The 55,066-nt window shown below is 47.1% G+C and carries 43 protein-coding genes and 1 tRNA gene; 39 read left to right on the forward strand and 5 right to left on the reverse strand.

From position 1 onward, the window contains the following. Positions 1 to 41: 41 nt before the first annotated feature. A tRNA-Leu gene (locus QZV24_RS04140) sits at positions 42 to 128 on the reverse strand. 354 nt (positions 129 to 482) lie between these two features. On the opposite strand from QZV24_RS04140, the gene QZV24_RS04145 reads away from it, so the two are divergent. From QZV24_RS04145 to QZV24_RS04165, 5 genes are all read left to right on the forward strand, one after another. After that, positions 483 to 1,442 (forward strand): bile acid:sodium symporter family protein, encoded by a 960-nt coding sequence (locus QZV24_RS04145; RefSeq protein WP_294520527.1) that lies wholly within the window; start codon positions 483 to 485, stop codon positions 1,440 to 1,442. Positions 1,443 to 1,456: 14 nt separating this feature from the next. Continuing rightward, positions 1,457 to 2,305, forward strand: coding sequence for a pantoate--beta-alanine ligase (gene panC, locus QZV24_RS04150; RefSeq protein ID WP_294520532.1), 849 nt, complete (start codon positions 1,457 to 1,459; stop codon positions 2,303 to 2,305). Positions 2,306 to 2,309: 4 nt separating this feature from the next. After that, a complete protein-coding gene (gene panD, locus QZV24_RS04155; protein ID WP_294520535.1) occupies positions 2,310 to 2,699 on the forward strand; it encodes an aspartate 1-decarboxylase in 390 nt (129 codons plus the stop codon). A gap of 140 nt (positions 2,700 to 2,839) precedes the next feature. Continuing rightward, positions 2,840 to 3,586: a response regulator gene (locus QZV24_RS04160; RefSeq protein WP_290656457.1), complete on the forward strand. Its 747-nt coding sequence runs from the start codon at positions 2,840 to 2,842 to the stop codon at positions 3,584 to 3,586. A 146-nt stretch (positions 3,587 to 3,732) separates the two neighbouring features. Continuing rightward, positions 3,733 to 6,261 (forward strand): response regulator, encoded by a 2,529-nt coding sequence (locus QZV24_RS04165; RefSeq protein WP_294520539.1) that lies wholly within the window; start codon positions 3,733 to 3,735, stop codon positions 6,259 to 6,261. A gap of 73 nt (positions 6,262 to 6,334) precedes the next feature. Here the strand turns inward: QZV24_RS04165 and QZV24_RS04170 are convergent, their stop codons facing one another. Both QZV24_RS04170 and lysA read right to left on the reverse strand, forming a co-directional pair. Continuing rightward, positions 6,335 to 7,279: an AEC family transporter gene (locus tag QZV24_RS04170; protein WP_294520541.1), complete on the reverse strand. Its 945-nt coding sequence runs from the start codon at positions 7,277 to 7,279 to the stop codon at positions 6,335 to 6,337. A 3-nt stretch (positions 7,280 to 7,282) separates the two neighbouring features. Next, entirely contained in the window at positions 7,283 to 8,545 is a 1,263-nt protein-coding gene (lysA, locus tag QZV24_RS04175; RefSeq protein WP_294520544.1) for a diaminopimelate decarboxylase, read from the reverse strand. 182 nt (positions 8,546 to 8,727) lie between these two features. Between lysA and QZV24_RS04180 the strand changes: the two genes are divergently transcribed. The 8 genes from QZV24_RS04180 (at position 8,728) to QZV24_RS04215 (ending at position 19,240) form a co-directional block, all read left to right on the forward strand. Continuing rightward, positions 8,728 to 9,099: a YkvA family protein gene (locus tag QZV24_RS04180; protein ID WP_294520547.1), complete on the forward strand. Its 372-nt coding sequence runs from the start codon at positions 8,728 to 8,730 to the stop codon at positions 9,097 to 9,099. 18 nt (positions 9,100 to 9,117) lie between these two features. Continuing rightward, positions 9,118 to 11,580, forward strand: a complete 2,463-nt coding sequence (locus tag QZV24_RS04185; protein WP_294520549.1) for a DNA topoisomerase 3 — start codon at positions 9,118 to 9,120, stop codon at positions 11,578 to 11,580. Positions 11,581 to 11,592: 12 nt separating this feature from the next. Beyond that, the gene (locus QZV24_RS04190; protein ID WP_294520551.1) at positions 11,593 to 12,957 is read left to right on the forward strand and encodes a hemolysin family protein; all 1,365 of its coding nucleotides are present in this window, start codon (positions 11,593 to 11,595) and stop codon (positions 12,955 to 12,957) included. A 39-nt stretch (positions 12,958 to 12,996) separates the two neighbouring features. Then, positions 12,997 to 14,901 carry an ABC-F family ATP-binding cassette domain-containing protein gene (locus QZV24_RS04195; RefSeq protein WP_294520553.1) on the forward strand — a complete coding sequence of 635 codons (1,905 nt, stop codon included), beginning with the start codon at positions 12,997 to 12,999 and terminating at the stop codon, positions 14,899 to 14,901. 67 nt (positions 14,902 to 14,968) lie between these two features. Then, complete coding sequence (locus tag QZV24_RS04200) at positions 14,969 to 15,334, forward strand: VOC family protein (RefSeq protein WP_294520554.1); 366 nt, start codon at positions 14,969 to 14,971, stop codon at positions 15,332 to 15,334. Between the two features lie 54 nt (positions 15,335 to 15,388). Continuing rightward, the gene (locus tag QZV24_RS04205; RefSeq protein WP_294520557.1) at positions 15,389 to 16,660 is read left to right on the forward strand and encodes a hexokinase; all 1,272 of its coding nucleotides are present in this window, start codon (positions 15,389 to 15,391) and stop codon (positions 16,658 to 16,660) included. Between the two features lie 43 nt (positions 16,661 to 16,703). Next, on the forward strand, positions 16,704 to 17,972 hold the full coding sequence (locus QZV24_RS04210; protein WP_294520638.1) for an NAD(P)/FAD-dependent oxidoreductase: 1,269 nt from the start codon (positions 16,704 to 16,706) through the stop codon (positions 17,970 to 17,972). Between the two features lie 17 nt (positions 17,973 to 17,989). Then, positions 17,990 to 19,240: a GDSL-type esterase/lipase family protein gene (locus QZV24_RS04215; RefSeq protein ID WP_294520560.1), complete on the forward strand. Its 1,251-nt coding sequence runs from the start codon at positions 17,990 to 17,992 to the stop codon at positions 19,238 to 19,240. Positions 19,241 to 19,292: 52 nt separating this feature from the next. Here the strand turns inward: QZV24_RS04215 and QZV24_RS04220 are convergent, their stop codons facing one another. Both QZV24_RS04220 and QZV24_RS04225 read right to left on the reverse strand, forming a co-directional pair. Continuing rightward, the gene (locus QZV24_RS04220; protein ID WP_294520563.1) at positions 19,293 to 19,931 is read right to left on the reverse strand and encodes a YigZ family protein; all 639 of its coding nucleotides are present in this window, start codon (positions 19,929 to 19,931) and stop codon (positions 19,293 to 19,295) included. Continuing rightward, positions 19,931 to 20,587, reverse strand: coding sequence for a hypothetical protein (locus tag QZV24_RS04225; RefSeq protein ID WP_294520566.1), 657 nt, complete (start codon positions 20,585 to 20,587; stop codon positions 19,931 to 19,933). The genes QZV24_RS04220 and QZV24_RS04225 overlap by 1 nt, the downstream gene beginning before the upstream one ends. A 140-nt stretch (positions 20,588 to 20,727) precedes the next feature. Here QZV24_RS04225 and QZV24_RS04230 point away from each other — a divergent pair, with 140 nt between their 5' ends. The 26 genes from QZV24_RS04230 to QZV24_RS04355 form a co-directional block, all read left to right on the forward strand. Continuing rightward, positions 20,728 to 22,425 carry an ABC transporter ATP-binding protein/permease gene (locus tag QZV24_RS04230; protein WP_294520641.1) on the forward strand — a complete coding sequence of 566 codons (1,698 nt, stop codon included), beginning with the start codon at positions 20,728 to 20,730 and terminating at the stop codon, positions 22,423 to 22,425. Between the two features lies 1 nt (position 22,426). Next, positions 22,427 to 22,714 (forward strand): hypothetical protein, encoded by a 288-nt coding sequence (locus QZV24_RS04235; protein WP_290656441.1) that lies wholly within the window; start codon positions 22,427 to 22,429, stop codon positions 22,712 to 22,714. Positions 22,715 to 22,914: 200 nt separating this feature from the next. Continuing rightward, on the forward strand, positions 22,915 to 24,072 hold the full coding sequence (locus QZV24_RS04240; protein WP_294520569.1) for a glucose-1-phosphate adenylyltransferase: 1,158 nt from the start codon (positions 22,915 to 22,917) through the stop codon (positions 24,070 to 24,072). Between the two features lie 30 nt (positions 24,073 to 24,102). Beyond that, positions 24,103 to 25,206, forward strand: coding sequence for a glucose-1-phosphate adenylyltransferase subunit GlgD (glgD, locus tag QZV24_RS04245; protein WP_294520572.1), 1,104 nt, complete (start codon positions 24,103 to 24,105; stop codon positions 25,204 to 25,206). 102 nt (positions 25,207 to 25,308) lie between these two features. Then, positions 25,309 to 27,840, forward strand: a complete 2,532-nt coding sequence (locus tag QZV24_RS04250; protein WP_294520575.1) for a glycogen/starch/alpha-glucan phosphorylase — start codon at positions 25,309 to 25,311, stop codon at positions 27,838 to 27,840. A gap of 28 nt (positions 27,841 to 27,868) precedes the next feature. Beyond that, positions 27,869 to 30,151 (forward strand): 1,4-alpha-glucan branching protein GlgB, encoded by a 2,283-nt coding sequence (glgB, locus tag QZV24_RS04255; protein ID WP_294520578.1) that lies wholly within the window; start codon positions 27,869 to 27,871, stop codon positions 30,149 to 30,151. Positions 30,152 to 30,219: 68 nt separating this feature from the next. Then, on the forward strand, positions 30,220 to 31,653 hold the full coding sequence (gene glgA, locus QZV24_RS04260; RefSeq protein WP_294520580.1) for a glycogen synthase GlgA: 1,434 nt from the start codon (positions 30,220 to 30,222) through the stop codon (positions 31,651 to 31,653). An 81-nt stretch (positions 31,654 to 31,734) separates the two neighbouring features. Then, entirely contained in the window at positions 31,735 to 35,169 is a 3,435-nt protein-coding gene (gene malQ / locus QZV24_RS04265) for a 4-alpha-glucanotransferase (RefSeq protein WP_294520644.1), read from the forward strand. 114 nt (positions 35,170 to 35,283) lie between these two features. Further along, positions 35,284 to 35,652: a desulfoferrodoxin family protein gene (locus QZV24_RS04270; protein WP_294520583.1), complete on the forward strand. Its 369-nt coding sequence runs from the start codon at positions 35,284 to 35,286 to the stop codon at positions 35,650 to 35,652. A gap of 76 nt (positions 35,653 to 35,728) precedes the next feature. Continuing rightward, positions 35,729 to 37,408, forward strand: coding sequence for a phospho-sugar mutase (locus tag QZV24_RS04275; protein WP_294520587.1), 1,680 nt, complete (start codon positions 35,729 to 35,731; stop codon positions 37,406 to 37,408). Between the two features lie 348 nt (positions 37,409 to 37,756). Continuing rightward, a complete protein-coding gene (locus tag QZV24_RS04280) occupies positions 37,757 to 39,070 on the forward strand; it encodes a sugar phosphate nucleotidyltransferase (protein WP_294520590.1) in 1,314 nt (437 codons plus the stop codon). Further along, positions 39,067 to 40,053, forward strand: coding sequence for a type I phosphomannose isomerase catalytic subunit (locus QZV24_RS04285; protein ID WP_294520593.1), 987 nt, complete (start codon positions 39,067 to 39,069; stop codon positions 40,051 to 40,053). The genes QZV24_RS04280 and QZV24_RS04285 overlap by 4 nt, the downstream gene beginning before the upstream one ends. Before the next feature lie 461 nt (positions 40,054 to 40,514). Next, positions 40,515 to 41,384, forward strand: coding sequence for a UTP--glucose-1-phosphate uridylyltransferase GalU (gene galU / locus QZV24_RS04290; protein WP_294520597.1), 870 nt, complete (start codon positions 40,515 to 40,517; stop codon positions 41,382 to 41,384). Positions 41,385 to 41,396: 12 nt separating this feature from the next. Then, positions 41,397 to 42,410: a UDP-glucose 4-epimerase GalE gene (gene galE / locus QZV24_RS04295; protein WP_294520600.1), complete on the forward strand. Its 1,014-nt coding sequence runs from the start codon at positions 41,397 to 41,399 to the stop codon at positions 42,408 to 42,410. A gap of 205 nt (positions 42,411 to 42,615) precedes the next feature. Then, positions 42,616 to 43,722 carry a redox-regulated ATPase YchF gene (ychF, locus tag QZV24_RS04300; RefSeq protein ID WP_294520603.1) on the forward strand — a complete coding sequence of 369 codons (1,107 nt, stop codon included), beginning with the start codon at positions 42,616 to 42,618 and terminating at the stop codon, positions 43,720 to 43,722. A 163-nt stretch (positions 43,723 to 43,885) separates the two neighbouring features. Further along, positions 43,886 to 44,794, forward strand: coding sequence for a glucose-1-phosphate thymidylyltransferase RfbA (rfbA, locus tag QZV24_RS04305; protein WP_294520606.1), 909 nt, complete (start codon positions 43,886 to 43,888; stop codon positions 44,792 to 44,794). A 156-nt stretch (positions 44,795 to 44,950) separates the two neighbouring features. Further along, complete coding sequence (gene rfbB / locus QZV24_RS04310; RefSeq protein WP_294520608.1) at positions 44,951 to 45,928, forward strand: dTDP-glucose 4,6-dehydratase; 978 nt, start codon at positions 44,951 to 44,953, stop codon at positions 45,926 to 45,928. Continuing rightward, a complete protein-coding gene (rfbD, locus tag QZV24_RS04315) occupies positions 45,925 to 46,839 on the forward strand; it encodes a dTDP-4-dehydrorhamnose reductase (RefSeq protein WP_294520611.1) in 915 nt (304 codons plus the stop codon). The genes rfbB and rfbD overlap by 4 nt, the downstream gene beginning before the upstream one ends. A gap of 293 nt (positions 46,840 to 47,132) precedes the next feature. Then, positions 47,133 to 47,504 carry an endonuclease domain-containing protein gene (locus QZV24_RS04320; RefSeq protein WP_294520614.1) on the forward strand — a complete coding sequence of 124 codons (372 nt, stop codon included), beginning with the start codon at positions 47,133 to 47,135 and terminating at the stop codon, positions 47,502 to 47,504. Positions 47,505 to 47,858: 354 nt separating this feature from the next. Continuing rightward, positions 47,859 to 48,482 (forward strand): dTDP-4-dehydrorhamnose 3,5-epimerase, encoded by a 624-nt coding sequence (rfbC, locus tag QZV24_RS04325; protein WP_294520617.1) that lies wholly within the window; start codon positions 47,859 to 47,861, stop codon positions 48,480 to 48,482. Between the two features lie 623 nt (positions 48,483 to 49,105). Next, the gene (locus QZV24_RS04330; protein WP_294520620.1) at positions 49,106 to 49,249 is read left to right on the forward strand and encodes a hypothetical protein; all 144 of its coding nucleotides are present in this window, start codon (positions 49,106 to 49,108) and stop codon (positions 49,247 to 49,249) included. A 149-nt stretch (positions 49,250 to 49,398) separates the two neighbouring features. After that, positions 49,399 to 50,628 (forward strand): hypothetical protein, encoded by a 1,230-nt coding sequence (locus tag QZV24_RS04335; RefSeq protein ID WP_294520623.1) that lies wholly within the window; start codon positions 49,399 to 49,401, stop codon positions 50,626 to 50,628. A 16-nt stretch (positions 50,629 to 50,644) separates the two neighbouring features. Beyond that, on the forward strand, positions 50,645 to 52,018 hold the full coding sequence (locus QZV24_RS04340; protein ID WP_294520626.1) for a hypothetical protein: 1,374 nt from the start codon (positions 50,645 to 50,647) through the stop codon (positions 52,016 to 52,018). Positions 52,019 to 52,050: 32 nt separating this feature from the next. Beyond that, a complete protein-coding gene (locus tag QZV24_RS04345) occupies positions 52,051 to 53,307 on the forward strand; it encodes a hypothetical protein (RefSeq protein WP_294520628.1) in 1,257 nt (418 codons plus the stop codon). A 38-nt stretch (positions 53,308 to 53,345) separates the two neighbouring features. Then, a complete protein-coding gene (locus QZV24_RS04350; RefSeq protein ID WP_294520631.1) occupies positions 53,346 to 54,365 on the forward strand; it encodes a metallophosphoesterase in 1,020 nt (339 codons plus the stop codon). A 14-nt stretch (positions 54,366 to 54,379) separates the two neighbouring features. Continuing rightward, positions 54,380 to 55,066, forward strand: a 687-nt coding sequence (locus QZV24_RS04355; RefSeq protein ID WP_294520635.1) for a GDSL-type esterase/lipase family protein, incomplete at its 3' end; no start/stop codon positions are given.

The raw sequence follows: 55,066 nt of genomic DNA on the forward strand, positions 1-55,066 counted from the left end.
AAGAAAAGGCTTCCGAAATCTCGGAAGCCTTTATTTTCAAGTGGTGCCGAAGGCCGGACTCGAACCGGCACGTATTTGCATACGGCAGATTTTGAGTCTGCTGCGTCTGCCAATTCCGCCACTTCGGCACATTTATTGCACAACCGTGCTGTGCAACAGTGATATATTACCATTTAATAATCCCCTTGTCAACTACTTTTGTTAACTGCAACGGAAAGGTTAAGTCTTGTTATTCCACAATGTTTGTGCTATCATTGTCCACAGACAAGGGATGGCATCCGTGATGGAGCCATACTCTATAAATTATTCAATTCAATAAAATACTTTTTCGCTTAGATCCTTGTGACTGAGACGGATGATGCCGATAGCTTTATGAGCTTGCGGTTATTGTGTTTATGTGCCTCGTTATCTCCAGGGATAAGGAGGCTTTTATATTGATAATTTTTGGGTCCCTTGGTCAAATTTCTTAGGGAGGTGCTTTTTTGAAAGCAGTAAAAGGAGCTTGCGATTTTCTGGTAAGCAATATGAGTTTGATGGTGTTTCTTATTGGTGTATTTGCCGTGTGGCAGCCAGAGGCGTTGACTTGGGTTGGGCCACATATTCCCCTGCTTTTGGGAATCATTATGTTTGGTATGGGGATGACCCTGACGGTGGATGATTTTAAAAATATTCTCCGTAATCCAAAGGGGATATTTATTGGCGTGTTTGCCCAGTTCCTTATCATGCCGGCGGTGGCTTTTGGGCTGGTAAAGGCCTTTGCCCTGCCACCGGAGATTGCTATTGGCGTTATTTTGGTGGGAACCTGTCCAGGGGGCACTGCTTCCAATGTAATTGCCTTTTTGGCAAGAGGTGATGTAGCCTTGTCCGTGTCTATGTCTGCTACCTCAACCCTGCTGGCCCCATTGGTTACTCCAATCTTGACTTATTTGCTGGCTGATGCGGTTATTGATGTGTCGGTTTCAGCTATGATGATGTCTATTGTAAAAATGGTCTTGCTGCCAGTTCTGTTGGGCTTGGCTGTACATCATTTCTTTGATGACTTTTCCCGTAAAATCAATCCGTTTATGCCGGTGCTTTCCGCTGTAACGGTGGTTCTGACGGTTGGTGGTGTGGTTTCTCTTAGCGCAGCAAAGCTTTTGGATGTGGGCCTTTTGATGTTTGCTGTGGTTATCTGCCACAACAGTTTTGGCCTTTTGCTGGGTTATCTTTTGGCCAAGGCCTTCCGACTGGATGAAACCAAAAGCCGCACGGTATCCATTGAGGTTGGGATGCAGAATTCCGGTATGGCGGCTTCGCTGGCTGTAATGTATTTTGACCCGGTGGCCGCCATTCCTGGGGCAATTTTCAGCGTGTGGCACAATGTATCAGGGGCGATTTTGGCAAATTTTTTCGCAAAGCACAGTGAGGCGGATGAGGCTGACTCTGTGCCGGAATTAGCATAAGTAGGGGAAGAAAAATGAAAGTATTAAGAACACAGGACGAAATCAAGAATTTTGCATTGGCACAGAAACAGGCCGGTAAAACTATTGGTCTGGTGCCAACTATGGGAGCGTTGCATGAGGGTCATTTGACCCTTATGCGGGAGGCCAAGAAAAATACTGATGTGGTAATTGCCTCAGTATTTGTCAACCCGGTGCAGTTTGGTCCAAATGAAGATTTTGATGCGTACCCTCGCCAGTTTGAGCAGGATTGTGCCAAGCTGGAAGGTGTTGGCGTAGATGCGGTGTTCCATCCGGAGCCAAGTGAAATGTATCCGGAAGGATTTTGCACTTATGTAAATGTGGAGGGAGAATTTACCAAAAAGCTGTGCGGAGGCCAGCGACCGGGACATTTTCGCGGAGTGGCTACGGTAGTTACCAAATTGATAAATCTTGCCCGGGCAGATAAGGCCTTTTTCGGGCAGAAGGATGCTCAACAGGTCTGTGTTATCAGACGGTTTGTGGAGGATTTGGCCATACCGGTGGAAATCCATATGGTGCCAATAGTCCGTGAGGAGAATGGCTTGGCCAGAAGCTCCCGTAATGCATACTTGTCTCCTCAGGAAAAGGAAGCGGCATTGGTGCTGTCCCGCAGTCTGAATTTGGCCGCTACAGCCTTTAAAAAGGGGACTGTCCAGGTTGAGACCCTAAAGCAGATCATAAAGGATGAAATAAATAAGGAACCGTTGGCGGTCATTGATTATGTGGAGATATATTCCTTCCCGGCCCTGGCGGAGATCGAAACAGCCCAAGCTGGCGATATTATGGCCATTGCGGTGAAAATCGGAAAAACCAGACTTATTGACAATGTGATTTTGGAGGGCTAAGAAGATGATGCTTAATATGCTTAAAGCCAAACTGCACTGTGCTACTGTGACCCAGGCTAATCTGAAATATATGGGCAGTATCACTATTGACTCGGATTTGATGAAGGCCGCCGGGATTTATGAAAACGAACGGGTACAGGTGGTCAACAACAATAATGGTGCCCGATTGGAGACCTATGTTATTCCGGGAGAACCGGGATCGGGCGTGATTTGTTTGAACGGATCTGCTGCCCGCTGGGCCCAGCCGGGGGATGTGGTCATTATTATGGCTTATGCCTTTATGGAGGAAAACGAGGCAGTACAGTATAAGCCCCGGGTGGTAATGCTGGATGGGGACAACAAGGTTAAGGAAATAAGAAATTACGAGTGCCACGGAGAAATTTACGAAAACTAGTAATGGGGCATATGAAATTTTGACATGCGCTTTTCCCAGTCTAAAGCAGGATTTTTAGGTGTTATGATAGAATAATGCTCTTATAGGTTTTTTGTGTGTAAGTGAATAAAATTGATTTATAGATTAGGGGGCGCATAGATATGGAATGGGATTTAAGTATTGTCCTGGTTGTATATAAATATAGTGTGGTAGCAAAGGCTATTGAGCGAAAACTGGCTGAATGTGGTTATAATGTTGTGGTGGTTGCCGAAGATTATGGCAGATTGAAGGACATGGCGGATACGGCCCTGTTATTTATCATCTACCTGCCTGGTGACATCGCTGATGACCAGAAAGAGGTTGAAACGCTGGATTTTATACAGGAACAGATTTGGAATAGCGGTACCAATATGATGCTGATTGGAGAAAAGAAGGACCGGCCTTGGCTGATACAACATAATGTACGGGTGGATTCCATGGTTTGGCTGGACCGGCCAGTGAAGATGAATGAATTGGAGCAGTCGGTGCTTAGTGCGATTCATGGCAAGGGGAAGAAGAAAATCCTTGTAGTTGATGATGATCCATCCTTTGCCCGAATGATCAAGGAATGGATGAAGGATGATTATCAGATTTACAGTGTTACATCTGGGATGAAGGCCATTACCTTTTTGCTGCAAACCCCGGTTGACCTTATTTTGCTTGATTATGAGATGCCGGTTGTGGATGGACCACAGGTTTTCCAAATGCTGCGTCAGGAACCGGCTACCAGGAATATCCCAGTGATTTTTCTGACAGGAGTAGGTACCCGGGAAGGCGTAGAGCGGGTTATGGCATTGAAGCCAGATGGTTATGTATTGAAATCTACCACCAAGAGCAAGCTGCTGGAAAGCTTGCGTGAAAAGCTGTAAGATGACATTTGTTCAGTGGTGGTTTATGTGCCTATTTAATTTAGCCGAATAAATCCAGTGCTTTACGGGTGCTTGACTCCCACCTTAGCGGAAGGAGCCTTAGCACCCGTTAGTGTGGGGTGAAATAGTAGAGAGGAGCATTCTCTATGTGGTATTTAGCTTTAATTGCTTTGCTGGCGATAATGATTCTGTTAATAGTCAATTATGACATTATGTTTAACAGCAGCAAAGGCTATAATATTCCGGCCAGAAAAATCTACAAGCAGTTTTTATATGCCGTTATGGCCTATTATATTTCCGATATGCTATGGGGAGTTCTTTATGAGCTCCATCTTACTACGCTGCTCATTGCAAATGTGGTGCTATACTACATAGTTATGGCGTCCGGCATATTGAACTGGACCAGGTATGTGGTAGCTTATCTGGCTGATGATAATATTTACAGCCGGCTCCTTACTTGGTCTGGGCGTATTTTTTTCGTGGGCATTGCTGTGGCATCGATTGCCAGCATCTTTACCCCGGTTTTGTTCTGGTTTGATGAGGCTGGGGAATATCATGCCTGCCCGGCTCGATACGGGCAGCTTATTTTCCAAATAGTGATGTTCCTGCTGTCATCTGCCTATACCTTTAATGCAACTCTCAGATTAAAAGGAGCCATTAAAAGGCGTCATTGGGCTATTTGCCTCTTTGGGTTGGTTGTCGCGGTGTCCCTTATCCTTCAGCTTGAGTTCCTCTTCGTACCGATGTATACCATTGGCTATATGCTGGGCACTTGCTTGTTGCATACCTTTGTGGTCAGTGAACGGGTGGAGGAATATCGAAGGGCGTCGCTGGATTCCCTGCGCCGGGAAAAGGAGGCTGCTGAACAGGCATCCCATGCCAAGAGCGAGTTCCTTTCCAATATGTCCCATGAAATTCGTACCCCAATCAATGCGGTTCTTGGTATGAACGAGCTGATTTTACGGGAATGTGAGGATGATAACATCCTTTCCTATGCGGAAAATGTTCGAAGTGCCAGCAATACCCTGTTGGGGTTGATTAACGATATCTTGGACTTTTCCAAGATTGAGGCCGGGAAAATCGATATTATACCGGTGGAGTACGACCTGTCCTCCACGCTTAACGATATGGTGGTAATGATTCACAATCGGGCGGATGATAAAGGTCTGGCTTTCAGTGTGGACTTTGACCAGAATGTACCAAAGCAGCTTTTTGGCGACGAGGTGCGGGTAAAGCAGGTCATTACCAACATTTTGACCAATGCCGTCAAATACACTGAAACAGGTGGTGTAACCTTTTCTGTGGGCTTTGACCGGTGTGAAGATGACGAAAACAGTATTATTCTCCATGTGAAGGTCCAGGATACGGGGATTGGTATTAAGCCGGAGGATATGGAAAAGCTGTTTTCCAAATTTGAGCGTATCGAGGAGAAACGCAATCGTAACATAGAAGGCACTGGTCTGGGTATGACCATCACCAAAAATCTGCTGGAAATGATGGGCACATCCCTGCAGGTGGAAAGTGTCTACGGGCAAGGCTCTACCTTCTTCTTCGATTTGCGTCAAAAGGTGGTCAAGTGGGAACCTTTGGGTGACTACAGGACCTCAGTTCATATGCTTTTAAAGGAACATAAGAAGTATCGGGAAAAATTTACAGCACCGGAGGCCATGGTGTTGGTGGTGGATGATAACCCGATGAATCTTACGGTGTTTAAGAGTCTTTTGAAACGGACCAAGATGATAATTGATACCGCTGACAACGGGGAGGAAGCTCTTGCAATGACCCAGAGTCAGAAGTATGATCTTATTTTCCTGGATCATATGATGCCAGGCAAGGATGGTATCGAAACTCTGCATGAATTAAGGGCTCAGACGGGGGGCTCCAATGTGGATACCGTTGCTATATGTCTCACGGCCAACGCTATTTCAGGGGCCCGGGAACAGTACATCTCTGCCGGCTTTAACGATTATCTGACTAAGCCGGTACATCCTGGCAAGCTGGAGGATATGCTGATAAACTATTTACCGCCGGATAAAATCCGTAAGTCCGTGGCAGTGGATGATAGTGCCGAAGAAGAGGAAGAACTGGAGGTTCCGGAAATATTGTTGCCGCTGAAGGACCAGGATTGGATTGATCTGGCCACGGGTATTAAGAACAGTGGCGATGTAGAGGCATATTTGCCATTGCTGAAAATTTTTTATGAATCCTTGGATGAGGATGCGGCGGTATTGGATGGCTTTTATAATGAGGAAAATATCCATGATTATACCATCAAGGTGCACGCAATGAAGAGTTCGGCCCGGATTGTTGGGGCGACGGGCTTTGCGGAGGAGGCCCAACTACTGGAAAATGCCGGTAAGGCGGGGGATGTGGACTATATCAAGGCGCATCATACTGCCTTTATAGATACTTATAGAGGCTTTAAGGGACCGTTGACGGAAGTGTTTGCGGTAGACGAAGCGGACGAAGGCAAGCCGGAGGCCGATGCCGATTTGCTGGAAAGCGTTTATGAGGAAATCCGGGCCATGGCCGAGGAAAATGACTTTGATAGCATCAAAGATATTTTTGCGGAATTGGCGGATTACAAAATTCCGGCGTCGGACGCCGAACGGTGGCAACGACTGGTGGACGCTACGGAGCGTCAGGACAAGGAAGGTATTCTGCAGGAGCTGTAGAAATACACAATTAGAAAGGCGGGGAAAAGAGCTCACTCTTTTCCCCGCCTTTAGCGTTGCCATATATTTCGTTTTAAAATAGTGATAGCATTTTTCCGGCGAATATCCATCCCATCATAGTGAAGCAGGACAGGGCCGAAGTAGCTATGATACAGTTGCTGGCCAAAGCATAGTCACTGTCCATTTGCTGGGCCATGGTAAAGCCTACTACAGCACATGGTGAGGCAAAGATGGTTATCAGGCTGACCAGTTCTATGTTCCGATAGCCCATCCATACGGCAATCGGCAGGATTATAGCCGGAACAATTATCAGGCGCGCCATGGTACAAAGCGCAATGGATAGCTTGTTGTGTAATACGGCGGACATATTAAAGGAGGCCCCCAACAGGATTAGGGCCAAAGGTGTGGTGGCACCAGCTATCTGATATACCGGTTTTAAAATGGATTCCGGTACATCAATCTGGCAGAGATTCAATATACTGCCTACTATGCAGCCCCAAATCATCGGATTTTGACAGATGCCAATAAGCACCGGCTTGAGCCGTATGGTGCATCCCCGGAAGGTTTCAAATACACATACCGCCAAGATGTTGTAGGTCGGAATGACCACAGTTATCAACATGGATGGTACGGCCAGATTGTCACTGCCAAAAATGTTGGCGGCAACCGGCAGGCCAATGATGATAAAATTGCTACGGTAGATAGCGTGAATCATGGCCCCGCGCTGACGGTTATCTTTCACCAGAGGGCATATTATCATAGTTGCAAGGGCAACAATAGCTATTATGGCCACCAGACAAAAGACCATAAGCCGCGGCTGGAAGACGACATCAAAATCAGCCTTATACATATTTTCAAACAGGAGGCAGAAGAAAAAAATCTTGAATACCATTTTATTGATATGTTTGATTTCTTCCAGAGTCAGAAAATGCATCTTTTTGACCAAGAGTCCCACCAAAATAAGGATAGTGATGGGCAACACTGCCTCCACGGCAATAATAAAATTAGAATATATCATTTTTTATTTTATAAGTGACCCGGTAAAACCGGTGAGGGTAGCAAAATAATCATCAATGGTTTCGGCCCGGCGGATGAGCTCGACACTGCCATCCTCCCTTAACAGCAGTTCGGCACTGCGCAGCTTGCCGTTGTAGTTAAAGCCCATGGAGTGGCCGTGGGCCCCGGTGTCGTGGATTACAATCCGGTCACCCATATCAATCTTTGGCAGTTGCCGGTCAATGGCAAATTTATCGTTGTTTTCGCACAAGGATCCGGTTACATCATAAACATGATCCTTTGGGGCATTCTCCTTGCCTATGACGGTGATATGATGATAAGCACCGTACAGGGCTGGCCGCATCAGATTGGCCATACAAGAGTCCAGACCGATGTAATTTTTGTAGGTATGCTTTTCGTGGATAGCGGTGGAAACCAGATATCCGTATGGCCCGGTGATGGCCCGGCCGGATTCGAAGCAGATGGCACAGTTGCCCAGACCAGCCGGCTCCATAATTTTTTGATAAAGCCGATGGATTCCTTCCCCAACTTCCTCCAGATTAACTTCCGCCTGATCTGGTTCGTAAGGAATGCCGATTCCACCGCCCAGATTAACAAACTCCAGGGTAATGCCCAGCTTTTCTTTGATTTCCTTGGCCAGGTTAAACATAATAGAGGCGGTAAGCTCAAAGCCTTCGGTTCTAAGCTCGTTGGAAATAACCATGCAATGGAGTCCAAACCGTTTTACACCCTTGCTTTGGGCTATTTTATAGGCCTCCAAAATCTGCTCATGGGTTAGTCCGTATTTGGCTTCCATTGGCTTGCCGATAATGTCATTGCCGGCAATCTGATTGCCGGGGTTGTATCGAAAGGACATAATCTTCGGCATACCGGCGTGTTTTTCCAGATATTCAATATGGGTAATATCATCCAGGTTAATGATGGCACCTAGCTCAATCGCCTTTTGAAACTCGTCGGCTGGAGTATCGTTGGAGGTTAGCATTATTTTTTCACCGGTAATGCCGGCGGCTTCAGACAGCAGCAGCTCGGCCAGGGAACTGCAGTCTGCACCGGTGCCTTCCTCGGCTAAAAGCTGCATAAGACGGGGATTGGGCGTGGCCTTAACGGCAAAATATTCCCGGAATTCCGGAGCCCAGCTGAAGGCCTTAAACAAACGGCGGATGTTGGCCCGTATGGCCTTTTCATCGTAGATGTGAAATGGCGTTGGATATGTTTTTATGATTTCTTCCAGCTTTTCTTGGGAAATTGGGAAAGTTTTTTTGTTCATTTGCAAGGCCTCCTAAGTATTTTTCTATGAGATATTATAAAATGATATAGTAAAAGTGTCAAATATATAATATTTGTTATAGTAGACTGGTGGTGGATATGCTTTAAGGTATAGTGAAAATGTGTTAAAATAAGATGTTAATATCAAATTTACAGTAAATGATTACAGAAGGGAAAATAGATATGAAACGGCTTATTACCCTATTTAACCTTGTTCGCAAGGATGTGCTGGTTATCTTATTTGCCTTGATTAACAGTCGGACCCCGAAGGCGTTTCGGGTAGCCATAGTGGCTGTTTTGTTATACTTAGTCAGTCCGGTGGATATATTGCCGGATTATATTCCATTTGCCGGTTTGCTGGATGATATGGTGCTGGTGCCGTCTCTTCTGACCGCTATTCGTAAATCTTTGCCGGAGGAAGTAGTGGAGTCAGCGGAGAATAAGGCCGGCCGGTACAGCAAATATTTGCCGATATTGGGCATTGCCGCCACCGTGCTGCTGGTGCTGTGGACCATAATTGTAATTGTAGGTGTTTATAAGTTGATTTTTTCTTGATTTAGTGAGGTTGTAGAATTGCGGTTATATATAGCGGAAAAACCAAGTATGGGAGCGGAAATAGCCAAGTGCCTGCCGGGACCGGCCCGTCGGGGCGACGGATTTGTGGAAACGGCCGGAGGGATTGTGACTTGGGTGTTTGGTCATATTTTGCGTCAGGCGGAGCCACAGGAATATGATGAAAAATATAAGAGCTGGCGGGCTGAGGATCTGCCGATTGTGCCCAGTCAGTGGAAACTGCTGGTGGATGATGATGCCATCAAGCAGTTCAATATAATAAAACGGCTTATTGAACAGGCTGATGAACTGGTACATGCCGGGGACCCGGACCGGGAAGGCCAGCTGCTCATTGATGAGGTGTTGGATTATGTGGGCAATGTGAAACCGGTCAAGCGGATTTTGCTCAATGCGTTGGATGAAAAGAGCATCAAGGAAGCCAATAACTCCCTTAGAGAAAACAGTGAATTTTTTAATCTGAAGCAGTCAGCCTTGGCCCGAGCCCGGGCGGACTGGCTTATTGGCATGAACCTATCCCGGGCTTATACGCTGGCGGCACAGCGGGCTGGACATCGTAACCTGGTGCTGCCTATCGGTCGGGTGAAGACTCCGACTTTGGCTTTGGTTGTACGCCGCGAACGGGAGATTGGAAATTTTCATCCGGTGGATTATTACACCATAAAGGCGAAATTTCATCACGATAAGGGTGATTTTTTTGCCGTTTGGAACCCGAAGGATATCCAGGCGGGGCTTGATTCGGAAGGACGCCTTATCGATAAGGATATTGCTGATGCCAAGCTGGCGGAATTTTTGGACCAGCCACATAATGGTCTGATTTCCGATTATACCAAGACGAAAAAACAGGAGCAGCAACGGCTGCCATTTTCCCTGTCGTCATTGCAGGTGCTGGCTGGGAAACGGTTTGGCTATGACCCTCAGCAGGTTTTGGACACGGCCCAGAAATTATACGAGAAAAAGCTGACGACTTATCCCCGTTCTGATTGTGAGTATCTGCCAACCAACCAGTTTAAGGATAGCCAGGCTATTTTGAAAAATCTGCAGGCTTTTGGGGATAACAAATTGGCTAAGTGGAGTGCTGGGGCAGATCCTACTATAAAGAGCCGGGCCTGGAACGACAAGAAGATTTCGGCCCATCATGCTATTATTCCTACCCGGGTACCGGCCAGTGCTGATAAGCTGAGTCCTGTGGAACGGAATATTTATTTTCTGGTGGCTCAGGCGTTTATCGCGCAGTTCTATCCGGTGCATATCTACAATCAGACCAAGGTATTGATTGCATACAAGGATGAGCAGTTTTCGGCCAGTGGCCGGGTCGTAGTGGATATGGGCTGGAAGGAGCTTTATACGGCCCAAACTAAGGATAAGACGGAAGATAATTCAGATAATCAGGACAATAATGAAGAGGATAGTGGCACTTTGCCGGCTATGAAGAAGAATGATCAGGTGGAATATGTGGAAGGGGAGCTGAGTCAGAAGGCTACCAAGCCACCTACCCGATTTACTCCAGCTTCGTTGCTGGCGGCCATGAAGGATATTCACAAATTCGTAAAGGACCCGGAAGCCAAGAAAAAGCTGAAGGATGTGTACGGTATTGGCACGGAGGCCACCCGGGCCACCATTATTGATGACCTTATTAAGCGAAAGTTTATGATTACCACCGGCAAAAAGAAATATCTTCAGCCGACCCAGTCAGCCTATATGCTGATTGATGCCATGCCGGACGAGCTGTCTTACCCGGATTTTACAGCTATCTGGGAGGACCGGCTCCATTCTATGGCGGATGGGGATGGCTCTTTGGAGGACTTTATCACTCAGCAGGTGGAGTTTACTACATCCTTGTGTGGCAAGGCCTACGGGGCCCGGTTTCAGGTGGCGGCCACGGATGAGTCTGGTCAGACCACCCATATCTGTCCGCGGTGTAAAAGCGGGGTGTTGATGAAGCGTCGAGGGAAAAATGGTGATTTTTGGGGGTGTTCGGCTTTTCCTAAATGCCGGATGACCTGTAATGATAAGGATGGTCAGCCAGATTTAGTGGAGGCGCAAAACCGCACCCGCAATTATGGAAATTCCAGCGGGACAAGGGCTGGGGCAGTTGGAAAAAAGAGTAATTTTGAGGCATCACCCTTTGGCAATCCATATATCAGTGAGGAGGAAATGCGGGAGTTTAACCAGCAATTCCAACTGATGGACAGCTTTAGTGCTGCATACTCCGGTGCAACATCGACCAATAATCACACGAAATTTGCCAACAAGGCCAATAAGCCGGCCGTATCGGCTGCACCCTTGGAGCATATGGGGGATAACTCAAAGGCGCTGACGCAGGATAAATATCTCTGTCCAAAGTGCCGGGAGGGTCATTTGCGGAAAATCAAGGGTCGAAACGGCGCCTTCTGGGGCTGCACCAACTATCCTCGGTGTACGGCTACCTTCGATGATGAGAAAAATATGCCCCTGATTAGCTAGGAGGAAATTCATTTGGATATTACAGAAATAGTATTTAAGCTGGCTTTGATATTGCTGCTGGTGGCTCTGAACGGTTTTTTTGTGGCAGCGGAATTTGCCATTGTTAAAATGCGCCTTTCCCGACTGGATGCCATGATAAATTCCGGTATTCGTCATGCGGCTTATGCCAAAACACTGGTGGAGCATGTGGATGTATCTCTGTCTGTGACTCAGCTGGGTATAACCTTGGCTTCTTTGGGCCTTGGTTGGTTGGGGGAGCCCACCGTGAGCAAAATTCTGATGCCTACCTTTGAGGTGATTGGCATTGGCGGTACATTGGCCACCACCTTGTCCTTTGTGATTTCCTTTGCCATAATCACGGCTATGCAGATTATTATCGGTGAGCTGATACCGAAGAATGTGGCTATTCAAAAGGTGGAGCGGGTCATGTTGGCCGTTTCCCTGCCACTGTTGTTTTTTCAGCGGATTATGTACCCATCGGTGTGGGTTTTGAATAAGGTGGCTGTTTGGGTAGCCGGCATTTTTGGCATTGATATTTCCGGTAACAGTGCGGAAGTAGCCCATACTGAGGATGAGATACGCCGTCTGATGGAGGAAAGCCATCGTCAAGGCTACATCGACAAGACCGAGCTGGATTTTGTGGATAATGTATTTGATTTTGCTGACCGTAATGTGCGGGAAATTATGATACCGCGTACGGATATGATTTGCCTCTATCTGGAGGACAGCTTTGAAGAAAATATCCAGGTGGCCATGGAGGAACGCCTGACCCGTTATCCGGTTTGTGGCGAGGACAAGGATGATATTGTAGGCTTTTTGCACATCAAGGACTTGATGCAGTCTTTGTATAAAAGGCGGCGGCCGTTGCTTCGAAAGCTAATCCGTCATTCTTTGGTAGTACCGGAAACTATGAAAATCAGTACCTTATTGAAGATGATGCAACGGGACCGATCTCAGCTGGCCATTGTGGTGGATGAATATGGTGGGACTGCCGGAATGGTAACCATCGAAGATGTTATTGAGGAAATTGTGGGCGAAATTCAGGATGAGTTTGACCAGGAGCGTCCAGCCGTGGAACGGCGGTCTGAGCTGATTTATTCCATTGATGCCATGCTGCTTCTGGAAGAGGTCAGCGATATTTTCGAAATGGAAATCGAAGCGGATAACATTGATACTATCGGCGGTTGGCTGTACAACAACATTCAGTCCCCACCACAGATTGGTATGAAAGGCTCCTGCGACAGTGTGGACTTCTTTGTGGAGGAAATGGACAATCTGCGAATTACCAGAATTTTAGTACAGCTGCAAAAGCCGTTGCAGGAGGAGCATCCTGAAATTGCTCTGCCGGAGGAACCGGAAATGAGAAATGAGGAATGAAGAATTAGGGATGCATAGTGATACTGGAGGAAAAGGTCTTTGGTTTTAACAGTGGAGGATCTGGGCAAGAGCTACGGCGAAAAAGTCTTGTTCAGTCATGTGAATTTAAATATAAACGATAATGATAAAATCGGTATTGTAGGGGTGAATGGTACAGGCAAATCCACCTTTTTGCGGACCGTAGCAGGAAAACTGACCGCTGATACCGGCCGTATGGTGGCTATGCGGAATTTGCGGATAAGCTTTTTGGAGCAGTCCAAGGATTTTGCCATGGAAAACACTGTGCTGATGGAGGTCTTCAAGGGGGACACCCCACTGATGCGTGCTTTGCGGGATTATGAGGCGGCCTTGGCCAAATCGGAATCCGGCGATGAGTCCGAGTGGGTTCAGCAGGCTTTGGTAGAAGCTTCCGCCCGGATTGACAGTGTTAACGGCTGGAGTATGGAAAGTGAAGCCAAGACTATTTTGAACCATCTGGGACTGAGTGATTTTGCCGCCAAAGTAGGCAGCTTGTCGGCCGGACAGCAAAAGCGGATGGCATTGGCTACGGCCCTTATTCAGCCCTGTGATTTACTGATTTTGGACGAGCCTACCAACCATCTGGACAGTGAGACCATTGGCTGGCTGGAGGAATATCTGGCCAATTGGAAAGGGGCTCTGTTGACCGTTACCCACGACCGTTACTTTTTGGATAGGGTTACCACCGGCATTTTGGAGTTTGACAAGGGACAGACTTATAATTACGAGGGAAATTATTCCCAGTTTCTGGAACAAAAGGCGGCCCGGATTGAGCGGGAAGAAGCCGGCGAACGGAAACGGCAGAATTTTCTGCGAAATGAGTTGGCCTGGATTAGGCGGGGGGCTCAAGCCCGGTCGACTAAGCAGAAGGCTCGTATACAGCGCTATGAACAGGTGAGGGACCAAAAGGTTAATCTGGACCGTCCTCAGCTGGAAATCGGTTTGGCAGGCAGTCGTCTGGGACGAAAAATTATTGAATTGACCGATGTAACCTATAAATGGGAAGGAAAAACCTATTTTAAGAATTTCACCTATACAGTGCTTAGAAATGATCGGATTGGTATTTTAGGTGGAAATGGCTCCGGCAAGTCCACTCTTTTAAATATCATTGCCGGCAAATTGGCTCCAACTGCTGGAACAGTGGATATTGGTCAAACGGTGAAAATAGGTTATTTTGCCCAAACTAATGTTGAGATGGACGGCCGTCTGCGGGCCAAGGAATACATACAGGAGGCAGCTCATTATATTGAAATGGCTGATGGCACCAAGCTGTCAGCTGGGCAGTTGATGGAACGGTTTTTGTTTCCACCGAATTTGCAATGGACGGAAATTGCCCGGCTCTCCGGCGGAGAAAAACGCCGGCTGTATCTTTTGCGGATTTTGATGGAATCCCCCAATGTGTTGCTTTTGGATGAACCAACCAATGACTTGGATCTTGATACTATGGCGGTATTGGAAAATTTCATCGAAGATTTTAATGGAGCGATTATTTTTGTGTCCCACGACCGATTTTTTACGGACCGGATGGCCAGAAAAGTATTCTATTTTGATGAATCAGGCCAGGTGCAGGAAATGATGGGGGGCTATTCCGACTATAAAGACAAAATGGCGGCTGAGGAAGCCAGCAGGATGACAGAACAGCGACGGTCGGTGAAGCCATCCGATAATGAACCGGTACATAAGCCTGTGAAGCGAATCAGCAAGGGCCTGACCTTTGGGGAAACCAAAGAATACGCTGAGATTGAAGCAGTGATTGCCAGTAAGGAAAGCGAGCTGAAGGTAGTGGAACTGCAGATGGAGCAAAACGCCACTGATTATGATCAACTGCGGGAGCTGACGGCGGAACAGCAAAGATTAAGTGATGAATTGGAAAAGCTGATGGACCGGTGGGCCTATTTGGAAGAAAAAGCCGACGAGGGGAAATAATGAGGAATTAGGAATTAAGAATTAGGAATTGGGAAGATACAATGTCTAAAAAGGGGATTTGATATACATGAAATTTACGATGGCACACACCAGCCTGGCGGTGGAGAATTTGGATCGTTCCATGGCATTTTACGAAGCGGCACTGGGACTGAAATTTAAAAGCAGGAAAGAACTGCCCCATCTAACTTTGATTTATATGGTGGATGCCGAAGACTCCGGTTATGAGCTGGAGCTTACTTTGCGTAAAGGCCACAGCGGGGCCTATAATTTGGGCGATAATCCGGTGCATCTGTCCTTTTATGTGGACGATTATGCCGATGCTTTGCAGCACCATCAGACTATGGGTTGTGTAGAGCGGGTAGTGGAGCCGGCTGGAATTCACTTTATCACCGATCCAGATGGATATTCTATTGAAATAATGCCTAAAGGGTAATTGAGAATTAGTAATGATGAAGTAGAAATTCTTGATTAGTATGGGGGGCTAGTGGTGGATTTTAACAAAACCTTATACAACGAAATAATGGAGACCCTTGTGGCCGACAAGGAATATATTACGGAAGCGGCCCGGGCGTTTCGGTGGGATATGGAGCAGGGTCTAAAAAACACGGAGTATTCTTCTTTGCAGATGCTGCCATCCTTCATTGGCTTGCCGAAAGGAACGGAAACGGGGGAGTTTCTCACCTTGGATTTTGGCGGGACCAATGTGCGGGCCACAGTAATTCGCCTGCTGGGCAATGGTCGATATGAGCAGGTACGCCGGGCGGAAAAAACACTGGTGTGTGACGAATATAACCTGATTTGTGCCCAGGCAACCTGTGATGAGCTCTTTGACTTTTTGACCCGGATTATCGGTGAAGCCATTGCCGGGGATAAGGAAACTACCTATTTTCTGGGGCATACCTTTTCCTTTGGGTCCCAGCAGTTGGACATAAATAAAGCCAGATTGATTAAATGGGCCAAGGAATTTGCCGTTCCCGGGGTGGAGGGGCAGGACATAAATGCTCTGCTGATGAAAGCCTTGCAGAAAGCAGGTTATAGCAATGTTAAGCCGGTGGCCATTATCAACGATACAGTGGCCGTACAGCTGGCGGCGGCTTACCGCTATCCTGATACGCAAATAGGCTCTATTTACGCCACAGGGCATAATACCTGCTATATGGAACGGATGCCTGATGTGGGCCGGCCGGCCTGTATTTTAAATATGGAATCCGGCGGATTTGCCAAGCTAATACCTACTCAGTGGGATATTGAACTGGATAAGCGGTCAGAACAGCCGGGGCGGCAGCGGTTGGAAAAAATGGTATCGGGGCGATATATGGGTATGTTGTTTAACCAGCTTCTGATGCAGCTTTTTTCGCTGGACAAATCCCCGAATCTATCTGCTGTGGATATGTCGGCCATTATGGAAGATAAATCGGCTGTAATAACGCTGTTGCCAGATATTATCGGGGTAATGGATGATGATCTGACCGAAAAAGTGAAGAGTTTGGCGAAGGCCATTACGGTTCGGTCGGCTCGGCTGGTGGCAGCTACCTGGGCCGGAACCTTGTGGCACCTGGCGGGAAATGACAAAATTCTTCCGCAGCATATTGCCGTTGATGGTTCAGTATATCAGCATATGCCTTATGTGCAGGAAAATGTCCGGCGGGCCCTCTATGAAATATTAGGGGAAGATGCGGCAGCCATTGAACCGGTGCTGATTAAGGATGGGTCCAGTGTCGGAGCGGCTATAGCGGCAGCCGTTGCAAGTAAGCTGTAATAGTGCTAAGATAGCCTATGTGTTTTTTGATACGGGGGAATATATTTTGAGTGAAAAAATACCTCATGTAGTAATCATCGGAGCCGGATTTGGTGGTATGTCAACTGTTAAGGCACTGGCCGGCGCCAAGGTGAAAATAACTGTGGTGGACCGAACCAATTATCATTTGTTTCAGCCATTGCTGTATCAGCTGTCCACGGCGGTATTGTCCACCGACGACATATCCTTCCCGGTTCGGGCCATGTTCCGTAAGGTGAAGAATATCGATTTGTTTATGGCCAAGGCCACGGGTATTGATGGGAAAAATAAAATACTTCATACTAATCACGGTGATATTTCCTATGATTATCTGGTGGTGGCGGCAGGAGCTACCAACAATTTCTTCGGTATGGAGAATGTAAAAAAATATTCTTATGGAATGAAGACTATCCAGGAAGCCCTGCACATCCGCAATCATGTCCTGCATATGTTCGAGCGGGCCAATAAGCAGCTGGACAGTGAAGAAGTGCGGCGACAGATGCTGACCTTTATTTGCGTAGGAGGAGGACCTACCGGGGTGGAAGAGGCGGGTGCCTTAGCGGAGCTGGTTGCAGTCCAGAAAAAGGATTATCAGTTTTTAAATTTTGACGAAGTCAGTATCAAACTTATCGAGGCGACGGACAAGGTGCTGCCGATGATGCCGGAAAAGCTTCGGAACTACACTTTGAAGGTGCTGAAGGAAAAAGGCGTAGAAGTGATACTGAACACTGCGGTGGCGGATTGCAGCGAGGACGGATTGACCCTGAAGGATGGTACCTTTATTCCAAGCAAAACCGTCATTTGGGCGGCAGGAGTCCGGGCGCATACGGTGGCATCCACCATTGGGACGGAATGCGATAGGGCCGGACGGGTAGTTGTGGAAAAGACCTTGCAGGTCCCTGGCTACCCGGAGATTTTTGCCATTGGGGATAATGCCCATTTCCTGCAGGATGGTCGACCGTTGGCGACAGTGGCTCCTGTGGCCAATCAGGAAGCCGTGGTGGCAGTGGAAAATATTAAGCGCCTGATTGCCGGCAAGACAGAGCTGAAGGAATTTGTCTACAAGGATTATGGCAGTATGGCCACCATCGGTCGCTGTGAAGCGGTAGTATCCTGGGGCTTTTTGCAGATTGGCGGCTTTTTCGCCTGGTGCATTTGGATGTTCCTGCATCTGCTACGCTTGGAAGGAACCCACGCTGATATTACCGTAGGTACCAAATGGTTGTGGAATTTCATTTCTGGGACCAGATTGGGCCGAATTATTACCAATATCAAATTTGATGAGGAAGAATAACTCTGGGAGAGATAAAGTTGAAATTTATTTATAGATTTTTACCGGTGAGTCTGGCCATCTTAATGGTGCTGGGCAGCTGGCTGGTTTCTATGGGGCAGGCCGATGCCCGGACGATCAATAAAGTCAGAATAAATTGGCCAATTATTGCCGGAGCGGTAAGCTATCGGCTGGAGATAATGAAAGCACCGGACAGCAGTCTGACCAATCGGGTGAAGGCGGTAAACCGCATACCGGTCAACGGCTACGAGCTGAATACGGAGGATATGCCTGAGGCTGAACATTATTATTGGCGGGTGTGCCCCTTGGGCTACAATGGCAATGTGATAGGTGATTATACAGACATAAAGCCACTAAAAAATGAGGAACTAAATCCATCAATGCCCCGGGGCACGACGGAGTTTAACCGTATGGCCTATGTGCCGTTGTATCCGGTGTTTTCCTGGATACCAGTAGCTGGCAGTGGTGGCTACGATGTCCATATCAGTCGGGAAAAGGCGGATTCGCCAGGGCAATATCAGGTGATCCGCAGCTTCCAAACCGACAGCAATGTGCTGTATGAGGATGGAGGATATACTTGGCCGGGTCGATATATGTGGCAGGTCCGGTCAGTTGATAAAAATGGCCAGCCCAATACGGAATGGTCTGAGCCGGACTATTTTACAGTAGAGAACCGGGTAAAGGTTGCGGCACTGGGGGATAGTATTACCCATGGCGGCGGTACCTGCAACACACCGCCAGGGTATGTTATTTATAGCTGGGAAACCTATTCCAAGGTGCCAATAAAAAATTTGGGGCATAGTGGCGACACTGTGCAGGATATGGCGGCCAGATTTGACAGAGATGTGGTATGCTTTAGCCCAAAGATTTTGGTGATTATGGGAGGCGTAAATAATTTCCGGGCCGGAGAATCAGGCTGGGATACCATTGCTGCTATGGAACAGATTTTGGCCGAATGTCAGCTTCATGACATCATACCGGTTTTTGCCACAGCTACACCAATAAATGCCGATCTTATGCAACATGTGGAAACAGTTGAGGAACCGGTATGGAATTGGCAGGCTGAGCAGGAAATATTAAATCAGTGGATTATGAATCAACCGTATCATGTGGATGTTACCACCCCGTTGAAGGATGAATACGGACAGCTGAAGGAAAACTTCACTACCGATGGCTTGCATCCGGATCATGAAGGCAAGCGGATAATCGGTGAGATAATTGCCAATTATCTGTTGACCACTTTCCCGGAGTATGACTTGTTAAATAAATAGCATAGTAAAAAATAAAGGACTGAGGCAGTTGCGCTTCAGTCCTTTTTGTATGTTATGAATTTTCGATTGGCACTTTCATAAATTCCGCTTCATCCACTGTGATGTGGCATTGACCGGCGGTAAGGTCGATGAGGGAGGCCTTGGCTGTATCCACATTCTGAGGCTCGATTAAAAGCCTTACTGTAACCCTGTCCGTGTAGTCGGTTCCACTGGTTCGGATGCTGTTATTGCGAACCCAGTTTTCGATGGTACCCAGCAAAGTATAATCCATTTCCGCCGATACCATACAAAAGGGCTTTACCTCCACCAGCGGTGATGCATCAAGCCCCAGTGAGGCGGCGTGATTATAGGCCCGTATCAGGCCACCGGCCCCCAGTTTTATGCCACCAAAGTAGCGGGTAACCACCACCACCACATTGGTGAGGCCATGCTGCTTGATGGCTTCCAAAATCGGATTACCAGCAGTACCCCCTGGTTCGCCGTCATCATTGGATTTTTGCTGACTGGCGTCATCCCCCAGTACCCAGGCTGAGCAATTGTGACGGGCGTCAAAATGCTTCTTTTTTATGCCTTGGACGAATTCCCGGGCGGCAGCTTCATCTGCCACAGGAGCTGTATAGGTATAAAATTTTGATTTTTGAATTTCATAAAAAGCTGTGCCGCATTCGGCAATAGTTTTATAGGCCTGCATCAATCCACCTCCGGTATGGTGAGGTTATCCCGCAGGGTGGTGATTTCCCGAGCGGTAAACAGCATATCCGGTGCATTAAGCAATCTGGCATCATTCAGGGCCTGTACCTGCTGGTCGTGGTTGTTGAAAATGGTCTTATCCGGATCGGCTGCTGCTTTGGTAGCACGGATGGTTTTCAGCTGCGCATCGGAATAGGACTTGGTTTTTTCCAGCATGGAGGCTGTCAAATCATAATTATTATCATCAAGGCTTATAGGGGGCATCATCTGAAAAATTTCCTTGTGAAGACCGACGACATCAGTTTCCAGAGTGGACAACTGCTGATGGGCTTCGTTGAGAGAAATCCGTTCATATTTAAAATCAGTCAGTATACGATGATATAACACCCAATAATAATCCACATTTTCCAGTTTCTTTTTATAAATGGTATACCACTCGCCAAAGGCCTGCTGTTGGGCTGTAATATGGCGGATGGTGGATTCGTCCGGCTCAGTATAGGTGCTGGTGTTGACCAGGTAGGTGTAGCCAAGAATGGATATGGCTGTTACCAGGGACAGACAAAAGGCACCAAAGACCAGCCGGCTTTTTATATTTCGTTCCAGTACAAGAACTGTGAGTACAAATACGACCACAGCACTGATAATTAGTAAAATCATGGCAATACTTAAACCTTCCAATTAGTTTTATACAGATGTATTCTATCATTTTTTTTCAGTTTTTCCTAAGGAAAATTTCATATAAAGGCTGTATAATTGTGATGTAAGTATTGGAGGTGTATGTATTGCGAAAAGGAGATATGGCCAGAAATGTCTGGCGGATGATGCGCTCCTATTGGAAGTCGGAGGAAAAATGGTGGGCCAGGGGAATGCTTGGTGTCATTATTTTTCTTAGCTTGGGGCAGGTCTATATGCTGGTTTTGCTGAACCAGTGGTACAACGATTTTTACAACGCACTGCAAAATTATGATTTTTCATTGTTTTGGCCCCTCATCGGGCAGTTTATGCTGGTGGCCTTTGTGTATATCATAATGGCAGTATATGCGGTGTATTTGCGGCAAATGCTCCAGATAAAATGGCGAACCTGGATGACCCGACAGTATCTGAGGAGTTGGATGGCCAAGCAGGTTTATTATAAGCTGCAGGTTTTAAAGTCTGATATGGATAACCCAGACCAGCGAATTTCGGAGGATATTGATGCATTCATCAATTTGACCCTTACCTTGTTCCTGGGCTTCCTAAAGCAGTTGACCACCCTGCTGGCTTTTGTGGCCGTGCTGTGGAATTTGTCCGGCATTCTGGAAATACCGTTTGGGGAAACTGTAGTATCGGTACCAGGATATATGGTATTTATGTGTCTGATTTATTCCATTGTGGGTACTTGGCTGGCCCATAAGGTGGGATATAAGCTGATTGGTCTTAACTACGATCAGCAGCGCTTTGAGGCTGATTTCCGTTTCAATATGGTTCGGGTTCGGGAAAACAGTGAAAGCATTGCATTTTATCGGGGGGAACAGCCGGAAACCGATGGCTTTGAGGACCGGTTTAAGATGGTAATCAATAATTTCTGGGGACTGATGAAGCGGACCAAGCTGCTGAATTTCTATATTAACGGTTATAGTCAGCTGGCAGTAATTTTTCCGGTATTGATGGCTGCGCCAAAATATTTTGCCGGAGAAATGCAGCTGGGTGGATTTATGCAGACGCTTAGTGCCTTTGGTCGGGTGCAGGATGCTTTGAGCTATTTTGTAGACGCCTACGATTCCATCGCAAAATATGTAGCAGTTATCCGCCGTCTTAGCGGCTTTACCCAGCATATGGAGGAAGTGGATGCGTTGGAGTCCAAGTTCAGGCGGATGAACAACGAAGCTGATGCTTTGGCATTGTCTGACATTGAGATAGACTTGCCAGAGGGGCATAAACTGATTGAAGGGTTGAATTTAACGGTAAATCCGGGGGAATATCTGCTGGTTTCCGGTAAATCGGGAGCGGGTAAGAGTACACTGTTGCGGGCTTTGGCCGAGCTTTGGCCATATGGCAGCGGTCAGATTGCCATGCCGGATGACTGGCGGGTTATGTTTTTGCCGCAGCGGCCTTATTTGCCGTTAGGTACACTGCGTCAGGCAATTTATTATCCTCAGTCAGTACCTGAAAATGATGAAACGGATATTGCGGCTCTTTTAGATGAATTTGGCCTGTCCACTCTGCGGGATAAGTTGGATGAGGTGGATGACTGGAGCCGGATTTTATCATTGGGCGAACAGCAGCGCATTGCTTTTATCCGAATTTTGCTCTTTAAACCCCAGCTGGCCTTTTTGGATGAATCAACTTCAGCTATGGACGAGGAGCTGGAGGCCAGATCCTATGACAAATTAAAGGAAGAATTTCCGGATATGGCGGTAGTCAGTGTAGGACACCGTTCCAGTATCCTTCAGCGTCACAATGTCATCCTTCGGCTGATTGACAACGGGGCCTGGATGATTGAAAGGAAAGATTGATATGCCAGGTTTTAGATACAAGGGGACAATATACAAGGTATCTACGAAAAAGGAGGCCATATTTACCAACGGGGAAAAGGCAGGTATGGCCCTGTCCTTGGCCTTGTTTCTGTTTGGCCTGGCTGATGGGGATGTTCCCCTTTGTTTTTTTACCGCATCATTTTTGGTGTATGAAGCCCATATAGTGCTGAAAAAAGCCCGGGGGAATCAGGAATGGTTTTTGGCCAATGTCCTGAAAGGGATGAGTATTGCTATGTTTGTGGGATCGATAGCCATGGTATTTGTTTGAAATTTTAATCCATAATTAAAAGTTATGAACAAGGTACTTTTGTCTCAAAATACTAAATTCCTTTTATTTTTCTATTTTTTTGAAGGATTTTTATATATTTTATAGAAGAATGTAAGACAACATACATTATGATATTTTATATTTAGTGGGTAGTATTAAAATCATACTGTTGCAATTCATAAAAAGAAGGGGTGAGTTTTATGAGTAAGACAAAATGTGTGGCCATGATATTGGCTGGCGGGCAAGGCAGTCGGCTAGGGGCTTTAACTAAAAATATAGCTAAGCCAGCGGTACCATTCGGCGGAAAGTATCGGATAATTGATTTCCCACTTTCCAACTGCACCAATTCCGGGATTGAGAAGGTAGGGGTACTTACCCAATACCGGCCATTGGAGCTGCACTCATATTTGGGCACAGGTGATACCTGGGATTTGGACAAATCAGATGGTGGTGTGTTTATATTGCCACCGTATGCTCGGGACAAGGGGGCAGACTGGTATAAGGGGACTGCGGATGCCATCTACCAGAATTTGAATTTCATCGATATGGTGGATCCGGAGTATGTACTGGTACTGTCCGGTGACCACATTTACACCATGGATTATGCCAAGATGCTGGCAGCCCATCGGGCCAATAAGGCCGATGTAACCATCGGTGTGTTTGAGGTGCCTTGGGAAGAGGCCCCACGGTTCGGTATTTTGAATACTGACAAGAAGGATGGCCGCATTGTGGAATTCGAGGAAAAACCATCCAAGCCAAAGAGCAATTTGGCCTCCATGGGTATTTACATTTTCAACCGGGAGTTCTTGGACAAGTATTTGAAGACTGATGCTTCTGATGAAACCTCCAGTCATGATTTTGGAAAAAATATTATTCCAAACATGCTGAAAAATCAGGCAAGAATATTCTCCTATAAATTCGAGGGTTATTGGAAGGATGTAGGAACCATTGAGAGCCTTTGGCAGGCTAATATGGACCTGTTGCAGGATGAGCCACCATTCTCCATTAACAGTTCCTGGAATATTTATTCCGCCAATCCATCATTACCGCCACATTTTGTGGGGGCAGATGCTGACATCAGCCGTTCCATGATCAATGAAGGGTCCATGGTTTTAGGCACTGTCAGTCATTCAGTTTTATCAGCTGGCGTAAAAGTTGGAAAAGGTGCGAAGGTTACCAACTCGGTTATTATGCCATTTGCCGTAATCGAAGACAATGCGGTGGTTGACCACGCTATAGTAGCGCAAAACAGTGTCATTTCCGCCAGTGCCCAAGTATTGGGTGAGCCGGGAGCGATTGCTGTGGTTCCTGAAGGAGAGACAGTAGAAGCTGCAGATAGTGGTCAGCAGGTAAGCTGATGTTAGATAATAGAAACGGAGCTGATTGTATTGGGCAATATGATGGGGATAATTCAACTTGACGGTGCAAAAACTATGTTAAAGGAGCTGAGTGACCGTCGTCCGGCAGCAGCCTTGCCGATGGCTGGTCGTTATCGTCTGATGGATTTTGCGCTTTCGAGTATGGTAAATTCCGGTATCAGTCATGTGGGTGTACTGCTTTCCAACAAGGCAAGACCAGTGTTTGACCACCTGCGTTCCGGTAAGGATTGGGATTTGGCCAGACATAGAGAGGGCCTTGTGTATTTGCCGAGTGATTTGGATGGACATCAGGTGCCAACCACCTTGGCTACTATTTACCACAATTTGGATTATATCAAGCACAGCAAGGCTGATTATGTGCTGCTGGCTCAGGCGGATACTGTGTATAATATCGATTTTCGGCCGGTGCTGCTGTTCCACCAGAATACCGGTGCTGACATAACTATGATTTATAGTCGGGCGAAGTCTGATTTGCCAGGGGATGCAGTGGCAATGAAAATAGCCGGTGATGGCTGTGTAAATGATATAGCAAAGCAGCTCACGGCGACCAAGGGGTCCAATGACTTTTTGGGGATTTATCTCATGGCCCGGGACACCTTTGTGAAGATTGTTTCCATGGCCTTTGAGCGGGGCGGCAGTGATTTGTTGGTGGATGGCATTATCCGTCATATGAATGACTACAGCATCTATGCGTATGAGCATAAGGGCTTTGTGTCCAGAGTAAATTCCACTATGGCTTATTTCAATGCCAATAAGGAAATTTTGAACCATGAGGTATGGGACGAATTGTTTATGGGGGATAACCCAATCCATACCAAGACCAAGGATGCGGCACCGGTGCAGTATAAGGAAAGCGCCCGGGTGACCAATTCATTGGTGGCCAATGGCTGTGAGATATATGGCGAAGTGGAGAACAGCGTTCTGTTCCGGGGGGTTAAGGTGGCTCCTGGGGTTAAGATACGGGATTGCATAATTATGGAGCAGTGTCAGATTGAAGAAAACGCGATGCTGCGGGATGTGATTTGTGACAAGAATGTTATTATATCGGCGGACCAGTGGTTGAAGGGGTCTGAAAATTATCCTTTGGTAGTTGCTAAGGGAACTGTAATCTAAAGCATTTATCAAGCCACGGCAATGGGAGAGAATTTCATTTCTGTGGCTTGATTTGGCATATTGCCAACATCGAAAAATGTCATTTAGTGTAGGAGTGATTTTATGGCAGCTAAGAAAAAAGACGCGGGGCGTAATGCAGCTAAAAAGAAAAATGTTGGGCAGAATGTAGTTAAGAAAGACACGGGACACAAGGACGAGGTTAAGGAAGAGCGAAACCTCAAGGAAGAATTGAAGTTCCGTTTTATCAATACTTCGAGAATTTTGTACGGCAGAGAGCTGTCTGAGCTGTCTGTAAATGAGTTATACAATACCATTGCCAATGTGGTAAAACAGTACACTACGGAAAATTGGATTAAAACAAACAAACAGTATGCTGTGGAAAACAAAAAGCAGATTTATTATTTTTCCATAGAATTTTTGCTGGGCCGTTTGCTGAATACCAATCTTATCAATCTTGATTTGAAACATCCGTTGCAGGCTATGCTACAGGAGTTGGGGCTGAATATTGATGAAATATACAATGAGGAACCAGACGCTGGCTTAGGAAATGGTGGTCTGGGCCGTTTGGCTGCCTGCTTTATTGACTCCATGGCTTCTTTGGGCTTGCCGGCTCATGGCTGTGGTATGCGGTATCAGTATGGTTTGTTTGAACAGAAAATCATCAACGGTACCCAGATAGAAATTCCGGATAATTGGCTAAGGGATGGCTTTGCCTGGGAATTTAGAAAACCAAACAAAGCTGTTACCGTTCGGATAGGTGGTAACGCCTATATGAAGGAGGTTCCGGGAGAAGATCGGCTGGAGCTGGTACACGAAAACTATGCCGAGGTTATGGCGGTTCCTTACGATGTACCGGTTATCGGTTATCTGAATAATACGGTTAATAACCTGCGCCTGTGGAATGCGGAAGTAAATCGTGATTTCTCCGATTATGCCACTCTGTCCCAGGAGCAGATTAACGAGCGGCAGGAGTATCGCCGCTGGGTAAATAAAATAACTGAGTACCTTTATCCGGATGATCGGTCCTCAGATGGGCGACGCCTCCGTCTGATACAGGAGTATTTCTTTACTTCCGCAGGTATTCAGAGTATTTTGCGCCACTATCGGCTCACCCATGACAATTTCTATGGGTTGGAAGACAAGATCGGCATTCATATCAATGATACTCATCCGGCTACGGCAGTAGCTGAAATGATGCGCATTCTGGTGGATGAGGAAGGCATGGAATGGGAAGATGCCTGGGATATTACCACGCACACCATGGCCTATACTAACCATACCATTTTGCCGGAAGCCTTGGAAAAATGGGATATTGACCTGTTTAAGGGCGTATTGCCGCGTCTGTATATGATTATTGAGGAAATCAATCGCCGTTTCCTGGAGGATGTACGGAAGAAGTACCCAGGGGATGAGGAACTGGTGCGGTCAGTATCAATTATCGAGAATGGGCAGGTTCATATGGCCCATCTGGCCATTGTGGGGTCTTACAGTGTAAACGGTGTGGCCAGAATTCACTCCGATATTTTGAAGAACAGCACCTTAAAGCAGTTCTATAAGCTTTTCCCGAAAAAATTCAACAACAAGACCAATGGTATCACCCATCGCCGGTGGCTTATCAGTGCCAACAATGATTTGGCACACCTTATCGACAGCAAATTGACCCGTAAATGGCGGTTTGACTACAAGATGCTGGCGAAGCTGAATGACTTTGTCGATGACGCAAGCTTCCTGAAGGAACTGACCAAGATCAAGCGGGCCCGCAAGCGGGAACTGGCCCAGTATGTGTGGTCCCATAACAAGATAAGGGTTAAGATTGATTCTATGTTTGATGTGCAGGTAAAGCGCATTCATTCCTACAAGCGGCAGCTGATGAATATTATGCATATTATGTATCAGTACCACCGCTTGAAGACTGACCCTAATTATGATATGCCGGTACCAGTGGCGTATTTCTTCGGTGGAAAGGCTGCACCGGGATATTATACTGCCAAGGAAACCATTCGCCTTATCAATGCTGTAGCGGATAAGATAAACAACGATGCTAGCATTGACGGCAAGATTAAGGTTGTATTTATTGAAAACTTCGGTGTTTCTCTGGGTGAAATGGTATATCCGGCTGCGGATGTCAGTGAACAGATTTCCACCGCCTCCAAGGAAGCCTCCGGTACTGGTAACATGAAGTTTATGATGAACGGTGCCATTACTTTGGGTACTCTGGACGGAGCCAACGTGGAAATTCACGAGCAGGTGGGGGATGATAACTGCGTTATCTTTGGCCTGCGGGCTGAAGAAGTCCTTGCTTATTATGAAAACGGCAACTATAGTGCCTGGGATGAATACAATACCAACGAGCGGGTTCGTACCGTTATGAATCAGCTGACTGATGGTACCTATGGCAATTTCCAAACCCTGTTTGATTATCTCATTAACAGTAATGATGAGTTCTTCATTCTGAAGGATTTTGATGCATATATTGCAGCTCATGAAGAAATTGTCCGCCGTTATCAGGACAAGGATGCCTGGGCCCGGTCCATGGCTATGAATATTGCCAATTCTGGCATATTCTCCTCCGACCGTACTATTCAGGAGTACGCCGAGGATATTTGGGGAATCGAGCCAGTGGAGATAAAATAACTGGTGCTTGTATGGAAGGGGGTATTCAATGAATACATCTGAACTTAGCGAGTTTGATTTATTCCTGTTTCATCAGGGGACAAATTATCGCGCTTATGAAATGTTAGGTGCGCATATTATGACTCAGAATGGGAAGCAGGGCGTTCGGTTTACCGTATGGGCACCCCATGCCAAGGAGGTTTCTGTTGTTGGTGATTTTAACAACTGGGACACCCGGGTAAATAAAATGTCCAAGCTGGGGGATGGCGAGATTTGGAATTTGTTCATACCGGGATTGGGCGCCGGAACAGTTTACAAATATGCCATATTACCACAGCATGAAGGACCGCATATTATGAAGGCGGACCCGTACGGATTTTATGCGGAGAAAAAGCCGGAAACGGCCTCCATTGTATATGATTTGAACAACTACAAATGGCAGGATAAAAAGTGGATTAAGTTCAAGGAGGATAACCCGTCTTACAGTCGGCCTATGCTGACCTATGAGGTTCATCTTGGCTCCTGGCGCCGGACTTTGGAGGGAGATTATTTATCGTACCGGGAAATGGCAGATCAGCTGGTGGATTATGTTAAGAGTATGAATTATACCCATATGGAGTTTATGCCTCTGTGTGAGCATCCATTTGATGGATCATGGGGCTATCAGGCCACCGGCTACTATGCTGTTACCAGCCGTTATGGAACGCCGGATGATTTCTGTTATTTGGTTGACAAGGCTCATCAGGCTGGTATCGGTATTATTATGGACTGGGTACCGGGGCATTTCTGCAAGGATAACCAAGGCTTGCGGGATTTTGATGGTCAGAATTTATATGAGTCGGATAATATCCAGCGGGCCGATAATGCCGGCTGGGGAACTATAAATTTTGATTATGGCCGCACTGAGGTACAAAGTTTTTTGATTTCCAATGCCCTGTTTTGGATGGAGCAGTATCATATTGATGGACTGCGGATAGATGCAGTGGCCAATATGCTTTATCTGAACTATGGTCGGCAGGACGGAGATTGGGTGCCGAACAAATACGGTGGCGATGGTAATCTGGAGGCCATTGATTTCCTCCATAAGCTGAACGAGGCCGTGTTTAAGTTCTATCCTCAAGCTTTGATGATTGCCGAGGAATCCACTTCCTGGCCGAATGTTTCCAAGCCAACCTATATGGGGGGCATGGGCTTCAACTACAAGTGGAATATGGGCTGGATGAACGATATTCTTCGTTATATCAGTCTTGATCCAATTTATCGTAAGTGGCACCATGATAAGCTGACCTTCTCCTTGATGTATGCCTTCAACGAGAATTTTGTATTGCCACTGTCCCACGACGAAGTGGTACATGGCAAGTGCTCCCTTATCAGCAAGATGCCGGGAGATTATTGGCAAAAATTTGCCGGCTTGCGGGCCTTCTTTGGTTATTGGATGGCTCATCCGGGCAAAAAGCTACTCTTTATGGGTGGTGAGTTTGGTCAGTTCATTGAGTGGAATTTTGACGACAGTCTGGATTGGCATCTGGTAGAGCAATATGAAAAGCATACCCAGATGCTGGAGTATTCCCGGGCCTTGAACAAATTTTATGTTGATCACAAAGCCTTTTGGCAGGTTGATTTTGACTGGAACGGCTTTGAGTGGATTGATTGTGAAAATGCGGATGACAGTGTGGTGTCCTTTATTCGCAAGGACGAGGACGGGGACTTCATCATCGCTATCTGCAACTTTACACCGGAGGTTCGACAGGGGTATCGCTTTGGTGTACCGAAGGCCGGTGTCTATCGTGAAGTGTTCAACAGTGATGCAGGGGAATTTGGTGGCTCCAATGTTTTGAATGATTATGATATTGAGACAGAGGAGATGACCTGGCAGAATCGGCAGCACTCCATTCTGGTAACGGTACCGCCTTTGGCGACTATCTATCTGGAATATAAGGGGGAGAAAGAAGGGGAGTCTTCCCCCAGTAGCAAAGTGATCAAAAAGGTGGTTGCTGCCAAGACAAAAAAAACGGCAGATAAAGCTGAAGCAAAGTCTACGACTACTCGTGGCCGGAAAAAAGCCAGTGAGGTAAAGGAAACCGAGGAAAAGCCAAAAACTACCCGTGGCCGGAAAAAAGCCAGCGAGGTTAAGGAGACCGAGGAAAAGCCCAAAACTACCCGTGGCCGGAAAAAAGCCAGTGAGGTAAAGGAAACCGAGGAAAAGCCAAAAGCTACCCGGACCCGAAAAACGGCCACCACAACTAAAACCACCACTAAGACCAATACTGCAAAGGCTGCCACTAAATCTAAAACCACCAGAACTAACCGGGCGAAAAAAGCCGCGGAATAAGTTGGTGTTCAACACATTAGAGGCTGCATAGGGCAGGAAAGTTTGTGTCCAAAGAGAGGTATAGATGTATGAAAGTATTATATGTAGTTTCGGAAGCAGTACCATTTATTAAAACAGGAGGATTGGCGGATGTGGCCGGCTCTTTGCCTAAGGCTTTGGTGGCTGAGGGCATTGATGCCAGAGTGATATTGCCAAAATACAGTAATATTCCTGAGGAATATCGTAACCAGATGGAGCATGTGGCCGACATTACTGTGCCAGTGTCCTGGCGACAGAAATATGCCGGTGTGGAAAAACTGGTATACGATGGCGTAACATATTACTTCGTGGACAACGAGGAATATTTCCGTCGGGATGGCATGTATGGCTATGGGGATGATGCGGAAAGATTTTCCTTCTTCTCCCGGGCAGTACTGAATCTGTTGCCGGCTATGGATTTCTGGCCGGATGTAATCAACAGCAACGATTGGCATGCTGCGTTGGTTAATGTCTTTTTGAAGCTGGAGCATAACGGTGATGAGCGCTATGAAAACATCAAAACCGTCTTCTCCATTCATAATCTGAAATATCAGGGGATTTTTGACAAGAACATTATGGGGGATGTTCTCGGTCTTGACTGGCAATACTTTAACAATGGTGATTTGGAGTTCCATGATTGTGTGAACTTTATGAAGGGCGGCATTGTATATGCTGATATGATTACCACTGTAAGCCGTACCTATGCTGAGGAAATTCAGTACGAATTTTATGGTGAGCAGATGGATGGCCTGCTCCGCAGTCGCCGGGATTCCTTGCGGGGCATTGTCAATGGTATCGATGTGGATGTTTATAATCCAGCCACGGATAAATATCTTTTTGAGAATTTTGATATTAACAGTCTGGCCAAGAAGCTGGAGAACAAGGTTCGTCTGCAGGAACAGCTGGGTTTGCCACAAGGTCGCAACATACCGCTGATTGGTATGGTTTCCCGGCTGGTAGAAGCCAAGGGCTTAAATCTTATCATCCGTATTATGGATGAGATTTTGACCCACGAGGAGTGTCAGTTTGTGCTCCTTGGAACCGGCGACAAGGTGTTTGAGGATTGGTTTAAGGATTTGCAATGGCGGTATCCTACCAAGGTTTCCACCAATATATATTTCTCCAATGAGTTGGCCCAGCGGATATACGGCAGCTCGGATATTTTCCTGATGCCATCCATTTATGAGCCATGTGGCATTGGTCAGATGATAGCCCTCAGATATGGTACAGTTCCGATTGTTCGGGAGACTGGCGGTCTGAAGGATACAGTAAAGGCCTATAATAAATATGAGGCTACTGGTAACGGTTATACATTTAGTGATATAAATGCCCATGATTTGATGTACACTATTAAGCGGGCGCTGACTGAGTATGAGTCCATTGGCTTGTGGTCGCAAATTCAGACCAATGCCATGAAGTCAGACTGCAGCTGGAAGAGATCTGCCAAGGAATACATTGATATGTACAATCAGCTGATTGGGTGATTTGAACTTTAATATGAAAAGGGGGACGGGTGTCCCCTTTTCTTATATCCAGCATTTTAGACGGGAGGTCATGTGGCAGCCATGTTAAATGTTACCCACGATTCACAAAATGAATTTTATCGCAGCCCAATAGGTGCTGCCGAGGCCAAAAGCCAGGTGCTGCTGCGGCTGCGGTTTGATACGGATGAGCGGATAACCTCAGTCAAGGTTCGCCTGTGGCAGGACCGGGTGGGAGAATCTGTCCAGCCTATGGAGTCGGATTTGGAAGGAAAATACTATGAAGCCAGGGTGAAAATGCCAGATGATGGCACTTTGCTGTGGTATTATTTCATCATTACGGTGGATGGCCGTGATTATTTCTACTGCAACAACGATGAACGGCTAGGTGGCGTTGGTATAGTATGTGATGAACCACGGGCGTCTTATCAGATAACCGTCTATCGGCAGGGGGCCAAGACGCCGGATTGGTTTAAGCATGCCGTAATGTATCAGATTTTTCCGGACCGATTTTATCGCAAGGGTGATAAAATCATCGAAAAGCCAAATGCTATTTATCATGCCTCCTGGAAGGACAAGCCCCATTATTTTAAGGACCTGGATACGGGGGATATACTGGCTTATGATTTCTTTGGGGGGAATTTTGCCGGTATCAAAGAGAAGCTTCCTTACTTGAAGGATTTGGGCATTTCTGTAATCTATCTCAATCCAATTTTTTTGTCTGCCAGCAATCATCACTACGATACGGCGGATTATATGGAAACAGATCCGATTTTAGGTACAAAAGAAGAATTTAACGATTTGTGCCGGACGGCCAAAGAAATGGGAATCCGAATTATTTTGGACGGGGTATTCAGTCACACCGGCGCAGACAGCAAGTATTTCAATAAATTTGGCAACTTTGATTCAGTGGGGGCCTGCCAGTCCATGGAGTCGCCGTATTACAGCTGGTATAGCTTTATCGATTATCCAAATGTTTATGAAAGCTGGTGGGGATTCACCAATTTGCCGAATGTGAAGGAAGAAAATCCGGCCTATATGGATTTTATTATCCATAACGAGAACAGTGTACTGCACCATTGGAATAAGCAGGGCATTAGTGGCTGGCGGCTGGATGTTATTGATGAGCTGCCGGAGCAGTTCAGTCAGGCCTTCTATAAGGAGCTGAAGAAGACCGACCCGGAGGCGGTCTTGATAGGCGAGGTGTGGGAGGATGCTTCCAATAAAAATGCCTATGGGATGAACCGGCATTATCTGTGCGGTTATGAGATTGACTCTGCCATGAATTATCCATTCCGCAAAATTGTACTGGATTTTCTATTGGGACATACAGACGGGGGGCAGGTTTCCCGCTTCATTAACAGTTTGAAGGAAAATTATCCGGCCCAAAATTTCTATGCCATGATGAATTTGTTGGGGAGCCATGACCGGGAGCGGATTTTAACCCTGCTGGGAGAGGCACCGCCAACCAATGGTATGCCGGAGCGGGTCCAGGCCGAGTTCAAACTGGATGAAGACCATCTAAAATTAGGCAAGGCCCGTCTAAAGCAGGCGGTGGCCTGGCAGATGACCTTCCCGGGGGTTCCAAGTGTTTATTATGGCGATGAAATCAGTATGCAGGGCTATCGGGATCCATATTGCCGATGCCCGTATGATTGGGAAAATGGCGATGAGGATATGCGCCAGTGGTGCAAACAACTTATCAAGCTGCGCAATGACAACATCGTTCTGCAAACTGGCCAATTTATGCCGGTCTATGCCCAAGGTGATGTGTATGGCTATGTCCGCCTGATTGAAAATGGTCAGGATGTTTTTGGGCAAGCTGCCCCGAATGATGTGTTTATTATTTTGCTGAACCGGGGGCGGGAAAAGCAGGAAATATATGTCAATGTACGGGATTTGTGGTCCGGGTCTTTTATCGATGTGCTGCAAGATGGTAAAATTCTGCCGATTGTTCGGGATGTAATCAAGGTGGAATTGCCAGCGCATGGGGTGGCTATTTATCGGGGTAATAAAGAACCCAACAAATATCCTCGCCAATGCGGTGTGCTGATGCATCCTACCAGCTTCCCATCACCGTACGGCGTGGGAGATTTTGGCCCGGCGGCTTACGAATTTGTGGACTTTTTGGCCAAGGCCAAGCAGAAGATTTGGCAGATTTTACCGTTAACTCCGGTGGATAACTGCTATTCGCCGTATGCTTCGCCGTCGGCCTTTGCCGGAAACACCATGTTGATTTCACCGGAAAAGCTGGTGGAAATGGGATTGCTCAGCATAGAAGACATAGCTATGCCGGATAGGCCACCATTGAACAAAACCGATTATGAGCTGGCCAAGACGGTAAAACGGCGGCTGTTGACCAAGGCGGCCAACAACTTCTTTAGTCAGGCTGACCAACAGTTGATGGCGGGTTATCAGGCCTTTTGTCAGAAAGAAGCTTATTGGCTGGATGAGTATGCCTTGTTTAGGGCCATTTCCGTCAAAAACAACGAGGCTGGTTGGGTGGACTGGGAGATTGATTTGAAGCACCGGACACCGGCGACTTTGGCCCAGGCCAGAGAAAATCTGCAGGCAGAAATTCGCCAGGAATGTTTTGAACAGTACATCTTTGATGTGCAATGGCAGCAGCTCAGGTCTTATGCCAATGACCAAGGCATACAGGTGCTGGGGGATATGCCAATATTTGTCTCCTTAAACAGTGCCGATGTGTGGGCAAATCAGCAGTTGTTTAAACTGGACCGGAACTGCAAGCCGTACAAGGTGGCTGGTGTACCGCCGGATTATTTCAGCAAAACCGGCCAGCTTTGGGGCAATCCACAATATAATTGGGAGGAAATGAAAGCTCAGAATTATCATTGGTGGATTAGCCGTATGAAGCGCATGCTGGCCACAGTGGATATGGTTCGCATCGACCACTTCCGAGGTTTTGAGGCCTATTGGGAAGTGGACGGTGATGCGGAAACCGCCATTGACGGCGTGTGGAAAAAAGGACCGGGCAAGCCGTTTTTTGACAAGATAAAGACTGCCCTGGGGGATTTGCCGATAGTGGCCGAGGACTTGGGAATTATCACCGACGAAGTGGAGGCATTGCGGGAAAAATGTGGCTTCCCTGGGATGAAGGTCTTGCAGTTTGAGCTTCACTTCAATGACCGCCAACGGGTGAATTATGTGGAGCCGGAAAATTCACTGGTATATACCGGCACTCACGATAATAACACCACAGTGGGCTGGCTGGATGAAGATGCCGATGTGGAAACCAGAGAAGCTGTCATCAATATGCTGGGACTGACTGATTGTACTGGTAAGGATATTTGTGAGGCGATGATTGAACGGGCGTATGCCTCCAAAGCTCGGATTGCCATTGTCCCAACCTGGGATATATTGGCCTTGGATGGCAATAATCGGATGAATTTGCCGGGTACTGCCGGAGGAAATTGGAGTTGGCGGATGCTGCCTGGGGCTTTAACTGCGGCTAAGGCCAACCAGCTGGCGGCATTGGTGGATAAATATAACCGTTAATTATCAGTAGCCGGCCTTTTTCCCGGTGGAAAAAAGCCGGCAACTAATGTATAATTACCATAAAGCTAATTGCTGGATTTCGAATTGATGTGTGTGTTGATGGGAGGGTTTGTAATGAGGTTTTTCAAATGTGAACTCTGTGGCAATGTTATCACGGTTATCAAGGATGGCGGCGGCCCATTGGTATGCTGTGGCCAGGGAATGACTGAACTTATTCCGGGAACTACTGATGCAGCCCAGGAAAAGCATGTACCGGCTGTTACGGTAGAAGGCAACAAGGTGACGGTTAAGGTGGGCAGTGTTGAACATCCGATGACTGATGCTCATTATATTGAGTGGATTGCCATTGAAACCAACCAAGGCTGTCATATGAAAAAGCTCACGCCACAGGACAAGCCTGAGGCCCAGTTCCTTCTCGGTGAAGGTGAGACTTTGGTAGCAACCTATGAGCATTGCAACCTGCATGGACTTTGGAAGGCTTAACAATAAGATAGTTGGATAAAAAACATGAGCTGCAGATTTCACACCGAGATTTGCAGCTCATTTTTGAGGATGGAAAATGGACAATAATTTGATGGATAAATATCATCTTTGGCAGAAATTGGCTGTGGATGATGGCGATGTGGCCAACGAATTGATGAATATGACTCAGGCAGGTGTTGAGGATGCCTTTTATCGTGATTTGGCGTTTGGAACCGGTGGACTGCGGGGAGTCATCGGTGCCGGCACCAACCGGATGAATGTTTACACCGTCGCCAAGGCTTCCCAAGGCTTGGCTGATTACCTGCGGAAAAAATATGCCAGCCCATCAGTGGTTATTGGCTATGACAGCCGGATAAAATCCGATGTGTTTGCCCAGGTCACAGCGGAAGTGCTTGCTGCCAATGATATAGCTGTACATATTTGGCCGCAGCTTATGCCGGTGCCAACGGTATCCTTTGCTACCCGTTATTTAAAGGCATCAGCCGGTGTTATGATAACGGCCAGTCATAATCCAGCCAAATACAACGGCTACAAGGTGTATGGTGCAGACGGATGTCAGATTACTACAGCAGCGGCTGGGGAAATTCTGTCAGAAATCAACAAACTGGATATCTTTTCCGATGTAAAAAAAGAGTCCTTTGCGTCAGGGCTGCAGTCCGGGAAAATTTCTTATATAGCTGATAGGGTATATACGGCCTTTATTGATGCCGTGAAAAGCCAATCAGTGCTGGGGGATTTGGCTGTTGATAAAAATGTGGCTATTTGCTATACCCCGTTAAATGGAGCTGGTTTAAAGCCGGTTATCCGGGCCCTTACAGAGGGGGGATATACCAATATTACGGTGGTGAAGGAGCAGGAGCAGCCGGATGGCAACTTCCCGACCTGTCCGTATCCGAATCCGGAAATTCAGGAAGCCATGACTCTGGGGATGGATTACGCCAAACAACATAATGCTGATTTGCTGCTGGCCACTGACCCGGACTGCGATCGGGTGGGCATTGCTGTGAGAAATTCCCAAGGGGAATATGTGCTGCTTTCCGGCAATGAAACGGGAATATTATTGCTGGATTATATTTGTGCCCGGCGGCAAGCATTGGGGATTATGCCAGCGGAGCCGGTGATGATAAAAACCATTGTTACCATGGATTTGGGGGAACGGATTGCCACCAAATATGGCGTGTCTACCCGCAATGTCCTTACCGGCTTTAAATTTATCGGTGAACAGATTGGCTTCATGGAGCAGGCTGGCAAAGCTGAAAATTATATTTTTGGCTTTGAGGAAAGCTATGGTTATCTCACTGGCAGCTATGTCCGGGACAAGGATGGAGTGGATGCGGCCTTTATGATTTGTGAGATGTTTGCTTATTATAAAAATCAAGGGATAAGCCTTATCGACCGGCTTAACGAGTTGTACAAGGAATACGGATATTCCCTTAATACGCTGCATTCCTATGAGTTCGATGGTGCAGCCGGGTTTGCGAAAATGCAGGATATAATGAAAAAGTTCCGACAGGGACTAGAGCACATTGGTGGAAAGCAAGTGCTTAAGGTACTGGATTATTCCACAGGACTGGATGGTTTGCCACAGGCGGATGTGTTAAAATATTTGTTGGAGGGAAATTCTTCTCTGGTGGTGCGTCCGTCCGGCACGGAACCAAAGCTGAAAGCCTATATCAGCGTTTCAGCGGACAGTAAGGAACAGGCCATTGCTATCGAAGCTAAAATGGTCAACGAACTAAAAGCATATTTTAAGTAATGCAACCCCCTCAGACTGCTATGCAGTCAGCTCCCCAGTGGGGAGCCAAGAAGTACAATGTGGGATAGTCGATATCATAACCACTTAACCTCGTCTCCCTTGGGGAGCCAAGATGTACATGTAGGATAGTCGATATCATGACCACTTAACCTCGTCGCCAGTGTGGAGCCAAGAAATACAATGTGGTATAGTCGATATCATAACCACTTAACCTCGTCGCCAGTGGGGAGCTAAGACGTACAATGTGGTATAGTCGATATCATAACCACTTAACCTCGTCTCCCCTGGGGGAGATGTCACGAAGTGACAGAGGGGGTCCACCATAAAATTGTATAAGGAGATAACATTATGAACATTATCCTGCTATCCGGCGGGTCCGGTACTCGGCTGTGGCCTCTGTCCAATGATATCCGGTCCAAGCAGTTTATTAAAATTTTCAAAAATGACAGCAATGAATACGAGTCCATGGTGCAGCGGGTTTATCGCCAGATTAAAACCGTGGACAAGGACGCTGTAGTGACTATTGCCACTTCCGCCAAGCAGGTTTCCGTTATAAAAAATCAGTTGGGCAAGGATGTGGGGGTATCCGTGGAGCCGTGTCGGCGGGATACCTTTCCAGCCATAGTATTGGCCAGTGCCTATCTGGCGGATATAAAAGGGGTCGACCCGAATGAGCCGGTGGTGGTTTGTCCGGTGGATCCCTATGTAGATGATAGTTACTTTGAAGCCCTGGCCCAGCTGAGTCAGCAGGCGGCCAAGGGGGAAGCCAATCTGGTTCTTATGGGCATTGAGCCAACTTATCCCAGTGAAAAATACGGGTACATTATTCCTACCTCCAAAGACACCACCAGTGAGGTAGCGACTTTCAAGGAAAAACCGGATGTGGAAACGGCCAAACAATATATCAGTCAGGGTGCCCTGTGGAATGGTGGGGTTTTTGCCTATAAGCTGGGCTATGTGTTGGACAAAGCCCATTCACTGATGGATTTCGATGATTATCACGATCTGTATGCCAAGTACGCTGATCTTACCAAAATCAGCTTTGACTATGCGGTGGTAGAAAAGGAAGACAAAATTCAGGTGCAGCGCTATGGCGGCGCATGGAAGGATGTCGGTACTTGGAATACCTTGACAGAGTCCATGGCAGAGCACATTGTTGGTAAAGGTGTTATGGATGAAAAATGCCAAAATGTGCATATTCTGAATGATACGAGTTTGCCGGTATTGGCTATGGGCTTGCATGATGTGGTGATTTCCGTTAGTCCGGATGGTGTTTTGGTGTCTGATAAGGAAGACTCCGGCTATATAAAACCCTTTGTGCAGGATATTCAGCAGCAGGTTATGTTTGCCGAAAAATCCTGGGGCAGCTATCGGGTGCTGGATGTGGACGACTCCAGCCTGACCATTAAGGTGGAGCTGCAGGCCGGAAAAAATATGAATTATCACAACCATAAAAATCGGGATGAGGTCTGGGTGGTACTGTCCGGTACCGGTCGTACCGTAGTGGATGGTATGGAGCAGAAAATTCATCCCGGGGATGTGGTGACCATGGAGGCAGGGTGCCGTCATACTGTATTTGCTGATAGCGAGCTGAAGATGATTGAGGTGCAGCTGGGGCAGGAAATCAGTGTGGAGGATAAGGAGAAATTTGAGCTGGAATGAGGAATAAACCATTTTTGCTGCGGCCTTCCGGCAAGGATTATATCTGGGGCGGACGCAGATTGAACGATGATTTTGCCAAAAACATAGATATGAATCCACTGGCCGAAACCTGGGAATGCTCCACCCATCCGGACGGGCCCAGTTATGCGGCCAGCGGGGAATATTCCGGTGAAAGCCTTACTCATATTCTGCACAAGCATCCGGAATATTTGGGGTCCCATCCTCGGACGCAAGGAGAATTGCCTATTCTGATTAAATTCATCGATGCCAAGCAGAATTTGTCGGTACAGGTTCATCCGGATGATGAATATGCCCGTCAGTATGAAGGGGGGCAGCTGGGCAAGACAGAGATGTGGTATGTCCTGGATGCCAAGCCGGATACCCAGCTGGTATATGGCCTGAACCACACTATGACAGCTGATAGCTTGCGCCGCAGTATAGAGAAGGGGACATTGGAACGACATCTGCAACGGGTACCCATCCAGCCGGATGATGTGTTTTACATAGAGGCTGGCACCATTCATGCCATTGGAGCCGGGGCTCTGGTGGCGGAAATCCAGGAAAATTCCAATCTGACTTATCGGCTTTATGATTACAACCGGGTGGACAAGACGGGAAAACAGCGGCCTTTGCACATTGACAAGGCTTTGGCGGTGGCCAACCTAAATAGTGCAGAACAGCCCCGGCAGCCCATCCGGTCCCTTAAATATAGGCAGGGCTGTGCTACGGAGCTGTTATGCCGGTGCAAGTATTTTGAAGTAAATCGAATGCTGATTAACACGGAGCGGGTAAAACAGCTGGTGGAATACCGGGCGGATGAAAATTCCTTCCGGGTTTTGTTGTGTACCAATGGCTGCGGGACGATTTTTATGGATGACGGGGAGTATATCAAGTTTTTCCGGGGAGACTGCATTTTCTTTCCAGCGGATTCCCAGGCAGTCTGTCTCCATGGCAAGGCCCAATTTCTCGATGTAAGGGGCTAACATGACTAGGAATGCCCTGCGGCATATAAGACCTCATTCGTCAGCTGCGCTGACACCGACGGAGCTTTGCTCCTAGTGCCTGTAGGTGCTTCCCCAGAGGGGAAGGCAGGATTCAAGCCTTCTCCCTTGGAGAAGGTGGCACACGAAGTGTGACGGATGAGGTTTAACCCGAAGGGAATAGAAGGTTTTAATCGATATCTTAGCTGTTACTTATTTGCTAAAAATGCTATAATATAACGAGCTTTAAGATGTCCCCCACCTCTTTAGGTGGGGGGAAACAAACTACAACAGCTGGCGAGCATATCTCCCAGCTCGTTGCGACGCGAAGCTAGTCCTTTAGGGAAACGCTAATTGGAAGATTTTTCTTCTAAAGATAATTGGAAGATTTTTCTTCTAAAGAAGAAAAATTTGAACAATGGCGTTATAACGATATAAAACTTTTAGATACTGGAGAGTATGCCATGCGGAAAATAAAAAAAGCAGTTATACCGGCCGCTGGTTTCGGTACCAGATTTTTGCCGGCAACCAAGGCAACGCCGAAGGAAATGCTGCCCATTGTTGACAAACCGACAATTCAATATATTGTCGAGGAAGCGCTGGCCAGCGGCATTGAGGAAATTCTTATTATCAGCGGACATGCCAAACGAGCCATTGAAGATCATTTTGACTCGGCCCCGGTGCTGGAGGCTATGCTGGCGGAAAAGCACAAGGACGATTTGCTGGCCATGGTGCGGGAAACCGCTGACATAAACATTCATTATATTCGCCAAAAGTATATGCGAGGTCTGGGGGATGCCATTTTGTGCGCCCGGTCTTTTATGGGCAATGACCCATTTGCGGTGCTGTTAGGTGATGATGTGGTGTATAATCCGGATAAACCTGCTCTAAAGCAGCTTATTGATATTCACGACGCCTACGGTGGCAGTGTTCTTGGTTGCCAACTGGTACCGGATGAAAGCATCAGCTCTTATGGGGTGGTAGCCGGTGAGGAAATAAATGGGGCCAACCTGTTAAAGGTAACGGATATGATTGAAAAACCGTCGGTGGAGGAAGCTCCCAGCAATATGGCGGTTTTGGGCCGGTATATTATTTCGGCATCAATTTTTGATATATTGGAGCAGACCCAGCCAGGCAAAGGTGGCGAAATCCAGCTTACCGATGCACTGAAGGTGTTGGCTAAAAGCGAGCCGGTCTGGGCGTATAATTTTACCGGCAAACGCTATGATGTAGGTGATAAGCTGGGCTTTTTGCGGGCTACCGTGGAATTTGCCCTGCGCCGGGAGGATTTGGGCGAAGACTTCAGGGCTTATCTTAAAAATTTACAGTTGTAAGGAGTCGATATTATGAAAATACTATTGGCAGGCGGAGCCGGATATATCGGCTCACATATAGCGTTGGCCCTGCTGGAAAATGGCCAGGATGTGGTGGTCATGGATAATTTTGACAATAGTAGCCCGGAGGCCATAATGCGGGTGGAGGAAATGACCGGTCAGACCGTCAGCCTCTACGAAGCAGATGTAACCAATAAAAAGGTGACATTGGCAGTATTTAAAAAGGAAAAGCCGGATTGTGTCATTCATTTGGCTGGTTTAAAGGCGGTGGGGGAGTCCATCGAGCAGCCGATTCGCTATTATCGGAACAACATTGATACCACATTGACCTTGTTGGAATGTATGGCCAAGACTGGCTGTAAGAATATCGTATTTTCTTCTTCGGCCACAGTTTATGGCGAGGAAAATGCTGCACCGTGCCATGAAAAGATGCCGAAGGGTAAGTGCAGCAATCCATATGGCTGGACTAAGTCCATGATGGAGCAGATTTTACAGGATGCCTCCGTAGCGGATAAGGATATGAGTGTGGTTTTGTTACGGTATTTCAACCCGATTGGCGCCCACGAGTCAGGTCGGATTGGTGAAAATCCTCGGGGTATACCAAACAATCTGATGCCATATGTGACTCAGGTAGCCGTTGGTAAACGGGACAAGCTGACAATCTTTGGGGATGATTATGATACTCCGGATGGCACCTGTCTGCGGGATTATATCCATATAATGGATTTAGCGGAGGGCCATTTGAAAGCAGTGGATTTCTGTGTGGAGAATAAAGGCACTGAGATTATCAATCTGGGTACCGGACAGCCATACAGCGTGCTGGATATTGTAAAAACCTTTGAAAAGGTGAATAATATACAGGTTCCATATGAGATTGGGCCACGCCGGGGTGGCGATTTGCCAGCGGTGTATGCAGATGTGTCCAAGGCAGAAAAGGTACTGGGCTGGAAAGCTAAGCGGACCTTGGCGGATATGTGCCGTGACAGCTGGAACTGGCAAAAAAATAATCCGGAAGGATATGAATAAGAGGACCCCCTCTGTCACTTCGTGACATCTCCCCAGTGGGGAGACAAGATATTGGGTGTTTATGACATCTCCCCAGTGGGGAGATAAGTTGAGCAGAGTTATTTAAAACTTCTTGCCTCCCTTGGGGGAGGTGGTTGCATAGCAATCGGAGGGGGTGACTCTGTTTGGCTAAAGTTTAATAATAACAATTAGGGAGAAATAAGAATTGAGTAATTTAGAAGTAGGTATAGTAGGCTTGCCAAATGTGGGCAAGAGCACATTATTTAATGCAATCACCAAGGCGGGGGCTGAAGCGGCCAATTACCCGTTTTGTACCATTGAGCCAAATGTAGGTATTGTGGAGGTGCCGGACCAGCGTCTGCAGGTTCTGCACGAAATGTATGACTCCAAGAAAACTACGCCGGCGGCTTTTCGGTTTGTGGATATTGCCGGTCTGGTAAAAGGGGCGTCCAAGGGTGAGGGCTTGGGCAACAAGTTTTTGGAGCATATTCGTCAAGTGGATGCAGTGGCTCAGGTGGTTCGTTGCTTTGATGATGGGGATATTACTCATGTGGAAGGCTCCATTGATCCTATCCGTGATATTGAAATCATTAACACTGAGCTCTGTCTGGCGGATTTGGAGGTGCTGGAGCGCCGTCTGCAGAAGGTAACCAAGCTGGCCAAGTCCGGGGCGAAGGAAGCCAAAGCGGAAATTCCTGTATTAGAAAAAATCAAGGCGGCACTGGACGAGGGCAAGACCGTCCGCAGTGTAGGTTTGACTGATGATGAACAGGAAATTATCAAGGAAATGAATTTCCTTACCCTAAAGCCAACTCTGTTTGTGGCCAATGTTAGCGAAGATGAGGTAACCACTGCTGACACGGATAATCCCCATGTACAACGGGTAAAGGAATATGCCAAAACCGAGGGGGCCGAAGTGGTGACTATTTCGGCCCGGGTGGAGTCGGAGATTGCTGAGCTGGATGAGGCGGAGGCCAAGGAGTTCCTAGCTGATATGGGCTTGCAGGAGTCAGGGTTGGAAAAGCTGATAAAGGCTGCCTTTGATTTGCTGGGCTTGATGACCTTCCTTACGGCTGGACCGGATGAATGCCGGGCTTGGACTATTGTCAAGGGGACCACGGCACCAAAAGCGGCCGGCAAAATACACTCCGATATTGAGCGGGGCTTTATCCGGGCTGAGATTGTGAATTACGACGATTTGGTTGCGGCCGGTTCTACGGCGGCGGCCCGGGAAAAGGGACAGGTCCGTCTGGAAGGCAAGGACTACATTATGCAGGACGGCGATGTAACCTATTTCCGCTTTAATGTTTAATAGCCCGTTGGGATGTACCTCATCCGCCTAGTCCTTTAGGGCTTCGCGTCGCAAGCTCGGCACCTTCCCCATAGGGGGAGGCAAAAAAAGCCCTCCTCTCTGGGGAGGGTGCCCGAAGGGCGGGTGAGGTTTTACCCGAAGGGTATTTAATAGGAGTTCGTTTATGAAGGGTATTATTCTGGCGGGAGGGTCGGGCACCCGGCTCTATCCCCTTACCATGGTAACCTCCAAGCAGCTGTTACCGGTTTATGACAAGCCAATGATTTATTATCCCATGTCGGTGCTGATGCGGGCTGGCATTCGGGATATTCTTATTATTTCTACACCACAGGACACCCCGCGCTTCCAGTCCCTGTTAGGGGATGGCAGCCAGTTTGGGGTGCGGTTGTCCTATGCTGTACAGCCTAGCCCGGATGGCTTGGCGCAGGCCTTTATTATTGGTGAGGACTTTATTGGCAATGATACCGTAGCCATGGTGCTGGGGGATAATATCTTTGCCGGACACGGCCTTACCAAGCGCCTGTTAGCGGCGGTGAATAATGCGGAAACCGGCCGGGGAGCCACTGTATTTGGGTATTATGTGGACGATCCGGAGCGGTTTGGTATTGTGGAATTTGACCAGCAGGGCAAGGCAGTATCCATTGAGGAAAAACCGACGAACCCAAAGAGCAATTACTGTGTTACGGGATTATATTTTTACGACAACAAGGTAGTGGACTATGCCAAGTCATTAACGCCAAGTGCTCGGGGAGAGCTGGAGATTACCGATTTAAATCGAATTTATCTGTCCCGGGGAGCGCTGAATGTGGAGCTATTGGGACAGGGCTTCACTTGGCTGGACACCGGAACCCATGAATCTTTGGTGGATGCAACCAATTTCGTCAAGACGGTGGAAAGCCACCAGCATCGTAAGATTGCCTGTTTGGAGGAAATTGCTTATCTGAACGGGTGGATTACCAAAGAGGATGTGCTGAGGGTGTATGAAGTATTGAAGAAAAACCAGTATGGCCAATATCTCAAGGATGTCCTGGATGGAAAATATATTGATGTGACCCCCTCAGTCACTTCGTGACAGCTCCCCTCAGGGGAGCCGAGTAGGGGTGCTATCATACTTGCCTCCCTAAGAGAGGCCGAGTAGGGGTTGGTGCTATCGATACTTGCCTCCCTTGGGGGAGGTGGTCGAAAGACCGGTGGGGGTAATTATACATAATAGATAAGAGGAATAAATATGACTATAATTGTTACCGGGGGAGCCGGGTTTATTGGCAGTAATTTTGTTTACTATATGCTAAAGACCCACCCTGATTACCGAATCGTTTGTCTGGACAAGCTGACCTATGCCGGAAACTTATCCACGCTGGAGCCAATAATGGATAATCCCGCTTTTCGCTTTGTCAAGGCGGATATTTGTGATCGGGTGGCAGTGGATAAATTGTTTGAAGAAGAACATCCGGATATGGTGGTAAATTTTGCGGCGGAAAGTCATGTGGACCGGTCTATTGAGGATCCGGGGATTTTTTTGCAGACCAATATTATCGGTACCTCTGTGTTGATGGATGCTTGCCGAAAATATGGCATAAAGCGGTATCATCAGGTGTCTACGGATGAGGTCTACGGGGACTTGCCGTTGGATAGGCCGGATTTGTTTTTCACGGAAGAAACCCCGATACATACCAGTTCACCATACAGCAGCTCCAAAGCGGGGGCTGATTTGCTGGTAATGGCGTATCACCGCACCTATGGATTGCCGGTGACCATTAGCCGGTGCAGCAACAACTATGGACCGTACCATTTTCCGGAAAAGCTCATTCCATTGATGATTACCAATGCCTTGGCGGATAAGCCCCTGCCGGTGTACGGCGAAGGAGTTAATGTGCGGGATTGGCTCTATGTAGAAGACCATTGCCGGGCTATTGATTTGATTATTCATAAAAGTGCTGTGGGAGAGATTTACAATATCGGCGGGCACAATGAAATGCGTAACATTGATATTGTAAAGCTGATTTGCCAGGAGCTGGGTAAGCCGGAAAGCCTGATTACCTATGTGACGGACCGCAAGGGGCATGATATGCGGTATGCCATTGACCCAACGAAAATTCATCGGGATTTGGGCTGGTTGCCGGAGACGAAATTCGCCGATGGAATAAAGAAGACAATTAAGTGGTATTTGGACAATGAAGACTGGTGGAGGCCACTGCTGAAATGAAAATTTTAGTTACTGGGGTGGCGGGACAGCTGGGCCACGATGTAATAAACGAATTGCATAAACGGGGGCATATCCCTGTCGGTTCGGACATTGCTCCGGCGTATACCGGTGAGCAGGACGGGGATGGTATCCAGACCATGGAATATGTGTCGTTGGATATTACTGATGGAGCGGCGGTGGAAAAGACTATTTCCGACTTACAGCCTGACGGAGTGGTGCACTGTGCGGCCTGGACGGCGGTGGATGCGGCCGAGGATGCCGACAAACAAGCCAAGGTATGGGCGGTAAATGTTACCGGTACGGAAAATATAGCTCAGGCCTGTCGACAGGCGGACTGCAAGCTGATTTATTTGAGTACGGACTATGTGTTCAGCGGCGAGGGGGATGCGCCTTGGCAGCCGGATTGCCAGGCGTATGCCCCATTGAATTACTATGGTGAAACCAAGCTGGCGGGGGAAAAAGCTGTCAGCCAGCTGCTGGATAAATATTTTATTGTACGGATTGCCTGGGTGTTTGGCAAAAACGGCAAGAATTTCATCAAGACTATGCTAAAGGTTGCCGAAAATCATGATATGGTACGGGTGGTGAACGACCAGATTGGCACCCCGACATATACCTTTGATTTGGCCCGGTTACTGGTGGATATGCTGGAAAGTGATAAATATGGTTATTATCATGCCACCAACGAAGGGGGCTATATCAGCTGGTATGACTTCACCTGTGAGATTTATCGGCAGGCTGGCCTGTCTACTAAGGTGGTGCCGGTGACTACGGCGGAGTACGGCTTAAGCAAGGCCAAGCGGCCGTTTAATAGCCGGCTGGATAAGGGAAAGCTGATTGAAAATGGGTTTGTGCTACTGCCAACCTGGCAGGATGCAGTAGGGCGGTATTTAAAAGAAATAGGAAGGTGAAGGAATGCCAGATGGCATATAGAACCTCATCCGGCACACTTCGTGTGCCACCTTCCCCAGAGGGGAAGGCGGGGAATAAAGCCCTCCCCTCTGGGGAGGGTGCCCGAAGGGCGGGTGAGGTTAACCCCGAAGGGAACTCTTTTGAAGGAATGCCTGACGACATATAGGACCTCATCCGCATCGCAGGCTCGGCACCTTCTCCATGGGAGAAGGCTGGTAACACTGCCCTCCCCTCTGGGGAGGGTGCCCGAAGGGCGGGTGAGGTTAACCCCGAAGGGAAGCAAGCTAGTTATATGGGAATAATAACCTATCGTGAAGATTTAAAACAAAAATCACAAATTTTGCGTAAAGAAATGACAAAAGAAGAACGGCATTTGTGGTATGATTTTCTCAGAACATACAGCCCGTCATTTCATCGTCAAAAGCCAATAGGTAATTATATTGCTGATTTTTATTGTGCAAGTGTGAAATTGATTGTTGAACTTGATGGTGGCCAGCATTATGAAGATAATAGTCTAAGGTATGATGAGAAACGGACTGAATATCTAAATATGCAGGGTATTACAGTTTTAAGATTTACAAATACGGATATTTGGAAACATTTTTATGAAGTATGTACAGAAATAGACCGTGAGGTAAAGTTCATATTGGGAAAAGGCTATTAAGGTTTGTGAAGGAATGCCTGACGGCATATAGAACCTCATCCGGCACACTTCGTGTGCCACCTTCCCCAGAGGGGAAGGCAGGGAATAAAGCCCTCCCCTTTGGGGAGGGTGCCCGAAGGGCGGGTGAGGTCCAACCCGAAGGGAACTCTTTTGAAGGAATGCCTGCGGCATATAGAACATCATCCGCATCGCAGGCTCGGCACCTTCTCCATGGGAGAAGGCTGGTAACACTGCCCTCCCCTTTGGGGAGGGTGCCCGAAGGGCGGGTGAGGTTAAACCCGAAGGGAATTATATGTTCGGGGGAGGTCCAGCCCGAAAGGTGGATGTATTTTATTATCGTAGTAGGAGAATTATATGGGAAAAATTACAGTTGAAAAAGTGCCGATTGAGGGCCTATATATTATTACTCCGGCAGTGTATGGTGATAGTCGGGGCTATTTCACCGAAACCTATAACCAGCAGGATATGATTGCCGCCGGACTGGATATGACCTTTGTGCAGGACAACGAAAGTATGAGCAGCAAGGGCGTCCTCCGGGGGCTGCACTTTCAAAAACAGCATCCTCAGGGAAAGCTGGTGCGGGTTATGGAAGGCCGGGTTTTCGATGTGGCAGTGGATTTGCGGCAAAATAGTCCCACCTTTGGCCAGTGGTTTGGTGCTGAGCTGTCCGAGGATAATCACAAGCAGTTTTATATTTCACCGGGCTTTGCCCACGGCTTTTTAGTGCTGTCGGAGCGGGCTAAGTTTGCCTACAAATGCACGGATTTTTATCATCCAGAGGATGAAGGGGGCCTGGCTTGGAATGATCCGGATATTGGTATTATCTGGCCGGAGCTGACAGGAGCCTATAACGGTACTCCCGCGGGGACCGGCTACCAACTGTTGGATGGTACGCCGCTAAATCTTAGTGAAAAAGATACGAAATGGACTGGTTTTAAAAAATCGTTTATATTTTTGGAAAAATTAAAAAATTATTAAAAAATATAAATAGATGTCTCTTACAACTACTTCCAAAAAGTCCTACAAATAATAATCAATAATAAAAAAGAAAAAGAAAGAATTTGAAACAAAATTGTTGGAAAATTTAGGCTATTGTTACAATATTGTAACAATAGCCTTTTTATATAAAAAATAATTATTATTTAATAAATGACTTTAGTTGGGTAGTCCTACAAAGATGTAGGACTGATGCTGATTTTTTTTAATAATTATTTAATCTATACTAAAGGAAATATGGTGGATGATTAGTATGGGCTAAAAATATTTATCATACATCATGGAGAGTTAATGAGCTCACAGTTAAATAAAAGGGAGGGAAGATTTTGAAATAAACCTCATCTATCAGCCTAAGGCTTTTTGAATGCCTGACGACATATAGAACCTCATCCGCCTCGCGTAGCTCGGCACCTTCCCCAGAGGGGAAGGCAAGAAAAGCCCTCACCTATGGGGAGGGTGCCCGAAGGGCGGGTGAGATTCAACCCGAAGGGTAATGTCGGGTTAGATGAGGCTTAAGTGGTAACACACAGGTCTTATACTAAATTATTTTTTCGAGCTCAGAGAATAAACCGCAGGGGCGGTAAATTGTAAAATGGGGGATGAATATGGCTAGTAAGATTAGCCGGCTCTCCAAGGCCATTGCCATTGCAATGCTTGGATTGAGCCTGTCAGGCGGCAACATGCCGGCTGTTCATGCCAGTGACGCTGACGCAGAGTTGGAACTATCAAGGAAGAAAAAACCAAGCTGAAAAAAGAGCCAAACAAGCTGACTCTGTCCGGTGATGCCCGGATAAAGTATGTTTATGACGGAAATGGTGCTAGATGGTATGAGCGTGGACGCATTGCCTTAAAGCACGATTTGAGTGAAAAGGTATCCGTGTATGCCCGGTGGGGATTGATGAATGATAATGCATTGGGTACCTCAGAACATTTTGCCCATAAAATTAACACGTATATTCCGAATTCAACCTTAATACAAAAGATGTATCCGGATTTGCAGTCTACGGACGGCAGTTGGGTGTCTGATGCTAATTTACAGGTAAAGAAATTCCTGGGGGCTGACAAAATAACTATCGGCCGTTTTGGTCAGACCTTTGGTGCCACTGGTATGATGGGTGATGAGGATGCCTTTGGTGGCATTGATGGTGCAAAGCTGGATTGGAGCAGCAAGGTGGGTGCATTGACGATTGGCTTTGCCAATTTTGGACCTCAGCAGACTGTTCCGGAATTAAACGTTGTTAACGCAACTGGTAATTCCGCTTATGCAAATGGCTTCGATGCTACTGGCGGGGTCGGTTATAGCGAATTACAGCGCAAACCACTGGAAAAGGCGTTATTTGTAAGCGGTAAGGTTAATTTGGGACCGGCGGTAACTCTCCATGGTACGTGGATAAAGGAAATGAATAATGGCCAAAGCAAGCTTATAGAGACTGGAAGTCCATATACACCATATTATTGGTACAATCCAAATGATTATGACATGCGTGGGATTGGTGTTACTGTGCGAATAACGCCAAATCTTACCTTGCTTGGTGATTATGTGCTTAATGCCTGTGAACATTCATCGTACTTGACTGATGGCGCAACTGCGACTACTAAATCAGCTTCTGCCGCTCCTACAAATGATCTTGTGGCGGATGCCAAGCAGCATTACAAGAGGTTTGATTTTGGTCGCCAGAAGTCGGAATATATCAGTTTGCGGTATAAGGAAGCCAAATGGGGGGACAAGGGTTCCTTTGGCATTAACCTGGATTGGCGGAATATAGACCCTGCGGCCAGAATGGATGCGTATTTTACCTATACTAATAACACCACATCTAATTTAATATCCAATGATTATTATGTTGGTAGAAATTCTTTGTACAATACGTTATCTATTGCGGATGATATTTTGGTATCTGAGGGTGTTAGAGGGCCGGTTTTGGGCTTTAATTACATGATTACCAAGAATGTTAAGCTTAGCATTTTGCAGACATTTGCTGGTAAATATACTCACTACAATTTGTTGGCTCCGCACAGTAGAACAAAAGAAGGAAAGGGTTACACCTATAATATAAGTGCGGATTTGGACCGGGTAACTGAAAAAGCAGATAATATGACAGTTATTGCTTTAACGGCCAAATTCTAAGGGAGGGGGAAGAGATATGAAAAACAGTAAGAAATATATTGCTATGATGCTGAGTGCTGCCTTCTCCTTAAATATTGCCGCCGTGGCCAGTGCGGCTCCAACGCCGGAGCAGTTGGACGCCCTGCGGGCCGAGATCAAAGAATTGCGGCAGGTGTTGAAGGTGGAAAAGGCCAAGCATAAATATCAGAAGGCCAAGGATGTGGAGCGGTCTAAGGAATGGAACGTCCACGGTGATATTAGGACCAAGTATGCCAAGGTGGATCATGAGGATGTATTTACCCAACGGTTTAGGGTATCTGTTGAGCATCCAGTGGGAGACACCATGCGGTTCAAGGGACGCTGGGCTGTTATGAATAATAACGAATACGGCCTGACCACGAGCCATTCTGATGCGTTGTTCAGACCAAATGGTGCGAATGTGTATTCTTATGCTTATCCGGATTATAAAGCAGCAGACAATAACTGGATTTCTGATGCCTATGTGGAAATGGATAGGGTGTTTGGATCGACCCTGACAGTGGGTCGTTTCGGCCATACCTTCGGTGCCACCGGCTTCTGGTCTGATGCGGAAGCCAGTGGCGGTATTGACGGTGTGAAGGCCAGCTTTGATCTAAGGGGTGGCAAGGACAATATTACCATTGGTTATGCCAACTTTGCCCCGACGCAGGAATATCCTAAGTATGTAGGTGGTGCAACGACGGCCAAGGATTCCTACGATAAAAATGTAGTCGGTGGAGCTGCCCCGTACTATTTCAGTAAGGGAATCGGCGATGCCCTGTTTATCACGGGCAAGCATCAGTTTGATGATAAGTCTACAGTTTATGCTTCTTGGCTCCATCAGTATAAGACGGCCAATAAGAATGCCCTTATGACATCTGAATTGATGGGTACACCTATCTATGATGATAATCAGGATCCTCCAGTTTTGGTTAGTGGTCCTAACTTCCCGTGGGATGGTGCTAAGCATGATTTATGGAGTATTGGCTTTAAGCATAAGTTTGGTGACACTGTTACCCTGCTGGGCGACTATATGCAGAACCGTTGCTTCAACGCCCATCAGGATGCGACCTATATCAGCCTGCGGTATAGGGGGGCTGATATCCAGCAGAAGGGTTCCTTTGGTCTGAATCTGGATTACAGCCGGGTTGGTTCGCCGTATAGCCGGAAGAATAGTGCCGGCACGGAATATTTCTCCATTTTGGCTGGAAACAAGCTGTCCAGTGATATGACTTTGGTAGCCGATAATATTAATGCCTTTGTCTTTGGTTTCCAGTGGGTACCAGGGAAGAATATCTTCATCGAAGGCAAGCAGTCCTTTAATACCAAGTTTACCGATACCGGGGACAAGGCGCCGGATTACACCTCCTTGTCCGTATCTACCAAGTTCTGATAAGCAGTATAAAAGAAAGTGAAGTGAATGTAATGAAAAAATATTTAGCAGCAGCAATGCTGGTTTCATTAAGTCTTGGATTCGCTGGCACTGCTTTGGCTGCCGAGTCTCAGGACGGAGAAGATATCCGGTTTCAGCAGCTGAAAGCAAGGGTGGAAGCCCTGCGGTCCCAGGTGGCTGAAGCAAAAAATGAAAATGTAAAAATCGAGAAGGAAAAGGATAAGTCCAATGTGGGCCGGAAGCTGAAGCTGTCCGGTGATGTGCGGGTAAAGGCTATCAATCAAAATATAGGCAAGCACACCACCATTACCGAGTCGGTACAGCTCATTGGTCACTACAGCTTTGACAAGGACTGGATGGTGGGGGCCAAATATGCCTTTATGTCTGATAATAATATGGGTACCTCCACTCGTAATACTTCTTTGCCAAACTTTAGTTATGGTGACCAGCGGTATGATGACTACAATGCCGCTGACAACAATGTACTGATGAATCTCTACGTGAAGAAGAACCATTTCCTGGGGGACAATTCCATCCAAGTGGGGCGCATGGGGCCAAGTATTTTGGCAACCCATTATTGGTCCGATGCCAATTCTTCCGGTTTCTATGATGGTGTCCGTTTGGCTTTTGGGCGTGAAGAAAATTGGGAAGTATGGTACGGCGATTGGGGAGCAGCTGATACATACGGTAAGTATTGGAATCATCCAACTAATGCCGCTAATAAAGTTTTCTTAGGCGATTCAAAGCATAAGTCACTAGAAAAGAACTTTATGATTTTAGGCAAGCATAAGCTTAGTCCTGTAACCACCGCCTATGGCTTCTTCTTGAACGAGTTGCAGGATAAAGCGGCTGGGGATGAAAACTACAAGATGCGGGGCCTGGGTTTCAGTACCCGTTACGGTGACTGGCGTCTGGCGGCCGACTTTACCAAGAACTACGCCAATGGAGCGGTGGGCCGGTTCTTCCGCCTGCGGTATAAGGGGTCTGACCGGGCCGTACCTGGTTCTTGGACCATTGGTCTTGACTATATCAAGCTTGAGCCAGGTAACCTGTATGCTTCTGCCCTTAACGGCGTAAACGATGTAAGTATGGGTATTAAAGATAACATCGGTATTGATGGCTTTGTACTCTGGGGAGATTATATTCTCCGGCGGAATCTCCGGGTGGCTGCCTATCAGTCCATTGGGCGTAAGGCAACGAATTATTGGGATGGTGGGTCCTATGGCACTTGGAAAAAGGGTGATTCGGCACCACAGTATTCCAGAATCCACCTAATTTGGAGCTTCTAATCCCAAGATATTAAGTTTTGTATAGGAGGCATTGCCTTATGGATAAAAAAATATGGCAGCAGGCCATCAGCCGCCGGAAGTTTTTGGGCTTGTCGGCAGGGGCGGTATCCGGCTTGATGTTCAGCAACCTTTTTCATCCGAAAAAGGTGGGCGCAGCACCCGGTGAAAAATATCATCGGTTCGTGGTACTGACCGATGTACATTGCCCAAGTGAACGGGATCCGGAGAAGATTGCGGCTATTGAGGAAATAAATACCTGGTCCGATGTGGACCAGGTGGTGGTAACCGGTGATGTGGTGCATGATATTGGCGACCAGGCGGAGCTGAATGCAGCATCGGCTGTTCTGGATCATATTAAGGCACCGCGGTATGTGCTTACCGGCAACCATGATTATATGTATTCAGATTATACCAACCGGGGCGGGCATTTTCAGTGTGGTCCGGATGAGCGGGCTATGAAGCTGGAGCGGTTCAAAAAACAGTTCAAGATGAACGCTCTGTATTTTTCCAAGGACTTGGGACCTTATCATCTGGTATATCTTTCTCCGGATGATTTGCACACTACCTACTTGACCTGTATGTCACCAGACCAGTTGGCCTGGTTGGAGGTAGATTTGAATGATAACAAGGATAAGCCAACCTTGGTATTCTTCCATGGTTCCTTGGAAGGGACTTGGGATAAGTACGGTATGGCTTGGCCAAACCACCCGGGCTTTATGGCTCAGCCAAAGGCCATGGTGCGAGATATTGTGGGGGATAACCCACAGATCATGGCTTGGATTTCCGGTCATCTCCATCTGGGGGTATTCAACGAGAGTAGTCGAGATCCAAATCTGTATACCTATGATGTAAACGGTGTTCCAAATATTCATAACCCGGCTACCTTGGGTACCGGCTATATGTACAGCAAGAGCCGGGATGGCTATAACAAGTATCCGGCTATTTGGACCAAGTCTTATTATTTGTATGATGACCGTATGGAAGTACGGACCTATGACCACACCAACCATACTTTCTTGCCAGAGCTTGATGTGGCTATCAAGATTTACAAGAAGTAAGGTGTGTGATGAGTATGTTTAAGAAAATTTCTATAATTTTGACGGTGTGCCTGTTGGTTTTGGGCACCTGTGCCTCTTGCTTTGCGTCCATGGGCGGTCCTGGGGAAAAAATCCGCATTATGTGCTATGGGGATTCCAATACCTGGGGCTTCACCCAGCGACCAGGAGTCAAGCGGTGGCCAAGTGATGTACGCTGGCCAGGGGTGCTGCAGAAGGAATTGGGCAAAGAGTATACTATTATTGAAGAAGGTCTGTTGAATTTTAACGGCAGACCAACCTTGATGCCGCTTATCAAGAGCCATATTCCTCTTGATGTGGTGGTAATTATGCTGGGGACTAATGATATCAAGGTGCGGTTCCATAAGACACCGGCAGAAGTTACGGCCAATGTGGAGAAATTGGTACAGATGATTAAGCTGAGCTGTGACCCGGAGAAGGAATGGTACGGCTACGGTGTACCAAAGATTTTGGTCATTGCTCCGGTACCGGTAATGGCTACCAAGAATTCTTTTGCGCCAAAGAATGCTGCTTCGCGGGAGCTGGGGCCTCTCTTTAAGGAGATGGCTGCCCGTAACGGAGTAGAATTCCTGGATGCCGGTGAATATATTAAGGTACCGGGAATGCCGGATGGGATTCATCTGACGGCTGAACAGCATCGAATTTTAGGTATGGCTGTGGCCGCCAAGATCAAGAGTATGGAT

It is taken from the genome of uncultured Anaerovibrio sp. (genome assembly GCA_902786545.1).
GTDB lineage: Bacteria > Bacillota > Negativicutes > Selenomonadales > Selenomonadaceae > Anaerovibrio.

What these genes read in the sequence shown, in the direction of transcription:
- panC (WP_294520532.1), top strand. Translation starts at nt 1,457, where the DNA reads ATGAAAGTATTAAGAACACAGGACGAAATCAAGAATTTTGCATTGGCA.
- panD (WP_294520535.1), top strand. Translation starts at nt 2,310, where the DNA reads ATGATGCTTAATATGCTTAAAGCCAAACTGCACTGTGCTACTGTGACC.
- QZV24_RS04160 (WP_290656457.1), top strand. Translation starts at nt 2,840, where the DNA reads ATGGAATGGGATTTAAGTATTGTCCTGGTTGTATATAAATATAGTGTG.
- QZV24_RS04165 (WP_294520539.1), top strand. Translation starts at nt 3,733, where the DNA reads ATGTGGTATTTAGCTTTAATTGCTTTGCTGGCGATAATGATTCTGTTA.
- QZV24_RS04170 (WP_294520541.1), bottom strand. Translation starts at nt 7,279, where the DNA reads ATGATATATTCTAATTTTATTATTGCCGTGGAGGCAGTGTTGCCCATC.
- lysA (WP_294520544.1), bottom strand. Translation starts at nt 8,545, where the DNA reads ATGAACAAAAAAACTTTCCCAATTTCCCAAGAAAAGCTGGAAGAAATC.
- QZV24_RS04180 (WP_294520547.1), top strand. Translation starts at nt 8,728, where the DNA reads ATGAAACGGCTTATTACCCTATTTAACCTTGTTCGCAAGGATGTGCTG.
- QZV24_RS04200 (WP_294520554.1), top strand. Translation starts at nt 14,969, where the DNA reads ATGAAATTTACGATGGCACACACCAGCCTGGCGGTGGAGAATTTGGAT.
- QZV24_RS04220 (WP_294520563.1), bottom strand. Translation starts at nt 19,931, where the DNA reads ATGCAGGCCTATAAAACTATTGCCGAATGCGGCACAGCTTTTTATGAA.
- QZV24_RS04225 (WP_294520566.1), bottom strand. Translation starts at nt 20,587, where the DNA reads ATGATTTTACTAATTATCAGTGCTGTGGTCGTATTTGTACTCACAGTT.
- QZV24_RS04230 (WP_294520641.1), top strand. Translation starts at nt 20,728, where the DNA reads ATGGCCAGAAATGTCTGGCGGATGATGCGCTCCTATTGGAAGTCGGAG.
- QZV24_RS04235 (WP_290656441.1), top strand. Translation starts at nt 22,427, where the DNA reads ATGCCAGGTTTTAGATACAAGGGGACAATATACAAGGTATCTACGAAA.
- QZV24_RS04240 (WP_294520569.1), top strand. Translation starts at nt 22,915, where the DNA reads ATGAGTAAGACAAAATGTGTGGCCATGATATTGGCTGGCGGGCAAGGC.
- QZV24_RS04250 (WP_294520575.1), top strand. Translation starts at nt 25,309, where the DNA reads ATGGCAGCTAAGAAAAAAGACGCGGGGCGTAATGCAGCTAAAAAGAAA.
- glgB (WP_294520578.1), top strand. Translation starts at nt 27,869, where the DNA reads ATGAATACATCTGAACTTAGCGAGTTTGATTTATTCCTGTTTCATCAG.
- glgA (WP_294520580.1), top strand. Translation starts at nt 30,220, where the DNA reads ATGAAAGTATTATATGTAGTTTCGGAAGCAGTACCATTTATTAAAACA.
- malQ (WP_294520644.1), top strand. Translation starts at nt 31,735, where the DNA reads ATGTTAAATGTTACCCACGATTCACAAAATGAATTTTATCGCAGCCCA.
- QZV24_RS04270 (WP_294520583.1), top strand. Translation starts at nt 35,284, where the DNA reads ATGAGGTTTTTCAAATGTGAACTCTGTGGCAATGTTATCACGGTTATC.
- QZV24_RS04275 (WP_294520587.1), top strand. Translation starts at nt 35,729, where the DNA reads ATGGACAATAATTTGATGGATAAATATCATCTTTGGCAGAAATTGGCT.
- QZV24_RS04280 (WP_294520590.1), top strand. Translation starts at nt 37,757, where the DNA reads ATGAACATTATCCTGCTATCCGGCGGGTCCGGTACTCGGCTGTGGCCT.
- QZV24_RS04285 (WP_294520593.1), top strand. Translation starts at nt 39,067, where the DNA reads ATGAGGAATAAACCATTTTTGCTGCGGCCTTCCGGCAAGGATTATATC.
- galU (WP_294520597.1), top strand. Translation starts at nt 40,515, where the DNA reads ATGCGGAAAATAAAAAAAGCAGTTATACCGGCCGCTGGTTTCGGTACC.
- galE (WP_294520600.1), top strand. Translation starts at nt 41,397, where the DNA reads ATGAAAATACTATTGGCAGGCGGAGCCGGATATATCGGCTCACATATA.
- rfbA (WP_294520606.1), top strand. Translation starts at nt 43,886, where the DNA reads ATGAAGGGTATTATTCTGGCGGGAGGGTCGGGCACCCGGCTCTATCCC.
- rfbB (WP_294520608.1), top strand. Translation starts at nt 44,951, where the DNA reads ATGACTATAATTGTTACCGGGGGAGCCGGGTTTATTGGCAGTAATTTT.
- rfbD (WP_294520611.1), top strand. Translation starts at nt 45,925, where the DNA reads ATGAAAATTTTAGTTACTGGGGTGGCGGGACAGCTGGGCCACGATGTA.
- QZV24_RS04320 (WP_294520614.1), top strand. Translation starts at nt 47,133, where the DNA reads ATGGGAATAATAACCTATCGTGAAGATTTAAAACAAAAATCACAAATT.
- rfbC (WP_294520617.1), top strand. Translation starts at nt 47,859, where the DNA reads ATGGGAAAAATTACAGTTGAAAAAGTGCCGATTGAGGGCCTATATATT.
- QZV24_RS04330 (WP_294520620.1), top strand. Translation starts at nt 49,106, where the DNA reads ATGGCTAGTAAGATTAGCCGGCTCTCCAAGGCCATTGCCATTGCAATG.
- QZV24_RS04335 (WP_294520623.1), top strand. Translation starts at nt 49,399, where the DNA reads ATGAATGATAATGCATTGGGTACCTCAGAACATTTTGCCCATAAAATT.
- QZV24_RS04340 (WP_294520626.1), top strand. Translation starts at nt 50,645, where the DNA reads ATGAAAAACAGTAAGAAATATATTGCTATGATGCTGAGTGCTGCCTTC.
- QZV24_RS04345 (WP_294520628.1), top strand. Translation starts at nt 52,051, where the DNA reads ATGAAAAAATATTTAGCAGCAGCAATGCTGGTTTCATTAAGTCTTGGA.
- QZV24_RS04350 (WP_294520631.1), top strand. Translation starts at nt 53,346, where the DNA reads ATGGATAAAAAAATATGGCAGCAGGCCATCAGCCGCCGGAAGTTTTTG.